Origin of the sequence: Vibrio sp. Vb1980 (assembly GCF_033338615.1) — a bacterium.
In the GTDB taxonomy this organism is placed as follows: Bacteria; Pseudomonadota; Gammaproteobacteria; order Enterobacterales; family Vibrionaceae; genus Vibrio; species Vibrio alginolyticus.
Window position 1 is genome coordinate 1 of sequence record NZ_JAWOSZ010000014.1, and the last position, 57,671, is coordinate 57,671.

The 57,671-nt window shown below is 45.4% G+C and carries 54 protein-coding genes (1 of these 54 running past the window's edge); 32 read left to right on the forward strand and 22 right to left on the reverse strand.

Annotated elements, in window-relative coordinates; translation table 11 throughout:
• Positions 1–198: hypothetical protein (locus tag R7F64_RS18270; RefSeq protein ID WP_318071962.1), on the forward strand; the 198-nt coding region annotated here is incomplete at its 5' end.
• Positions 199–211: 13 nt separating this feature from the next.
• On the opposite strand, the gene R7F64_RS18275 is transcribed toward R7F64_RS18270, so the two are convergent.
• The gene (locus R7F64_RS18275) at positions 212–1,390 is read right to left on the reverse strand and encodes a 2-octaprenyl-3-methyl-6-methoxy-1,4-benzoquinol hydroxylase (RefSeq protein ID WP_213872124.1); all 1,179 of its coding nucleotides are present in this window, start codon (positions 1,388–1,390) and stop codon (positions 212–214) included.
• Positions 1,391–1,647: 257 nt separating this feature from the next.
• On the opposite strand from R7F64_RS18275, the gene miaB reads away from it, so the two are divergent.
• The 5 genes from miaB (at position 1,648) to lnt (ending at position 7,266) form a co-directional block, all read left to right on the forward strand.
• Positions 1,648–3,072 carry a tRNA (N6-isopentenyl adenosine(37)-C2)-methylthiotransferase MiaB gene (gene miaB, locus R7F64_RS18280; protein ID WP_005373038.1) on the forward strand — a complete coding sequence of 475 codons (1,425 nt, stop codon included), beginning with the start codon at positions 1,648–1,650 and terminating at the stop codon, positions 3,070–3,072.
• Positions 3,073–3,145: 73 nt separating this feature from the next.
• Positions 3,146–4,243: a PhoH family protein gene (locus R7F64_RS18285; RefSeq protein ID WP_005373033.1), complete on the forward strand. Its 1,098-nt coding sequence runs from the start codon at positions 3,146–3,148 to the stop codon at positions 4,241–4,243.
• Between the two features lie 2 nt (positions 4,244–4,245).
• Positions 4,246–4,710, forward strand: a complete 465-nt coding sequence (ybeY, locus tag R7F64_RS18290; protein ID WP_005373030.1) for an rRNA maturation RNase YbeY — start codon at positions 4,246–4,248, stop codon at positions 4,708–4,710.
• A gap of 105 nt (positions 4,711–4,815) precedes the next feature.
• The gene (gene corC, locus R7F64_RS18295) at positions 4,816–5,715 is read left to right on the forward strand and encodes a CNNM family magnesium/cobalt transport protein CorC (protein WP_005384118.1); all 900 of its coding nucleotides are present in this window, start codon (positions 4,816–4,818) and stop codon (positions 5,713–5,715) included.
• 33 nt (positions 5,716–5,748) lie between these two features.
• Positions 5,749–7,266: an apolipoprotein N-acyltransferase gene (gene lnt / locus R7F64_RS18300; RefSeq protein WP_258635343.1), complete on the forward strand. Its 1,518-nt coding sequence runs from the start codon at positions 5,749–5,751 to the stop codon at positions 7,264–7,266.
• A gap of 84 nt (positions 7,267–7,350) precedes the next feature.
• Here the strand turns inward: lnt and R7F64_RS18305 are convergent, their stop codons facing one another.
• A complete protein-coding gene (locus R7F64_RS18305) occupies positions 7,351–7,821 on the reverse strand; it encodes a zinc ribbon-containing protein (RefSeq protein ID WP_005373024.1) in 471 nt (156 codons plus the stop codon).
• 153 nt (positions 7,822–7,974) lie between these two features.
• Between R7F64_RS18305 and leuS the strand changes: the two genes are divergently transcribed.
• The 12 genes from leuS to lipA all read left to right on the forward strand — a co-directional run bounded on the left by leuS (position 7,975) and on the right by lipA (position 20,508).
• Entirely contained in the window at positions 7,975–10,548 is a 2,574-nt protein-coding gene (gene leuS, locus R7F64_RS18310) for a leucine--tRNA ligase (protein WP_005384121.1), read from the forward strand.
• Between the two features lie 152 nt (positions 10,549–10,700).
• Positions 10,701–11,240: an LPS assembly lipoprotein LptE gene (gene lptE / locus R7F64_RS18315; RefSeq protein ID WP_005384122.1), complete on the forward strand. Its 540-nt coding sequence runs from the start codon at positions 10,701–10,703 to the stop codon at positions 11,238–11,240.
• A 5-nt stretch (positions 11,241–11,245) separates the two neighbouring features.
• On the forward strand, positions 11,246–12,265 hold the full coding sequence (gene holA, locus R7F64_RS18320) for a DNA polymerase III subunit delta (protein ID WP_158157285.1): 1,020 nt from the start codon (positions 11,246–11,248) through the stop codon (positions 12,263–12,265).
• An 88-nt stretch (positions 12,266–12,353) separates the two neighbouring features.
• A complete protein-coding gene (gene rsfS, locus R7F64_RS18325; protein ID WP_005373015.1) occupies positions 12,354–12,671 on the forward strand; it encodes a ribosome silencing factor in 318 nt (105 codons plus the stop codon).
• Between the two features lie 4 nt (positions 12,672–12,675).
• Entirely contained in the window at positions 12,676–13,146 is a 471-nt protein-coding gene (rlmH, locus tag R7F64_RS18330) for a 23S rRNA (pseudouridine(1915)-N(3))-methyltransferase RlmH (protein WP_017821762.1), read from the forward strand.
• 29 nt (positions 13,147–13,175) lie between these two features.
• Positions 13,176–15,092, forward strand: coding sequence for a penicillin-binding protein 2 (mrdA, locus tag R7F64_RS18335; RefSeq protein WP_042521231.1), 1,917 nt, complete (start codon positions 13,176–13,178; stop codon positions 15,090–15,092).
• Positions 15,092–16,213, forward strand: coding sequence for a rod shape-determining protein RodA (gene rodA, locus R7F64_RS18340; protein ID WP_318071963.1), 1,122 nt, complete (start codon positions 15,092–15,094; stop codon positions 16,211–16,213). Before mrdA ends, rodA begins: the two co-directional genes overlap by 1 nt.
• A 2-nt stretch (positions 16,214–16,215) precedes the next feature.
• Positions 16,216–17,019, forward strand: a complete 804-nt coding sequence (locus R7F64_RS18345; RefSeq protein ID WP_017635670.1) for a septal ring lytic transglycosylase RlpA family protein — start codon at positions 16,216–16,218, stop codon at positions 17,017–17,019.
• Positions 17,020–17,110: 91 nt separating this feature from the next.
• Positions 17,111–18,289, forward strand: a complete 1,179-nt coding sequence (locus tag R7F64_RS18350) for a serine hydrolase (protein ID WP_005384132.1) — start codon at positions 17,111–17,113, stop codon at positions 18,287–18,289.
• A 139-nt stretch (positions 18,290–18,428) separates the two neighbouring features.
• Positions 18,429–18,707 (forward strand): DUF493 family protein YbeD, encoded by a 279-nt coding sequence (gene ybeD, locus R7F64_RS18355; RefSeq protein WP_005384135.1) that lies wholly within the window; start codon positions 18,429–18,431, stop codon positions 18,705–18,707.
• A gap of 176 nt (positions 18,708–18,883) precedes the next feature.
• Positions 18,884–19,546: a lipoyl(octanoyl) transferase LipB gene (lipB, locus tag R7F64_RS18360; RefSeq protein ID WP_005384137.1), complete on the forward strand. Its 663-nt coding sequence runs from the start codon at positions 18,884–18,886 to the stop codon at positions 19,544–19,546.
• The gene (gene lipA, locus R7F64_RS18365) at positions 19,543–20,508 is read left to right on the forward strand and encodes a lipoyl synthase (RefSeq protein ID WP_005391329.1); all 966 of its coding nucleotides are present in this window, start codon (positions 19,543–19,545) and stop codon (positions 20,506–20,508) included. The genes lipB and lipA overlap by 4 nt, the downstream gene beginning before the upstream one ends.
• 446 nt (positions 20,509–20,954) lie before the next feature.
• Here lipA and glyA read toward each other — a convergent pair whose 3' ends face one another.
• Positions 20,955–22,205 (reverse strand): serine hydroxymethyltransferase, encoded by a 1,251-nt coding sequence (glyA, locus tag R7F64_RS18370; protein ID WP_005381985.1) that lies wholly within the window; start codon positions 22,203–22,205, stop codon positions 20,955–20,957.
• A 347-nt stretch (positions 22,206–22,552) separates the two neighbouring features.
• Between glyA and R7F64_RS18375 the strand changes: the two genes are divergently transcribed.
• The 3 genes from R7F64_RS18375 (at position 22,553) to R7F64_RS18385 (ending at position 25,797) form a co-directional block, all read left to right on the forward strand.
• Positions 22,553–23,155 (forward strand): YitT family protein, encoded by a 603-nt coding sequence (locus R7F64_RS18375; protein WP_017635671.1) that lies wholly within the window; start codon positions 22,553–22,555, stop codon positions 23,153–23,155.
• Positions 23,156–23,245: 90 nt separating this feature from the next.
• Positions 23,246–24,766: a winged helix-turn-helix domain-containing protein gene (locus tag R7F64_RS18380; protein ID WP_318071964.1), complete on the forward strand. Its 1,521-nt coding sequence runs from the start codon at positions 23,246–23,248 to the stop codon at positions 24,764–24,766.
• 131 nt (positions 24,767–24,897) lie between these two features.
• Positions 24,898–25,797, forward strand: a complete 900-nt coding sequence (locus tag R7F64_RS18385; protein WP_047102068.1) for a hypothetical protein — start codon at positions 24,898–24,900, stop codon at positions 25,795–25,797.
• A gap of 103 nt (positions 25,798–25,900) precedes the next feature.
• Here the strand turns inward: R7F64_RS18385 and treC are convergent, their stop codons facing one another.
• The 4 genes from treC to gmhB form a co-directional block, all read right to left on the reverse strand.
• Entirely contained in the window at positions 25,901–27,586 is a 1,686-nt protein-coding gene (treC, locus tag R7F64_RS18390; RefSeq protein WP_054576933.1) for an alpha,alpha-phosphotrehalase, read from the reverse strand.
• 87 nt (positions 27,587–27,673) lie between these two features.
• Positions 27,674–29,098 carry a PTS trehalose transporter subunit IIBC gene (gene treB, locus R7F64_RS18395; protein WP_005383602.1) on the reverse strand — a complete coding sequence of 475 codons (1,425 nt, stop codon included), beginning with the start codon at positions 29,096–29,098 and terminating at the stop codon, positions 27,674–27,676.
• A 176-nt stretch (positions 29,099–29,274) separates the two neighbouring features.
• Complete coding sequence (gene treR / locus R7F64_RS18400) at positions 29,275–30,222, reverse strand: trehalose operon repressor TreR (RefSeq protein WP_054576934.1); 948 nt, start codon at positions 30,220–30,222, stop codon at positions 29,275–29,277.
• Positions 30,223–30,296: 74 nt separating this feature from the next.
• Positions 30,297–30,848 carry a D-glycero-beta-D-manno-heptose 1,7-bisphosphate 7-phosphatase gene (gmhB, locus tag R7F64_RS18405; RefSeq protein ID WP_005381961.1) on the reverse strand — a complete coding sequence of 184 codons (552 nt, stop codon included), beginning with the start codon at positions 30,846–30,848 and terminating at the stop codon, positions 30,297–30,299.
• Between the two features lie 341 nt (positions 30,849–31,189).
• Between gmhB and metN the strand changes: the two genes are divergently transcribed.
• From metN to R7F64_RS18420, 3 genes are read left to right on the forward strand one after another with little or no spacing between them, the layout of a single operon-like run.
• Positions 31,190–32,224 carry a methionine ABC transporter ATP-binding protein MetN gene (metN, locus tag R7F64_RS18410; RefSeq protein ID WP_318071965.1) on the forward strand — a complete coding sequence of 345 codons (1,035 nt, stop codon included), beginning with the start codon at positions 31,190–31,192 and terminating at the stop codon, positions 32,222–32,224.
• Positions 32,214–32,891 carry a methionine ABC transporter permease gene (locus R7F64_RS18415; RefSeq protein ID WP_005383604.1) on the forward strand — a complete coding sequence of 226 codons (678 nt, stop codon included), beginning with the start codon at positions 32,214–32,216 and terminating at the stop codon, positions 32,889–32,891. The genes metN and R7F64_RS18415 overlap by 11 nt, the downstream gene beginning before the upstream one ends.
• A 32-nt stretch (positions 32,892–32,923) precedes the next feature.
• Positions 32,924–33,733 (forward strand): MetQ/NlpA family lipoprotein, encoded by an 810-nt coding sequence (locus R7F64_RS18420; protein ID WP_005381966.1) that lies wholly within the window; start codon positions 32,924–32,926, stop codon positions 33,731–33,733.
• 111 nt (positions 33,734–33,844) lie between these two features.
• Here the strand turns inward: R7F64_RS18420 and R7F64_RS18425 are convergent, their stop codons facing one another.
• Both R7F64_RS18425 and syd read right to left on the reverse strand, forming a co-directional pair.
• Positions 33,845–34,621, reverse strand: a complete 777-nt coding sequence (locus R7F64_RS18425; RefSeq protein WP_213898615.1) for a Zn-ribbon-containing protein — start codon at positions 34,619–34,621, stop codon at positions 33,845–33,847.
• Between the two features lie 2 nt (positions 34,622–34,623).
• Positions 34,624–35,169 carry a SecY-interacting protein gene (syd, locus tag R7F64_RS18430; protein ID WP_025768899.1) on the reverse strand — a complete coding sequence of 182 codons (546 nt, stop codon included), beginning with the start codon at positions 35,167–35,169 and terminating at the stop codon, positions 34,624–34,626.
• Positions 35,170–35,277: 108 nt separating this feature from the next.
• Here syd and queF point away from each other — a divergent pair, with 108 nt between their 5' ends.
• From queF to xni, 5 genes are all read left to right on the forward strand, one after another.
• Entirely contained in the window at positions 35,278–36,123 is an 846-nt protein-coding gene (queF, locus tag R7F64_RS18435; RefSeq protein ID WP_318071966.1) for an NADPH-dependent 7-cyano-7-deazaguanine reductase QueF, read from the forward strand.
• Positions 36,124–36,287: 164 nt separating this feature from the next.
• The gene (locus tag R7F64_RS18440) at positions 36,288–38,570 is read left to right on the forward strand and encodes a tetratricopeptide repeat protein (protein WP_318071967.1); all 2,283 of its coding nucleotides are present in this window, start codon (positions 36,288–36,290) and stop codon (positions 38,568–38,570) included.
• A gap of 98 nt (positions 38,571–38,668) precedes the next feature.
• The gene (locus R7F64_RS18445) at positions 38,669–40,234 is read left to right on the forward strand and encodes a sensor domain-containing diguanylate cyclase (protein ID WP_258647040.1); all 1,566 of its coding nucleotides are present in this window, start codon (positions 38,669–38,671) and stop codon (positions 40,232–40,234) included.
• Positions 40,235–40,525: 291 nt separating this feature from the next.
• Positions 40,526–41,902 (forward strand): nucleotide 5'-monophosphate nucleosidase PpnN, encoded by a 1,377-nt coding sequence (ppnN, locus tag R7F64_RS18450; protein ID WP_005383611.1) that lies wholly within the window; start codon positions 40,526–40,528, stop codon positions 41,900–41,902.
• Positions 41,903–41,960: 58 nt separating this feature from the next.
• On the forward strand, positions 41,961–42,743 hold the full coding sequence (gene xni, locus R7F64_RS18455) for a flap endonuclease Xni (RefSeq protein ID WP_047010150.1): 783 nt from the start codon (positions 41,961–41,963) through the stop codon (positions 42,741–42,743).
• Positions 42,744–42,851: 108 nt separating this feature from the next.
• On the opposite strand, the gene rlmM is transcribed toward xni, so the two are convergent.
• The 7 genes from rlmM to pomA all read right to left on the reverse strand — a co-directional run bounded on the left by rlmM (position 42,852) and on the right by pomA (position 49,746).
• On the reverse strand, positions 42,852–43,943 hold the full coding sequence (gene rlmM, locus R7F64_RS18460; RefSeq protein ID WP_017820611.1) for a 23S rRNA (cytidine(2498)-2'-O)-methyltransferase RlmM: 1,092 nt from the start codon (positions 43,941–43,943) through the stop codon (positions 42,852–42,854).
• On the reverse strand, positions 43,940–44,338 hold the full coding sequence (locus tag R7F64_RS18465; protein ID WP_042521214.1) for a DUF423 domain-containing protein: 399 nt from the start codon (positions 44,336–44,338) through the stop codon (positions 43,940–43,942). Before R7F64_RS18465 ends, rlmM begins: the two co-directional genes overlap by 4 nt.
• Positions 44,328–44,951: an alpha/beta fold hydrolase gene (locus R7F64_RS18470; RefSeq protein WP_005383614.1), complete on the reverse strand. Its 624-nt coding sequence runs from the start codon at positions 44,949–44,951 to the stop codon at positions 44,328–44,330. Before R7F64_RS18470 ends, R7F64_RS18465 begins: the two co-directional genes overlap by 11 nt.
• Positions 44,932–45,852 (reverse strand): transcriptional regulator GcvA, encoded by a 921-nt coding sequence (locus R7F64_RS18475; protein ID WP_005383616.1) that lies wholly within the window; start codon positions 45,850–45,852, stop codon positions 44,932–44,934. The genes R7F64_RS18470 and R7F64_RS18475 overlap by 20 nt, the downstream gene beginning before the upstream one ends.
• 510 nt (positions 45,853–46,362) lie before the next feature.
• Entirely contained in the window at positions 46,363–47,811 is a 1,449-nt protein-coding gene (gene thiI, locus R7F64_RS18480) for a tRNA uracil 4-sulfurtransferase ThiI (protein WP_005383617.1), read from the reverse strand.
• 211 nt (positions 47,812–48,022) lie between these two features.
• Complete coding sequence (locus R7F64_RS18485; protein WP_005383619.1) at positions 48,023–48,970, reverse strand: flagellar motor protein MotB; 948 nt, start codon at positions 48,968–48,970, stop codon at positions 48,023–48,025.
• A 14-nt stretch (positions 48,971–48,984) separates the two neighbouring features.
• Entirely contained in the window at positions 48,985–49,746 is a 762-nt protein-coding gene (pomA, locus tag R7F64_RS18490; protein WP_005381564.1) for a flagellar motor protein PomA, read from the reverse strand.
• A 263-nt stretch (positions 49,747–50,009) separates the two neighbouring features.
• Here pomA and xseB point away from each other — a divergent pair, with 263 nt between their 5' ends.
• Genes xseB through dxs form a run of 3 tightly spaced genes read left to right on the forward strand, consistent with a single transcriptional unit; the run spans position 50,010 to position 53,044 of the window.
• Complete coding sequence (gene xseB / locus R7F64_RS18495; protein ID WP_005381566.1) at positions 50,010–50,252, forward strand: exodeoxyribonuclease VII small subunit; 243 nt, start codon at positions 50,010–50,012, stop codon at positions 50,250–50,252.
• Between the two features lie 21 nt (positions 50,253–50,273).
• A complete protein-coding gene (ispA, locus tag R7F64_RS18500) occupies positions 50,274–51,158 on the forward strand; it encodes a (2E,6E)-farnesyl diphosphate synthase (protein ID WP_042521208.1) in 885 nt (294 codons plus the stop codon).
• A gap of 20 nt (positions 51,159–51,178) precedes the next feature.
• Positions 51,179–53,044 carry a 1-deoxy-D-xylulose-5-phosphate synthase gene (dxs, locus tag R7F64_RS18505; protein ID WP_005383623.1) on the forward strand — a complete coding sequence of 622 codons (1,866 nt, stop codon included), beginning with the start codon at positions 51,179–51,181 and terminating at the stop codon, positions 53,042–53,044.
• Positions 53,045–53,091: 47 nt separating this feature from the next.
• Here dxs and pgpA read toward each other — a convergent pair whose 3' ends face one another.
• The 6 genes from pgpA to R7F64_RS18535 all read right to left on the reverse strand — a co-directional run.
• Positions 53,092–53,598: a phosphatidylglycerophosphatase A gene (gene pgpA, locus R7F64_RS18510; RefSeq protein ID WP_031780838.1), complete on the reverse strand. Its 507-nt coding sequence runs from the start codon at positions 53,596–53,598 to the stop codon at positions 53,092–53,094.
• Positions 53,599–53,689: 91 nt separating this feature from the next.
• On the reverse strand, positions 53,690–54,655 hold the full coding sequence (gene thiL / locus R7F64_RS18515) for a thiamine-phosphate kinase (protein ID WP_203345946.1): 966 nt from the start codon (positions 54,653–54,655) through the stop codon (positions 53,690–53,692).
• A gap of 78 nt (positions 54,656–54,733) precedes the next feature.
• The gene (gene nusB / locus R7F64_RS18520; RefSeq protein ID WP_005381571.1) at positions 54,734–55,201 is read right to left on the reverse strand and encodes a transcription antitermination factor NusB; all 468 of its coding nucleotides are present in this window, start codon (positions 55,199–55,201) and stop codon (positions 54,734–54,736) included.
• On the reverse strand, positions 55,201–55,671 hold the full coding sequence (ribE, locus tag R7F64_RS18525; RefSeq protein WP_005381572.1) for a 6,7-dimethyl-8-ribityllumazine synthase: 471 nt from the start codon (positions 55,669–55,671) through the stop codon (positions 55,201–55,203). The genes nusB and ribE overlap by 1 nt, the downstream gene beginning before the upstream one ends.
• 169 nt (positions 55,672–55,840) lie before the next feature.
• A complete protein-coding gene (ribBA, locus tag R7F64_RS18530) occupies positions 55,841–56,950 on the reverse strand; it encodes a bifunctional 3,4-dihydroxy-2-butanone-4-phosphate synthase/GTP cyclohydrolase II (protein ID WP_005381573.1) in 1,110 nt (369 codons plus the stop codon).
• A gap of 173 nt (positions 56,951–57,123) precedes the next feature.
• On the reverse strand, positions 57,124–57,671 hold the 3' portion of the coding sequence (locus tag R7F64_RS18535; RefSeq protein WP_005383626.1) for a riboflavin synthase. The gene runs 106 nt beyond the window's last position; only the last 548 of its 654 coding nucleotides appear in the window; the start codon falls outside the window, past its right edge; the stop codon is at positions 57,124–57,126.

Here is a 57,671-nt window from a genome sequence, read left to right on the forward strand (position 1 = left end):
GCGGAATTGGTAGACGCACCAGATTTAGGTTCTGGCGCCGCAAGGTGTGAGAGTTCAAGTCTCTCCTTCCGCACCATTATCGGAAAACCCAGCATGACTTTGCTGGGTTTTTTCTTTTTTTGGTTCTGGACTCGGGAAATCATTAGATTTGCCGAATTAAAAAAGCGAGCTCATGGCTCGCTTTTTTTCTATCTGTGATTTGAGTAGCTTACTACATACCTAACGCGTATTTCAGTACTTGAGCCTTAATTGGCCCTGAGTTTTCAGCAAGCTTCAATGCAGCATTACGTACGAACTTCAATGGCCATAGATCGTTGCTAAAACCTTTATAGAAAAAGTCCATGCCCGTCTGCATGAGTAAGTTGTCAGGTCGACGTGCGCGTTCGTATTTCGCGAGTAAGGTATCTTCCAGCTTTTCTTGTTGTTCTGTTACCGAAAGGAGAACGTCTACATCTTTGAAGCCTAAGTTTACCCCTTGCCCTGCAAGCGGGTTGATCGTATGGGCAGAGTCACCCACTAACACGCAATTTTTGCTTGAGTAGCTTTGCGCATGACGACGAGTGAGTGGGAATGAGCCAAACTGTAAAACTTCAATATCGCCTAATTCAGCAGGGAAATGACGTAAAATTTCTTCTCTTAGTTGAGGTTTACCCATCGCACACAGTTGTTTAATACGTTTAGGCGAGTCATACCAAACCAAAGAACCTTGGCCTACTACTTGACCATCGTCGTTACTCAAAGAGCACAGAGGTAAAAATGAACGTGGGCCTGAAGGTGTAAATTGTTGCCAAGTAATATCTTGCTGAGGCAATTCTGTTTTCACATTAATCAACATGCAGTGTTGTCGGTAATCCCACGCAGTTACACCAATTCCAGCCAATTGACGAACTTTAGAGTTTGCACCATCAGCACCAATCACCCAGTTAGCTTCAAACTGCGCCCCACTTTCTAGTGTCACAAGATTTACATCTGCAAACTCAATGGCTTTTAATCGCTCAGGACACATCACGGTTAGATTTTCATACTGAGAGAAGACTTGCCAAAGACCTAATTGGATTAGGCGGTTTTCAACGATGTAACCTAGCTGATCCAATGACAATTCATCAGAGTGAAAACGAGTACGGCACTCTGGGTGCTCCCAAGTTTCTAAGCGCCGATAAGGACAAACTCGCATGCTCTTGATCTCTGACCATGCTCCGAGTGAATCAAGTAACTCCACCGACTGGTGCGAGATTGCAGATACACGAATATCCATCGCCTGAGCGGCATCAAAAACTTTAGGTTTTGTACCTTCGACCAAGACAACGCTTCTGCCCTGCTTGGCAAATCCAACAGCGACGGCTGCCCCGACCATACCGCCACCGATCACGGCGATGTCATACTTGTTCATTTTTCACTCTTCATCGTGCTGATTAATTGGCGTTTTTTATTGTACTTTCCATGGCTACTTTTACAAAATTGTTTAACAAAAAACCTTGTTCAGCATAGGGCGAAAAACTAGATTTCATCAGGCTTTGCAGAGAATTAGCTAGATCACTAGTCAGGTGCTTTTTAAAGCAGTACAATACGCCGCTTACCGCCGTGATGGCGGCTATAATTTGAGCAATAGCTCTCCGATTTAAGTACAACTGAACGAGCGAAAGTGAGATGAGTAAGAAACTGCTAATTAAAACCTGGGGCTGCCAGATGAACGAATACGATTCATCAAAAATGGCCGACCTGCTTAATGCTGCAAACGGCTACGAGCTGACGGAAGAGCCAGAGGAAGCAGACGTACTTCTACTTAACACCTGTTCGATCCGTGAAAAAGCGCAAGAGAAAGTTTTCCACCAGCTAGGCCGCTGGAAAACACTAAAAGATAAAAAACCTGGCGTAGTTATCGGTGTAGGTGGTTGTGTAGCAACGCAAGAAGGTGACCATATTCGTGAACGTGCACCATACGTTGACGTTATTTTTGGCCCACAAACTTTGCACCGCCTACCTGAGATGATCAAACAATCTCAGTCCGATGATGCACCAGTTATGGACATTTCGTTCCCAGAGATCGAAAAATTCGACCGCCTACCTGAACCTCGCGCTGAAGGTGCGACAGCATTCGTTTCTATTATGGAAGGCTGCTCTAAGTACTGTACTTACTGTGTCGTACCGTACACTCGTGGTGAAGAAGTAAGCCGTCCAATGGATGACGTACTGTTCGAAATCGCCCAACTTGCTGAACAAGGCGTACGTGAAGTAAACCTTCTGGGTCAAAACGTAAACGCGTACCGTGGTCCTATGCACGATGGTGAGATCTGTTCATTTGCAGAACTGCTTCGTTTGGTTGCGTCTATCGATGGTATCGACCGTATTCGTTTCACGACGAGCCACCCGTTAGAATTCACAGACGACATCATCGCAGTATACGAAGATACGCCAGAACTTGTGAGCTTCCTGCACTTACCTGTGCAAAGTGGTAGTGACCGTATCCTAACGATGATGAAACGCCCTCACACCGCTATCGAATACAAATCGATCATCCGTAAACTGCGTAAAGCTCGTCCTGATATCCAAATCAGTTCAGACTTTATTGTTGGTTTCCCTGGTGAGACAGACAAAGACTTCCAAGACACCATGAAGCTAATCAAAGATGTAGACTTTGACATGAGCTTCAGCTTTATTTTCTCTCCACGTCCAGGTACGCCAGCAGCGGATTACCCTTGTGATGTGTCAGAACAAGTGAAGAAAGAGCGCCTTTACGAACTACAGCAAACTATCAATGCTCAAGCGATGCGTTACTCTCGCTTAATGCTTGGCACAGAACAACGTGTTCTAGTTGAAGGTCCTTCGAAGAAAAACCTAATGGAACTACGCGCTCGTACAGAAAACAACCGTGTAGTAAACTTTGAAGGTAGTGCAGACCTAATTGGTCAGTTCGTTGATGTGAAGATCGTAGACGTATTTGCAAACTCACTGCGTGGTGAGCTAGTACGTACTGAAAAAGACATGGATCTTCGTAGTGTGATTTCCCCAACGCAGATGATGGCGAAAACACGTCGCGAAGATGAGCTGGGTGTAGCTACTTTTACGCCGTAAGCTCGTATAAATAGCCATAGAGAGCCTGGTCGTTATCAGGCTCTCACTAAGTGGCAAAAAATGAGAGGCAACATTGAGCAATAAAATCGTAACTCTAGAAATTAACCTAGAACCTTCAGACAACCGCCGACTAGCTAGCCTGTGCGGTCCATTCGATGACAACATCAAGCATTTAGAACGTCGTCTAGGCGTTGAAATTAACCACCGTAGTGACCACTTTACGATTGTCGGTAAACCTCATACCGCATCAGCTGCGCTGGATATCCTGAAAACTCTATATGTTGATACCGCACCTGTACGAGGTGAGATCCCAGATATTGAGCCTGAGCAAATCCATCTAGCGATCAAAGAGTCTGGTGTTCTTGAGCAGAATACTGAGTCTAACATCGAGCATGGTAAAGAAGTCTTCGTCAAAACCAAGAAAGGTGTGATCAAACCACGTACGCCAAACCAAGCGCAGTACTTGGTTAACATGGTCACGCATGATATTTCTTTTGGTATTGGCCCGGCTGGTACAGGTAAAACCTACCTTGCTGTAGCAGCAGCTGTTGACGCACTAGAGCGCCAAGAGATCCGCCGTATTCTACTTACTCGTCCAGCGGTTGAAGCTGGTGAGAAATTGGGCTTCCTGCCTGGTGATTTAAGCCAGAAAGTCGACCCATACCTACGTCCGCTATACGACGCCCTATTTGAAATGCTGGGCTTTGAGCGCGTAGAGAAGCTGATTGAACGTAACGTGATTGAGGTTGCTCCTCTTGCTTACATGCGTGGTCGTACTCTAAACGACGCCTTCATCATTCTTGATGAGAGTCAGAACACCACTGTTGAGCAGATGAAGATGTTCCTAACGCGTATTGGTTTTAACTCTCGCGCGGTTATCACTGGTGATGTCACGCAGATTGACTTACCTCGTGGTGCGAAATCGGGTCTTCGTCATGCTATTGAAGTACTAAGCGAAGTTGACGACATCAGCTTTAACTTCTTCTTAGCCGACGACGTTGTACGTCACCCTGTGGTTGCTCGTATCGTTAACGCGTACGAGAAGTGGGAAGCACAAGACCAGAAAGAGCGTAAAGAGTTCGAGAAACGCCGTCGTGAAGAACGCGATGCGAAGTTACTAGAAGCAGCAAAAGCCGAACTGAATGCACAAGTTGCTTCAACTAAGGAATAATCATGGCGATTGAACTTGATCTGCAACTGGCAGTCGAAAATGAAGAAGGTCTGCCTTCGCAGCAAGATTTCCAATTGTGGCTAGATAAGACAATCCCTCTCTTCCAGCCACAAGCCGAAGTCACCATTCGTATTGTTGATGAACAAGAAAGTCATACGCTCAACCATGAGTATCGCGGCAAAGATAAACCAACTAATGTGTTGTCGTTTCCATTTGAAGCACCTCCTGGTATGGAAATAGATTTACTTGGTGATTTGATTATTTGCCGCCAAGTTGTTGAAAAAGAGGCGGTTGAACAGAGCAAGCCTCTGCTAGCACATTGGGCGCATATGGTTGTACATGGCAGCTTGCATCTGCTAGGTTATGATCATATAGAGGATGACGAAGCCGAAGAGATGGAGTCCCTCGAAACCGAAATCATGCAAGGTATGGGTTATGAAGATCCTTACATTGCTGAAAAAGAGTAGCTATTGGCCACTCGACAGGGAAAGGCGAACCACCTAAATGACTCTCGTGTTCGCCTCTCTATGTGTGCTATCACACTTCTGATAGCGTTACTTAATTGAGAAACAATGAACGAAGATAATTCTCCCTCTTCTAACGAAGATAAGAAAGAAAAGGCAGAAGGTCCGAGTAGAAAGTCCTTCTTTGAACGTCTAGGTCAACTATTTCAGGGCGAACCAAAAGATCGCCAAGAGCTTGTGGATGTTATCCGCGACTCTGAAGTTAACGACCTGATTGACCATGACACTCGCGATATGCTTGAAGGTGTTATGGAAATCTCCGAAATGCGTGTGCGTGACATTATGATCCCGCGTTCGCAAATGGTTACAGTTGAGCGTACTCACGACCTTGATACCTTGGTTGCTTTGATTACCGATGCTCAACACTCTCGCTACCCTGTGATCAGCGAAGATAAAGACCATGTGGAAGGCATACTTCTAGCGAAGGACTTACTTAAATACTTAGGCTCAGGCAGTAATCCATTTGATATCGAAGAAGTCATTCGACCAGCGGTTGTAGTACCGGAAAGTAAACGCGTTGATCGACTGCTGAAAGAATTCCGTGAAGAACGTTATCATATGGCCATTGTTGTCGATGAATTCGGTGGTGTTTCTGGTCTTGTGACCATTGAAGATATCCTTGAGGAAATCGTCGGGGATATTGAAGATGAATTCGATGAAAGTGAAGAGACGGACATTCGTAAGCTGAGCAAGCATACGTTTGCTGTCAGAGCGCTGACAACCATCGAAGAGTTTAATGAGACATTCGGAACCAACTTCAGCGATGAGGAAGTTGATACCGTTGGTGGTATGGTCATGACTGCCTTTGGTCACTTACCTTCTCGTGGTGAACTGGTTGAAATTGAAGGCTACAACTTCAAAGTCACCGCTGCCGATAACCGTCGTGTCATTCAACTCCAAGTGACGATCCCAGACGAAGAAACCCTGGTTGAAGCCACTCAAGAGTAACGCGATACCCATTGGGAATCTCAGAAAATTACAATGATGAATGAACTCTTTCATCGCCTTAAGCGGCCCTTAGTGGCCGCTTTTGTTGGCGCCTCTACTACACTCGCTTTCGCTCCTTACCAGCTGTGGCCTATTGCCATTCTTAGCCCTGCAATTCTACTGATTCTTCTTGCTAACCAAACTCCGAAACGCGCACTATGGATTGGTTATGCTTGGGGGTTAGGTCAATTTGCAACTGGCGTTAGCTGGGTTTACGTCAGTATCTCCGGTTTTGGCGGTATGCCGCTCATTGCCAATTTATTTTTAATGGGCTTGCTTGTTGCCTACTTGGCTGTTTATTCAGGCTTATTTGCTTGGCTCAACAACAAGCTGTTTCCTCAATTTACGCTCACAAAAGCACTTCTCGCTGCACCTGCTTTATGGCTGATCAGTGATTGGTTGCGTGGTTGGGTGATGACTGGCTTCCCTTGGTTATGGCTAGGCTATAGCCAGATAGATGCTCCACTCGCAAGCTTTGCACCAATTGGCGGCGTAGAACTGCTTACTCTATTTATCCTTATCAGCGCAGGGGCGTTAGCCTATGCATGGATTCATAAGCAGTGGCTGATGGTGATTATCCCTGCGGTGCTACTCAGTACTGGCTTTGGGATTCGCAACTACGATTGGGTAACACCCCGACCAGAAGACACGACTAAGCTCGCACTAATTCAAGGTAACGTAGACCAAAACCTAAAGTGGCTACCAAGTCAACGCTGGCCAACCATCATGAAGTACGCTGACTTAACTCGTGAAAACTGGGATGCTGACATTATCGTTTGGCCAGAAGCAGCAATTCCCGCTTTTGAAATTGAAGTGCCTTCATTTTTGAGCAATATCGACAGCGCTGCAAAAATGAATAACAGCGCAATCATCACCGGTGTCGTCAACCAAGCTGAAGATCGACAGTTCTACAACAGTATTCTGTCCCTAGGCATCACACCATACGGTGACTACAGCTTCGATTTAAGCGAACGTTACCATAAGCATCACCTACTACCATTTGGTGAGTTTGTACCATTTGAAGATATTTTGCGCCCATTAGCGCCATTCTTTAACCTACCGATGTCGTCGTTTAGCCGTGGGGCTTTTGTGCAGCCAAACATCGTTGCGAATGGCATGCACATGGCACCAGCGCTTTGCTATGAGATCATCTTTAATGAGCAAGTGCGTCAAAATGTGACTGACGAAACAGACTTCATTCTAACGCTTTCAAATGATGCATGGTTTGGTCACTCTATCGGTCCTCTTCAGCATATGGAGATCGCCCGTATGCGTGCCTTAGAGTTAGGTAAACCGCTCATCCGCTCGACTAACAACGGATTAACAGCGGTAACCGATCACAAAGGTAAAATCGTTGAGCAAGTACCGCAGTTTGAAACTGCAGTACTGCGCGCAGAGCTCACCCCAACCGATGGGAAAACGCCATATCGAATCGTTGGTACTTGGCCATTGTATATTTGGATAGGGTTAAGTTTAGCTCTGGCTTTCGGTTTAAGAAGAAAACAGAGCTGATAACAGCTTGAAAGTAGAAAAGACAAAAAAGAGGCGACTAAGCCTCTTTTTTATTCATTGCATTATACAGTCGTTACTCGCCATTTATGGTTTTAATGACTGGCGAGTAAAGCCTTTGTGACCACATTTAATACACGGAATGATTACAGTTGGGTGGTTATACGTTGTCTTGTGACCACACTCATCACAGACCAAAGTGCCTAAGCCTATCACCTCTCCTGCTTCATATAGCCCTTGATGCTCTAAGTCATCGAACAACTCAACCCACTCAACTTTAGTTCGGTCTGTAATCTCTAACAACCCTTGCCATATCGAGTCCGCAATCGTTAAGTAAAACGGGCCGCTTTTACTGTCCTCGTAACTCTCTGAAAACTCTTTTAAGTCTGCTTTAAGGTACGCTTTGATTAAAGCCAACTCATCTTTGGTCAAGTCATTAGCAGCATCCACCACTTTGCCCGACGTCTCAATCGCTTTGTTAACTTCTTCCGGACTGTGCTTCAAGGTTTCAATCACATCCTCGAGCATTTCCTCATAACCTGTTTTACGTTTAGGCATAACTGACCTCCATCTTTCTCCTACCTGCGTCACTTAAGGGCGCATGGGTACAGATTGGCTATTGTTGTGATCCCTAGCTTTAGGTATTCTATGACGATCTATTTAAGTCTGTTCTAACCGAACTCACAAATTCCAAGATAACGGATACCATCGATGCAAGAACAATACAACCCACAAGATATTGAACAAAAAGTTCAAAAGCACTGGGATGACAACAAAACCTTTGTTGTAAGTGAAGACCCAAATAAAGAAAAATTCTACTGTCTGTCCATGTTCCCATACCCAAGTGGTCGACTGCACATGGGTCACGTGCGCAACTACACTATCGGTGATGTAGTATCTCGTTTCCAACGCCTACAAGGCAAAAACGTGATGCAACCAATCGGTTGGGACGCATTCGGTCTACCTGCAGAAAACGCAGCAGTAAAAAACAAAACTGCGCCAGCACCTTGGACTTACGAAAACATCGAATACATGAAGAACCAACTTAAGCTTCTAGGCTTTGGTTACGATTGGAACCGTGAATTCGCAACATGTACACCGGAGTACTACCGCTGGGAACAAGAGTTCTTCACTAAACTTTACGAGAAAGGTTTAGTTTACAAAAAGACTTCTTCTGTTAACTGGTGTCCTAACGACCAAACTGTTCTTGCAAACGAGCAGGTTGAAGACGGTTGTTGCTGGCGTTGTGATACGCCTGTAGAGCAAAAAGAAATCCCTCAATGGTTCATCAAAATCACTGAATACGCTCAAGAGCTACTAGACGACCTAGACAAGCTTGAAGGTTGGCCTGAAATGGTGAAAACCATGCAGCGCAACTGGATTGGCCGCTCTGAAGGTGTTGAACTGAAGTTTGAAGTTAAGGGTCAACAAGACCTAGAAGTTTACACAACACGTCCAGATACGCTAATGGGTGTGACTTACGTGGGTATCGCAGCCGGCCACCCTCTTGCAGCTCTTGCAGCAGAGAACAATCCAGAGCTTGCAGCGTTTATCGACGAATGTAAGAACAACAAGGTTGCAGAAGCTGAGCTAGCGACAATGGAGAAGAAAGGTATGGCAACTGGCCTTACTGCGATTCATCCATTGAACGGCCGCGAAGTACCAGTATACGTAGCAAACTTCGTTCTGATGGACTACGGTACAGGCGCGGTAATGGCTGTACCTGCGCACGACCAACGTGACTACGAGTTCGCAACGAAGTACGGTCTAGACATCGTGCCAGTTATCAAGCCTGCTGATGGCAGCGAGCTAGACATCTCTGAAGCAGCATACACTGAGAAAGGTGTACTGTTCGATTCAGGTGAATTCGATGGCCTAGAATTCCAAGCGGCATTCGACGCAATCGCAGCGAAGCTAGAAGCAGAGGGCAAAGGCACTAAGACTGTAAACTTCCGTCTACGCGACTGGGGTGTATCTCGTCAACGTTACTGGGGCGCACCAATCCCAATGGTAACGACTGAAGACGGTGAAGTTCACCCAGTACCTGCTGACCAACTACCAGTGATTCTTCCAGAAGACGTGGTAATGGACGGCGTAACCAGCCCAATCAAAGCAGACAAAGAGTGGGCGAAGACAACCTTTAACGGCGAACCTGCTCTACGTGAGACAGATACGTTCGATACGTTCATGGAATCTTCTTGGTACTACGCGCGTTACTGTTCACCACAAGCGGACGACATCCTAGACCCAGAAAAAGCAAACTACTGGCTACCAGTAGATCAGTACATCGGTGGTATCGAGCACGCTTGTATGCACCTACTGTACTCACGCTTCTTCCACAAACTACTGCGCGATGCGGGTTACGTAACTTCTGACGAACCGTTCAAGCAACTACTGTGTCAAGGCATGGTACTGGCTGATGCGTTCTACTTCGAGAACGAGAAAGGCGGCAAAGAGTGGGTAGCTCCAACAGACGTAGCCGTTGAACGTGATGGTAAAGGCCGCATTACTTCTGCTAAAGACACTGAAGGTCGTGATGTAACGCACTCGGGCATGATCAAGATGTCTAAGTCTAAGAACAACGGTATCGACCCTCAAGAAATGGTAGACAAGTACGGCGCTGACACAGTACGCCTATTCATGATGTTCGCGTCTCCAGCGGACATGACACTTGAATGGCAAGAGTCTGGCGTAGAAGGTGCGAACCGCTTCCTAAAACGTGTTTGGAAACTAGTTAAAGAGCACACAGCGAAAGGCGCAGCAGAAGCAGTAGATACCTCAGCGCTTTCTGGTGATCAAAAAGCACTTCGCCGCGACGTTCACAAGACTATCGCGAAAGTGACGGACGATATCGCTCGTCGTCAAACATTCAACACCGCGATCGCTGCGATCATGGAGCTGATGAACAAACTAGCGAAAGCGCCTCAAGAATCTGCGCAAGATCGTGCAATCCTTGACGAAGCACTGAAAGCTATTGTTGTCATGCTTTACCCTATCACTCCGCATATCTCATACGAGCTATGGGCAGCACTAGGTGAAACAGACATTGATAACGCGGCATGGCCGACGTTTGACGAAAAAGCGCTAGTTGAAGACGAAAAAACTATCGTTGTTCAAGTTAACGGTAAGCTACGTGCGAAGCTAACAGTCCCAGCTGATATCTCTAAAGACGATATCGAACAGCTTGGTCTAAACGACGAAAACGTGGTTAAGTTCACTGATGGCCTGACTATTCGTAAAGTCATTTACGTTCCAGGTAAACTGCTGAACATCGTTGCAAACTAATCACAGCTGTCAATTTGTCTCTGTGTAGCGAACTTATTTGTTAACCAAGAGTCATTAAACAGGGTAGTTAGCTACCCTGTTTATTTACCTCAAACCATTCACATGAGTGGTTTAAGGTAAATAACCCCTTCAATTTAGGATGAATACAATCAATGCGCTTTTTCTCTTTGATTAAACTACCAGTGGTATTGGTATTAGCGGGGCTTCTTTCTGCCTGTGGTTTTCACCTTCGCGGCGAGTATTCCGTACCGGAAGAGCTGCACACTATGTCTTTCTCCAGCTACGATGAATACAGTGAATTAACTCGCTATGTTCGCTCTCAACTCGAACTGAACAAAGTTGAACTTGTTCAACCATCATCGACGGTACCCAACCTTCATTTGACGGAAGCGACAATCGATGAGCGTACACTATCGCTTTATCAAAATAGCCGTGCAGCAGAAAAAGAGCTGACATACGTAGTAAAATACCGTGTGACAATTCCTGGCTATGGTTCTAAAAACTTTACGACAACAGTAAACCGCAACTACCTAGACAACCCATTGACCGCACTTGCAAAATCTGTTGAGCGTGACGTAATTGAAGACGAGATGCGCTTGCAAGCTGCAAAACAGATGATGCGCCAGTTGGGCCGTATTCGTGCCGAATATGAAGCAGGACAAATCTCTGAGCCAGCGAACAAAAACTCTTAGTCACTATGCGAATTTATGCCGATAAGCTAACGGATCATTTAACTAAACAAGTTAAACAGGTTTACTTAATCTTTGGTAATGAGCCGTTACTGATTCAAGAAAGCCGCCAAGCAATCCAAAAGGCAGCGTTTCAGCAAGGTTTTGAGGAAAAACACCGTTTTGCGGTGGATGCTAGCATCGTCTGGAACCAAGTTTACGACTGTTTCCAAGCGATGAGCCTGTTTTCAAACCGTCAATTGATTGAGCTTGAAATTCCTGAAAGTGGCGTAACAACCGCCGTCAGCAAAGAGCTGCAAACACTGTGTGATATGCTTCATGATGACATCATGCTCGTCATTGTTGGTAGCAAACTGACCAAAGCCCAAGAAAATGCGAAATGGTTCAAAGTATTAAGCTCAAAAGGCGATTGGGTAAGCTGCTTGTCGCCAGACCTTCAACGCCTACCTATGTTCATTCAGACACGTTGCCGCACGTTGGGACTAAAACCCGATCAGCAATCACTGCAAATGTTGGCTCAATGGCATGAAGGTAACCTATTTGCATTGACACAAAGCTTAGAGAAATTGGCCCTACTCTACCCGGATGGTGAGCTTACCATCATACGTTTAGAGGAAGCCCTAAGTCGCCATAACCACTTCACTACCTTTAACTGGATCGACGCCTTACTGGCAGGTAAAGCAAACCGTGCACAACGTATTCTTCGCCAACTTGAGGCGGAAGGGATTGAGACCGTGATCTTGATTCGAAGTGTACAAAAAGAGTTGAGCCAACTTTTAAATATGCATCAAGACTTAAGTCAAATGGGAATGAACCAGGTATTTGAGAAATATCGAGTTTGGCAAAATAAGCGTCCACTCTATAACGCAGCACTGACCCGCTTATCAGCGAGTCGTATTTGTGCATTGCTCTCCTTATTGGCTCAAGCCGAGATAAAAGCCAAAACTCAGTATGACGAGTCTGTATGGCCAACTATTCATCAGTTGAGCTTAGAAACCTGCTCTCCTGATATTAAGCTGGCAATTTAAAAATCAAAGCGTGATATAGTGCGCGACCTGTTTTGCAAGCAAGAATGTAAAACACTGTAGAGATAAGAGACAAACCGAGGAAAACCGAGTGCTTCGCGAAGAACTGAAAGACTTTTTAGCTGATAAAGCCGACGACATGAAAGCGGAAGACATTATCGTCCTAAATGTGGAAGATAAATCAAGCGTGACAGATTACATGATCATCTGTACTGGTACATCCAAACGCCACGTTTCATCCATCGCTGACCATGTTGCAACAGAAGTGAAAAAAGCCGGTCTTGAGCCACTAGGAATGGAAGGTGAAAACGAAGGTGAATGGGTAGTCCTAGATATGGGCGACGCCATGCTTCACGTGATGCAAGAAGAGCACCGCGAACTCTACCAGCTAGAAAAACTCTGGGGTTAATCTTTTGAAAATTCAACTAATTGCTGTTGGCACAAAAATGCCAAAATGGGTTGAGGAAGGCTTTCAAGAATATCGTCGCCGTTTCCCGCATGATATGCCGTTGGAGTTGATTGAAATCTCTGCTGGCAAGCGTGGTAAGAATGCCGATATCGCTCGCATCCTGCAAAAAGAAGGAGAAGCGATGCTCGCGGCGGTACCAAAAGGCAACCGTATCGTCACGTTAGATATCCCAGGTAAAAAATGGGACACTCCTCAACTCGCTGAGCAGTTAGAAGCTTGGAAATTAGATGGCCGTGATGTATCAATATTAATCGGCGGTCCTGAAGGACTCGCTCCTGCATGCAAAGCTGCAGCAGACCAAAGCTGGTCATTATCTGCCTTAACGCTACCCCACCCTCTAGTGCGTATCGTAATGGCAGAAAGCTTATACCGAGCGTGGAGCATCACCGCTAACCACCCTTATCATCGCGAATAATCGTTGTTTAACTTTAGAGCCAAGCGTTAATGATTCGTAAACGCCGCAGTCAAATCCGAGATTATCAAGCCGAAGCGCGTCTGTTTGCCAGCCGCGCTATTGTTGCTTTTATCGGCATTGTTGTCTTGATGGGAGCTCTGGTTGCCAACATGTACAACATTCAGGTGAACCAGTTTCAAGACTATCAAACCCGCTCGAACGATAACCGCATCAAAGTAGTGCCTATCGCGCCTAACCGAGGTCTAATTTATGACCGAAATGGCGTTTTACTGGCAGAGAACCGTCCCGTCTTTAACTTAGAACTGACCCCAGAAAAAATTAAAGACATTGATGCAACCATCCAAGAATTACAAACTATTCTGGAAATTACACCAGACCAGATTGAACGTTTCCACCACGAGCGTAAACGGACTCGTCGATTTAAATCGGTCCCACTGCTTACCCAACTGAACGAAAAACAAGTAGCGGTATTCTCCGTCAATCAGTACCGCTTTCCAGGTGTGGAAATAAGTGCGACCTTAAAGCGCTACTACCCTTTCAGCGAAGTCTTAACCCACGTGATTGGGTATGTTTCTCGAATCAATGATCGCGACATGCAGCGCCTGATCCGAGAAGAAAAAGACGCAAACTATCAAGCCACTCGCGACATTGGTAAGCTGGGTATTGAAAAATACTACGAAGACCTCTTACACGGTACAGCCGGATATCAAGAAGTCGAGGTAAACAGCCGCGGCCGAGTAATTCGTACCTTAAAGTACGTTCCACCTGTACCCGGAAAAGACATCGTTTTAAACCTTGATATCAACTTGCAGTTGTACGTACACCAATTGTTGGACGGCCGCCGAGGCAGTGCTGTAGTAATCGATCCTAGAGACAACGGCGTACTGGCTATGGTTTCAAGCCCTAGCTACGATCCTAACTCGTTCGTGCACGGAATCTCAGGTAAAGACTATCGCGCCCTTTTGAACGATAAAAACCGTCCTTTGGTCAACCGCACTACACTTGGCATTTACCCCCCTGCGTCTACCATCAAACCATTTATGGCGGTAGCCGCGCTGCAAGAAGGTGTCGTCACACCTAACACCACGCGAAATGATCCTGGTTATTGGCGCATACCAAACTCCAACACTCGCCCATTCCGTGACTGGTTGCGTTGGGGGCACGGACGCGTCGATATCATTAAGTCGATCGAAGAGTCTGTTGATACCTTCTACTATCAAATCGCTTATGACATGGGTATTGACCGTATTTCGAATTGGATGATGATGTTTGGCTTTGGTGATTACACTGGCATCGATATCTACGAAGAAAGTAAGGCGAATATGCCGACTCGTGACTGGAAAATGTCTCGCCATAAAACCCCATGGTATAAAGGTGATACGATCCCTGTGGGTATCGGCCAAGGATATTGGACAGCAACACCAATGCAAATCGCCAAAGCAACCTCCGTATTAGTAAACGAGGGAGAAGTGATCGCACCTCACTTGCTCAAAGCGACGATAGAAAATGGTAACGACTTCGAAGAGCAAAAAACGACAGAATACGTGACTTACCCACCAATCAAGAATGTGCCTAAAAAGTACTGGGATATGGCGAAAGAAGGCATGCGTCGGGTAAACCATGGCACGCGCGGAACAGCTCGCCGCTCATTCTACAAAATGAATTATGAAACAGCGGGTAAATCAGGTACTGCACAGGTCTTCGGTCTGGGTGAAAACGAAGAATACAACGCCGATGAGATCGCCGAGCACTTACGTGACCATGCGTTATTTACTGGCTTTGCACCATTTGATGATCCTAAAGTGGTCGTCACTGTAGTACTAGAAAATGCCGGTGGTGGTTCTAGTAACGGTGCCCCAGTAGTAAGGAAAATTTTTGACCGAGTCGTTCTTGGTCCAGAAGAAATTGAGCCTGAAAACAATGCGAAGAAAGAGGTAAAACAGTAATGAAGATGGATCCCTCTACAGGTAAAAATCGCGCCCTGTTTGAACGCTTCCATATCGACTTACCACTCCTACTTGGCATACTGGCCCTGATGGGGTTTGGCCTGGTGATCATGTACAGCGCCAGTGGCCAAAGTTTACTGATGATGGATCGCCAAGCCATGCGAATGGTGCTTTCACTCGTTGTGATGCTCGTCCTTGCACAGCTTTCTCCACGAACTTACGAAAGCTTGGCACCTTTGATGTTCGTTGCTGGCGTTATACTGCTTTTCGGCGTGCTGTTTTTCGGTGAAGCATCGAAAGGCGCGCAGCGTTGGCTTAACCTCGGTTTTGTGCGCTTTCAACCGTCAGAGCTATTGAAGCTCGCAGTGCCATTAATGGTGGCTCGCTATGTCGGTAGACAGCCCCTTCCACCAACGCTAAAAACACTCATTGTTGCACTGATTATGGTCTGCTTACCAACCATTCTCATTGCAAAGCAGCCTGACTTAGGTACCTCGATCCTGATCGCCGCTTCCGGTATTTTTGTTATCTTCCTCGCCGGCATTAGCTGGAAAATCATCGCTGGTGCTGCGATTGCATTAGGTGGTTTCATTCCAATTCTGTGGTTTTTCTTGATGCGAGAGTATCAAAAAGTGCGAGTTCGTACTCTATTTAACCCGGAGTCTGATCCGCTAGGAGCGGGCTACCACATTATTCAGAGTAAAATTGCGATTGGCTCCGGCGGTATTTCCGGCAAAGGTTGGTTGCAAGGTACGCAGTCACAACTAGAATTTCTTCCTGAACGACACACTGACTTTATCTTTGCAGTAATTGCTGAAGAATGGGGTATGATTGGCTTCCTTTGCCTTTTAGCCATCTATCTATTTATTATTGGACGAGGTTTATATCTCGCCAGCCAAGCGCAAACCGCGTTTGGACGAATGATGGCAGGCAGTATTGTACTCAGCTTCTTCGTGTATATTTTTGTAAATATTGGCATGGTAAGTGGCATCCTACCTGTAGTAGGTGTACCGTTGCCACTCATCAGTTATGGCGGCACATCAATGGTAACCTTGATGGCTGGTTTTGGTATTCTGATGTCGATTCATACGCACCGAAAAGCATTCTCTAAGGCGACCTAGACATGCAAAAACGCGCTTTATATTCCTTGGTTTTCTCTGCTCTTATTTTGGCAGGCTGTTCATCAACTAGCCAAAAAGAACAAGAAGGCCGTTACGAACTCGAATCCGATGTTGCACCGGATACACCGCTTTCAGTCGAACACATCGAGGATGCGCATCCTAAATATGAACCGTACAGCCTAGGTGGGAACAAAGATTACCACTTGCGTGGCAAAGACTACAAAATAGTTCGCAATGCGAAAGGCTTTAAAGAAAAAGGCCGAGCATCTTGGTATGGGAAAAAATTCCAAGGTCATTTGACTTCTAATGGCGAAATCTATGACATGTACTCAATGACGGCAGCGCATAAAACGCTACCGTTACCAAGTTACGTAAAAGTTACCAATACTGACAACGGCAAAACCACCATAGTACGAGTTAATGACCGAGGTCCTTTTCACGATGGCCGTATCATTGATTTAAGCTATGCCGCCGCGCACAAGTTAGATGTCATAAAAACAGGCACCGCGAACGTGGAAATTGAAGTGATCAGTATCAATCAGCCCACGGATAAAAAGTCATTAGAAGCGCACCCTAGGTACGTTATTCAAGTGGCATCATCAAAAAATGAAGAACGCGCGCGAACTTTAGGTACCGAGCTTGGTCAAAAATTGGATACAGAAACTTTCCTAGAGAGTGCGAAAGAGTCTTATCGCTTGTTGTTAGGGCCATTTACTGACTATTCCCTGACGCAAGCCACATTAGATAAAGTAAAGTTGCTCGGCTATTCGTCTGCATTTATTAAAAAACACAACACTGCCAAATGACCTCGTGTCATGAATTTCTCTTTGATCCCCCTCTTACATAACTAGGGATTCTGATAAGATGTCTGCAGTTAACCCAAAAATTTGAATTACCATGAATAAAAATAAGTTTGTGAAATCTATTCTCGTTTCTTCGGTTGCCCTTTCTGCAACTTTCGCTCAATCTGCTCTTGCATCACCTATCGTTGTTCCAGATGCCCCTCAAATCGCGGCGAAGGGCTACGTGCTGATGGATTACCATTCAGGTAAAGTACTGGCAGAGAAAGAGATGAACACAAAATTGTCTCCAGCTAGTCTGACTAAGATGATGACCAGCTATGTAATCGGCCAAGAGCTAGCGCGTGGTAATATCTCAGAAGATGATGATGTCACCATCAGTAAAAATGCGTGGGCGAAAAACTTCCCTGATTCATCAAAGATGTTCATTGAAGTAGGCACAACAGTTAAAGTACGTGACCTGAACCGAGGTATCATCGTCCAGTCAGGTAACGATGCCTGTGTTGCGATGGCAGAACATATTGCAGGTTCAGAAGATGCATTTGTTGACCTAATGAACGCTTGGGCCAACACATTGGGTATGACTAACTCGCACTTTGCCAACGTTCATGGCTTAGATAACGCAGAATTGTACTCAACACCATACGACATGGCACTGCTAGGTAAAGCACTTATCCGTGACGTACCAAATGAGTACCGAGTGTACTCAGAGAAGAAATTTACTTACAACGGCATCACCCAATACAACCGTAACGGTCTACTTTGGGATAAGAGCATGAACGTTGACGGCATCAAAACGGGTCACACAAGTAATGCGGGTTACAGCCTAGTAAGTTCAGCAACTGAAGGTCAAATGCGCTTGGTTGCGGTCGTTATGGGTACTAAAGATGCCAATGCTCGTAAGTCAGAAAGCAAAAAGCTGCTAAGCTACGGCTTCCGTTTCTTCGAAACAGTGGCACCGCACAAAGCAGGTGAAACGTTCGTAGAAGAAAAAGTGTGGATGGGTAACAAAGACACCGTAGCACTGGGTCTTGACCAAGATACTTACGTAACACTACCGCGTGGTGAAGCGAAAAACTTAAAAGCAAGCTTCGTCCTTGAAAAAGAGCTAGAAGCCCCAATTAATAAAGGTGATGTAGTTGGTAAGCTATACTATCAGATCGATGGTGAAGATATTGCCGAGTACCCACTAATGGCACTAGAAACCGTAGAGCAAGGTAGTCTATTTAGCCGCATGTGGGATTACATCGTATTGTTATTCAAGAGCTTCTTCTAAAAAGAACGTTAGAGTAGCAAACTTATTCGCAAAGCCGCCTGAATGGGCGGCTTTTTAAGTTTGAGCTCCTCGTCTTGAGTTCCCCCTAATTTGACTGTACTATTTCGCACCGCAACGAATATCTACTGGAGTTATCGATATGCTAACCATCAACTCTGATGCAAAATTAAAAGACCTGCTTGAGTTCCCTTGTTCATTTACTTACAAGGTAATGGGTCATGCAAAGCCTGAACTTCCAGAGCTTGTTCTTGAAGTTATTCAGCGCCATGCTCCAGGTGACTACAGCCCGACCGTTAAACCAAGTGCTAAGGGCAACTACCACTCTGTGTCAATCAACATTACTGCAACCTCTATCGAGCAGGTTGAGACACTGTACAAAGAGTTAGGTGAAATTGACATCGTACGCATGGTTCTATAATTTTTTGATAGATTAAATTTTTTTTGAAAGCAGCTTTGGCTGCTTTCTTTTTATTTATCAAAGAGATAACGAGGCTTTACATCGCTTTCAGTTAAAAATCTGTTACGCAGCGGTAGAGCATCAGGGTTATCCGGTTTATAATCCAAAAACTTTATATATTAGCAACAGGAATTCCCATGCAACACCAACTTGTTGTAAAACGACTTGGCCGCCAAGACTATGAGCCTGTATGGAAGGCGATGCATGAGTTCACCGACCAACGCACAGAAGAAACCCGTGATGAAGTCTGGTTGGTAGAACATAACCCAGTATTTACGCAAGGACAGGCAGGTAAAGCTGAGCACTTGATTAACACTGGCGATATTCCTGTTGTACAAAGTGATCGCGGAGGTCAGGTTACGTATCATGGCCCTGGTCAGTTGGTCGCCTACTTCTTGATCAACCTACGCCGCAAAAAATTAGGTGTACGAGATCTCGTTACCACAATCGAGAACCTCGTGATCAACACGCTAAAAGCATACAATATTGACTCAGCCGCGCGACCTGACGCACCGGGTGTCTACGTTGCCGGTAAGAAAATATGCTCTCTCGGTTTACGCATTCGTAAAGGATGCTCGTTTCATGGTTTAGCCTTGAACGTAAATATGGATTTAACACCGTTTCTGCGTATTAACCCTTGTGGTTATGAAGGTATGGAAATGGTTCAGGTCAGCCAATTTGGCGGCCCAGACAATGTAGAAGCCGTAGAAAAACAATTAATAGAAGAACTCGTTACTTTGCTCGATTATGAGCAAGTAGAATTCAGCACAGAAGCACCTTCTCAAGGTAATAAAGCATGAGCAAACCAATCCAGATGGAAAAAGGCGTTAAATATCGTGACGCCGATAAAATGGCATTGATTCCCGTAAAGAACATGCCTACAGAGCAGAAAGAAGTGCTACGTAAGCCTGATTGGATGAAGATCAAGCTACCAGCCGACAGCCAACGAATTCAAGACATCAAAGCGGCGATGCGTAAGAATAAACTTCACTCCGTATGTGAAGAAGCATCTTGCCCGAACCTAGCGGAATGTTTTAACCACGGTACAGCAACCTTCATGATCTTAGGTGCTATTTGTACTCGTCGTTGTCCTTTCTGTGACGTTGCTCATGGCCGCCCATTACCACCGGAAGCAGAAGAGCCTCAAAAACTGGCGAAAACCATTGCCGATATGAAGCTGAAATACGTAGTAATCACTTCTGTTGACCGTGACGATCTGCGTGACGGCGGTGCACAACACTTTGCCGATTGTAACCGCGAGATCCGTGCGTTAAACCCGCATATTAAGATTGAAACACTGGTTCCTGACTTCCGTGGTCGCATGGATGTAGCGCTTGATCTAATGAAAGACAATCCGCCAGATGTCTTCAACCACAACTTAGAAACCGCGCCACGTCTTTACCGTAAAGCTCGCCCAGGTGCGAACTACAAATGGTCACTTGAGCTCCTTAAGAAGTTCAAAGAGCAGCATCCAGATGTACCGACCAAGTCTGGTTTGATGATGGGTCTTGGTGAAACCAAAGAAGAAATCATCGAAGTACTGAAAGATCTACGCGCACACGGCGTAACGATGCTGACTCTAGGCCAGTATTTAGCGCCAAGCCGTCACCACTTGCCAGTAGAACGTTACGTTCCACCATCAGAGTTTGACGAGCTAAAAGAAGTTGCACTAGAACTTGGCTTCACGCATGCAGCGTGTGGTCCATTTGTTCGCTCTTCTTACCATGCCGATATGCAGGCTCAAGGTATCGAGATTAAGTAAGCTCTCGTTTGTTTTCAAAAGAAAGGTTGGCTCAGTGCCAACCTTTTTTGTATCTGTCAAATGATGATAAAAAGCCATTCTACCTCCGTCATTCTGAACAGCGAGGAACGAGCGTGATTCAGAATCTGTTTTCAGAATACTGATGATTTTTAGGGAAACGCTGAGTAAAAGAGTGTGCCTCAACAAGATTCCTGCTCTCGCCTAGGCTCGTCGGAATGACGCGGTTTGGATATATTGAAAGGGACAGTGTTGGTAGCCATCTCCTTATCACACACTCTTCGCTATATCTCATTCCAAACGCCAGACAAACAAAAAGGCCCTCAATTGAGGACCTTTAGTATATCAATGTTCAAAATAGATGAGTCGAGTTCTAGGAGAACACACGGAGTTTGCGCGAGCAAATGAGTATGTTCGACACCGAAATCGACTCACTCGATGAAAAGCAGTTATGCGTAAACTGGTAGACGCTTACAAATTTCTAGCACTTTCTGTTTAGTCGCTTCGATAACTTCTTCGTTGCCGATGTTATCTAGAACGTCACACATCCAGTTTGCTAGCTCTTTTGCATCTTCTTCAGTGAAGCCACGGCGAGTGATCGCTGGCGTACCTACACGAATACCAGACGTTACGAATGGGCTGCGTGGGTCATTTGGTACTGAGTTCTTGTTTACAGTGATGTTTGCTGCACCTAGTGCCGCGTCTGCGTCTTTACCAGTGATATCTTTGTCGATTAGGTCAACAAGGAACAAGTGGTTTTCTGTACCGTTAGATACGATTTTGTAGCCACGCTCTTGGAACTGACCAACCATTGCTTTTGCGTTTTTCACTACGCGAGCTTGATAAGCTTTGAACTCTGGCTCCATCGCTTCTTTGAACGCTACTGCTTTACCAGCGATAACGTGCATTAGAGGACCACCTTGACCACCAGGGAACACTGCTGAGTTCAGTTTCTTGTACATATCTTCGCCAGCATTTGACAAGATAAGACCACCGCGAGGACCTGCTAGTGTTTTGTGCGTCGTTGTTGTTACCACGTGAGCATGCGGTACTGGTGTTGGGTATTCACCGGCAGCGATAAGACCAGCTACGTGCGCCATATCAACAAATAAGTAAGCACCTGCTTTGTCAGCGATTTCACGCATGCGTTTCCAATCAACGATTTGCGAGTAAGCAGAGAAACCACCGATGATCATCTTAGGTTTGTGTTCAAGTGCTAGCTGTTCCATCTCGTCGTAGTTGATTTGACCAGCTTCATCGATACCGTAAGGGATAACGTTGTAGTGCTTACCAGAGAAGTTTACTGGTGAACCGTGAGTTAGGTGACCACCGTGCGCTAGGCTCATGCCTAAAACTGTATCGCCTGGGTTAAGAAGCGCCATGTAAACTGCGCTGTTTGCTTGAGAACCTGAGTGAGGCTGTACGTTAGCGTACTCACAACCAAATAGTTGGCATGCACGCTCAATTGCTAGTGCTTCAGCTTTATCTACGTACTCACAACCGCCGTAGTAACGCTTACCTGGGTAGCCTTCAGCGTATTTGTTCGTTAGCTGAGAACCTTGCGCTTCCATTACACGTGGGCTTGTGTAGTTTTCAGAAGCGATAAGTTCAATGTGTTCTTCCTGGCGAAGGGTTTCTTCCTGGATAGCTGCGAACAGTTCCGCATCGTAATCTGCGATGTTCATATCACGCTTAAGCATCTGTATCTCCTGACTCAGATTAGTACTGAAAGTTGCAAAAAAACTGTTGAATGACCCAACGCAAACGTTTTCGTCACCCTAATGGCGCGCATTCTACATAATTTGATTTAGGTCATAAAGAGAAATTTACAATTTTTCTCATGCAGTTTTTTCATGATGACAAGCAATGTTTACCATGCCAGCATTGCAATCGCATAACGACAATCTATTGCCTGTCAAATTTGTGCTTTACACCCTGTAAAACAGCAATTACATAGGTTTACCGTAAATTTTACCCTCTAGCTACCGAAAAGATCATCTTTTTACTACTATGCACGCCTTATTTATCACTAATGACTGCAACATTGATGGAAAAACACTCATTAAAAGAAGACTGGATAGCGATTCTCACGGGTACCTTTTTAGTAGCTCAAGGCGTTTTCTTTCTCCAATCCGCGAACCTTCTAACGGGAGGCACGACTGGATTGGCTCTGCTTATTAGCCAATTTACACCTTTTACCTTTGGTGTGCTGTACTTTTTAGCAAACAGTCCTTTTTACTTACTAGCATGGAAACGCTTCGGCCGTCATTTCGCCATTAATAGTGCCATTTCTGGCGCGTTGGTTTCTATCTTTGCCGATCATCTTTATTTGCTAATCTCGCTCGAATCGGTAAATGAAGTTTATTGCGCCGTCGCAGGCGGACTTTTAATGGGGCTCGGTATGCTGATCCTATTCCGACATCGCTCCAGCTTGGGTGGCTTTAACGTGCTGTGTTTGTTTATCCAAGACAAATTTGGCATTTCAGTTGGCAAAAGCCAAATGGCAATCGATGCATGTATCCTGTTTGCTTCATTCTTCTTTGTCACACCAGAAGTGATTGGCCTTTCAATTTTGGGGGCGTTTGCACTCAATCTCGTGTTAGCGATGAACCACAAACCGCACCGCTATTCCGTGACCTACGGTTCATAAATTTTTGATAATGATTGAAGCGCGATTTATAAGATTTCGCGCTCCAATCGCTATATAATACTTCGCGATTTCCAAATAGATCGGTACGGTATGCGCGACTTTCTGCAACAAGCTAAACAGACTCACAGTTGTATTGCGATTGGAGAGCTGATCTATAACCCGAAGACACAGACCCTTCATCAAGATGTTATCGCGATTGATCTTGAACCTCGCACCATTGAATTATTAGAACTGCTGTTAACAAGCGTTGGCCACCCACTCTCTGCTGACACCATTATTGAAACCATTTGGCAGAGCAAGTTCATCTCTAAGAATGTGCTCACGAACCGCATTAGCACCTTACGTGCCCTGCTACAGCAGTACTTACCCGAATACGATGCCGCTAAGCTTTTAGTCACTTACCCCCGCAAAGGCTACTTTCTTAACCCTGCCAATATTCGTTTGGTGCCACCAGCGAAAAGCCATCGACGCGTTATCCCAACTCAGGTTGCGAGGAATAAGAACTTCAAGCTGATTTTTGCTTATAGCTTGTGTGCCATACTTGCAGTTTGTAGCGTGACGCTCGCAAGCTTGTTATGGCAACGCCAAGAAATCTCAACACAACAAACACGTCATCAACTACTGATTCCCAAAGTCGAGCTACTACTCAACCGTGTCGATTCAATCGGCTCTCAGGCGCGAAAATACCGCATACTGGTCAAAGCCATCTTGCTGCAACAACAGGTCGAATATCCATACACCGACATCGCCAACCAAGATGCTCCCAGTTACTTTCTTGATCCTATCGGTCATACGCCATATTTCCCTGGCGCACGAAACATGCAGACCAGCGACTACGAGCTCAATATCGAGTTAAAAGACGGCGCAGAGCAAGGCATCTTGAAAGCGCAGATGAACCTTATTTATCCTGCGACGGGCAAGCTGGCGTTTCGCAATGAGTACACACTGCGTTTATCTGACCTACAATCGGATATTTTCCAAATGCACTCGGATGTCGCGCAATACTTCAATCTGCCTGCACCTTCGGCAAGTACGTGGCAGCTTTCGGATCTTCACAAAAAAATGTTATTCGAGAATGCCTTTTCTAGCCAACCTCTCCGACAATCTGATGAGTTTGCGGCTATAACAACGGCAAGACATCTCGCCTTATACGAGCACGAACATCAAAAGCTGGAAGCGTATTTAACTCAAGTACAATCGTCGTTTGATGTTTTGCCAGATGAGCTGAGCCTCTGGTTAGGTCTATTGCATTTCAAATTAGGTAACTTAGACAGGGCAAAAGCCCTGTTAACGACACCAGATGGCGACTCACGTATCCAAAACGCAATGATTTATACCTTTGTGTCTCACATTGCTTACAAGCAGAACAAACTTGAACAGTTCCGTCTCAACTACATGGAATCACTGGTGGCGCTGCTGCGCGTTTTACCTTCCGAAACCTTGTTTGAGCGTCTTTCTCAATCTGAATCAAAAGAGACTTGCCTCCAACCGTGGAAAACGTTGCATGTTAGTGTGACCGATCAAGAAATCATAAGCCGATGGAAAGCGCTCATTAACGAGTATTGCACTAATGTGGCCAACGAAATAACCACCAATAAAACAAAGACCTAAATATAAAATTAAGCTTTCGTTAACCCCTGTTAGCTTTTGTTTTTTGCCCTTTTTCTCTCGCTGAACTTAGCATGCTCGCATTCAAGCAACGGCCCAACATGAAGCGGCCTTATCAATCAGGAATGTAAACCATGCTAAACAAAATGACGCTTATCGCAGCAGCAACTCTGGCTCTTTACGGCTGTGGCGGAGGTTCGTCTTCTGGCAGTGCGAATCCAAACAAAGTGCCTCAAGAAAGTTTCGACGTCTCGATTCACAACTCCATTTTCGCTCCTATACCAAACACACAATTGAGCTATTCGTTTAGCTTGGATGGCCAACCAGAGGGCGACATGAAACTGAGCTTCCAAGCGATGGATAGCGAGCAAATATTGGCAGCATTGGCACAAATCCCAAACAGCGAGGCAATGGTCCAGTTGGTTAATGACTTGGTGAACTACGGCGCCGAACAGTTCTACTATTCAGACGAGCAGTACAACGACGACGAAGAGAGCAATACGCTTTACTTTGCAGGATCAGATGGTGCACTCCATGAAATCACTGACGCTTATTTCATTGGTCATCAGTTTATTGCCATGCTTATGCACAGCAGTCCGATTTTCCGCCTAAACGGTGACGACGTAAAAGAGAAAAGCCCGAATATTGACATCGGTGAAGAAACTATGTCTCTGCAAACCACTCTTACAGGCTACGCAGTTCACAACCTTCTAGACCGTTTTGAAGATCATGAGTGGGTACAAAACCTTCCTATGACAGCATCTTGCCAAGTGGTTTGGCAACAGCAAATCCGAGAGACTGGTGTGCGTAAAGCGTTCTCGATCTCAGGCAAGAAAATTGAAGCGGCATACCTGATGGAAGAGAACATCTACAACCTAAACTGTGATGATATGGAATCAATGGAGTTCGCCACTTCGGCAGAACGTTGGTTTAATCCGAGCTTAGGTCTGATTGAACAAATTGAACTGCTGAAAGTACAACAAGTACAAATCAATGAAGAGAAAGTGCAGCTAACAGCGATTGAAACAAAATAAGCCTGTACTCCACAAGTATCTCGCATCTCAATAAAAAAGGCTTTGGGGAGCACACCAAAGCCTTCATCTCGAACATCAATCTTAGGGGTGATGACACCCGAGTTTATTCTTCTATCAATAAAATACGAGTTTCGTAAGGTCGTAACACTTGATGGTTTGACGCGACTGCGCTCGCTGAGTTTTGATAGTTAGATAGCAAGTTTTTCGCTTTACTCATATCAAAACGTTCTGGCAGAACGCATTCCACCTCTTCTGCGTAGTAGTTATTGATACACAGCAGCGTTTGCTTATCGTTCTGACGAGCGTAAGCGAAAATACGTTTGTGCTCTGGCAGCAGGTCCTCGTAACGGCCATCGGTGATAACTGGAACCTGTTTACGCAGTTCAATCAGACGCTTGTAAAAGTAGAACACCGAGTTCAAATCGGCAACCGCAGCTTCAGCATTGATTTCAGAGTAATTCTGCGCCACTTCAAGCCACGGCGTGCCCTCAGTAAAGCCCGCGTGTTTTGCACTGTTCCATTGCATTGGTGTACGTGAGTTATCACGCGACTTCTGTGCCAAGATCGCCATCATATCGTCATGAGATACACCATCACGGTTGACCATGATGTCGTACATGTTAGTACTTTCAACATCACGATATTGGCTGATTTCGGTATAACCCGGGTTGGTCATGCCGATCTCTTCCCCCTGGTAAACATAAGGTGTGCCTTGCATCATGTGCACTGATGCCGCAAGCATCTTGGCAGATTCAACACGGTATTGCTCGTCGTTACCTAATCGGCTCACAACGCGTGGCTGGTCGTGGTTACACCAGAACAGCGCCCCCCACCCTTTGCCATTTAAGCCCGTTTGCCAATGATTGAAGATCTGTTTTAACTGAATGAAATCAAACGGCGCTTTGGTCCATTTTTCACCATTTGGATAATCGACTTTCAGATGATGGAAGTTGAACACCATGGATAGCTCTTTGCCGTCTAGCGAAGAATATTGCTGGCAGTGATCTAGTGTGGTGGAAGACATTTCACCCACTGTTACGCTGCCGTATTTTTGAAACACAGATTCGCTAATCTCTTGAAGGTATTCGTGCACACGTGGACCATCCGTGTAGAAACGACGACCATCACCAATATCGTCACTTGGAAAATCTTGCTGCTTGGAAATCAGGTTGATAACGTCGAGACGGAAACCATCGACACCTTTGTCTGCCCAGAAGCTGATGACTTCTTTCACTTCTTCACGCACTACTGGGTTTTCCCAGTTTAAGTCCGCTTGCTCTTTAGCAAAAAGGTGCAAATAGTACTGGCCTGTTTTTTCATCCAGCGCCCAAGCGTTACCACCAAACTTAGATTGCCAGTTGTTTGGTTCTACACCATCTACCGGATCTTTCCAAATGTAGTAATCACGGTATGGGCTGTTTTTATCACCCAGTGCGGATTGGAACCACTTGTGTTCTGTCGACGTGTGGTTCACTACAATGTCCATGATAATACGAATGCCCAACTGATGCGCTTCTGCTAGCAAAGTATCGAAATCTTCCATAGTGCCGAACTCAGGGTTGATCGAGTAGTAATCGGATATGTCATAACCGTTGTCGATCATTGGTGATTGGTAAACCGGCGTCAGCCAAATCGCATCCACACCAAGATGCTTAAGATAATCCAGCTTAGAAATGATCCCTTTGATGTCGCCCGTGCCTTTACTGCCACTGTCACAAAAGCTTTTTGGGTAAATTTGATAGATGGTTGCGGTTTTCCACCAGCTCTCATCATGCTTGGTCATAGCCATTTCTAACACTCACTTACCAGTAATCGGAAACTTAAAATTTGAAAAGAAAAATAGGAGGAGGCAGCCAAGTCACTGCCTCAAATAGAATTACGCGTTTGCAGGCTCAAGCTCACCTTTGGCTTGTGCACGCTTATAAAGAATTAACGTTAATGCAGCAGGTACCAGCATTGCGACTAACATAGCCAAAGCAAAAATGCCCCAGAACTGCGGTTGGATAGATAAGATGCCCGGCAAACCGCCCACACCGATACCGTTCGCCATTACGCCCGCACTACCACAAATAGCAGCAGCACACGCACTACCGATCATCGCGCTCAGCATTGGGAACTTGTATTTCAAGTTGATGCCGTACATCGCCGGCTCGGTCACACCAAGGTAAGCAGAGATAGCCGCAGGTACTGAGATATCACGCTCGCCATGTTTTTTACTGATGATAATGATGCCGACGACCGCAGACGCTTGAGCAATATTTGAAAGCGCAATCAGAGGCCAAATTGGCGTGCCGCCTAGCTCTTGCATTAATTGAAGGTCAACCGCGTTGGTGGTGTGGTGAATACCAGTAATGACCAATGGCGCGTATAGGAAGCCGAAGATGGTTGAGCCAATCATTGCGAAGTCACCCGTCATGGCTGCTTTTGCTGCGAAAGCAACGCCGTCACCCAACATACGACCGAATGGACCAATGATAGAGTGCGCAAGAATCACAGACACAATGATTGAGACAAACGGCACGACCACTAGGTAAAGGTAAGACGGAATGATGCGTTTTAAGTTGGTTTCAATAAACGCCAGAGCCATACCAGCAAGCATTGCTGGAATCACTTGCGCCTGATAGCCCACTTTTTCGATGGCGAATAAGCCAAAATCCCACACTTCGGGTACTTGCTTACCAATCAGGTAGGCGTTCATCAACTGCGGCGAAACCAATGTTACACCAAGCGTGATACCCAGAATCGGAGTACCGCCGAGCTTTTTCACTGTCGACCAACACACGCCAACTGGTAGGAAGAAGAAGATCGCCTCACCAATCAGCCATAAGAAAGAGTGTACCGTTGCCCAAAACTGGCTGATTTCCGTTAGCGTTTGACCATCAAACATCTTGATGTCGCCAATCACGTTACGGAAACCAAGGATCAGACCACCGGTGATGATCGCTGGTAGCAGTGGTACAAAGATTTCTGCAAGGTGGGAAATACCACGCTCAACGATATTCATGTTTTGACGAGCAGCGTTCTTCGCTTCGTCTTTGCTGGCTTCACTTTTACCCGTCAGTCCGATCAGTACCTTGTAAACTTCATCCACTTCAGTACCGATAACCACTTGGAACTGGCCTGCGTTGGTAAAACAGCCCTTCACCATCGGTAATGTTTCTAACTGTTTCGTATCTGCTTTGTCCGTATCATTTAGAACAAAACGCAAGCGAGTTAAACAGTGACTTACACTGGCAATATTGTCCGGCCCCCCGACCAGCTCAATAAGACGCTCCACGTCTTTACGCGCAATCTTACTCATAACTTTGTCCACCCTGTATTGGATACATTCGATTCATCATTTTGTTTTTATAAATGGGAACATTCCCATTTCTTAATTTTAATATTGCCATTCGAAGACAAAAAACAAAATGGGAACAGTCCCATTAATTGAGAATGATCACAGTATAATTTTAGAGCAGATCGTTTTAGTGTGGATTAACAAACGATAGGCTGTTGAGTAAAGTGAACCACTTCCTCATCGCCATTTAATTGATTGATCAGCATGTTAGCGGACTTCTCACCTGCAAGGGTATAACCTGGGTCGACACTAAATACTTTAGGGAAAAGGAAAGAGAGCAATTCATTACCTCCAACACCTGTCACAACCACGTCTTCACGTCCTAACTCTTGAAGACGCTTAATCACGCCCAACGCGATGGTGTCACTGGCGCACACGATGGCCTGAGTGTCAGATTGAAGGACTTTGTCTACCAACTGATAAGCACTTTCATGGCTCAGCTTACCCGTCTGGAAACAAGGTGTAATTTGTTTGCGTTGACACCAAGCTTTATAAGCATTTAGACGAGCTAAGCCAGTGGTTTTGTCTTCAGGGTCAACACCAATATAAGCAATGCGAGATAAAGATTGCTGCTCAAGATGAGACAAAGCCATGTCTATCACACCTTGGTTGTCGTAGTTGATCGAAGAAACCATTTGCGTGTCCATCGCGATCACGACGATACGATTCCCCCACTCCGCCAATGCTCGCTCATCACATCCAGTAAAGCCAAACACGATCACCCCATCGACGTTGCGACGTTTAAGCACATCCAAATGTTCATTGGTTTTATCGCGATCGAATTGGCTCTCCATGATCACCGCATCATAACCAGCGGAATACAAAGCATTGAGCATTGTGCCAACGGCGCGATTTTCTGATGGTGAATCTAAACGGGAGATGATAACCCCAATAACTTTTTGGCGGCCGCCACGCATTGATTGCGCAGATTTGGACGGCACATAACCAGATTCACGAATGATTTGCTCAACCTTCTCTCGCGTTTGGGGTTTCACTTTTGGATCGTTAGTAAGCACACGGCTTACTGTCGATTTGCCCACGCCTGCCAATTTTGCGATATCAAGAATGGTGAGTTTTTTGCTCATAAGTGTTCAGACTAAAAGAAGGAATCAAACAAAAGGGAAGCAGTGGCTTCCCTTATCTCAGTCAGTAATGAAGATTACTTGTTTAAGTACGCAGGCACATCTGCAATGCTATCTAATACTACCGTTGCAATGGCTTCGCCCTGTTCCGTTACTGGCTTACCAGTGCGAACCAAAATCTTAGTGCCAACGCCTGCCGCTTCTGCTGCCATCATGTCTTCAGCTTTATCGCCGATCATCACAGATTTCTCCATGTCGATCTTCAAGAAGTCACGCGCAGAAATGAACATGCCTGGTTTTGGCTTACGGCACTCACAATCTTGCTTGTACTCGCCAATGCCATGTTCTGGATGATGTGGACAGTAATAGATACCATCGAACTCAACACCATTATCAGCAAAGTTCCAATCCATCCATTGAGTCAGAGACAAGAAACGGTCTTCACTGAATTTACCGCGTGCGATGCCCGATTGATTCGTCACTAACACTAGAAGGTAGCCTTTATCTTTTAGCGCTTTCGTCGCTTCAAATACACCATCAATGTACTCAAAATCATGTTCGTCATGAACGTAGCCGTGGTCAACGTTTATCACGCCATCACGATCGATAAAAACAGCAGGTTTTGCCAAAACGTATTTCTCTATTAACTCGGTTTAATCAGATTATTACATACCTTATAAACTTCAACACTATCTAATTAATTCTAGGCCTCGACAAAACGGTTGATTTGTTGGGCAAGAATCGGTAAATCTGAGGGTGCCCCGCCGTCTACCTCCTGCTTGTTATCTATACATCTTCGTTTTAAAACAGAACATCCATACATTTAGACGTCTAGACGTAAAAATATCTATTGACTTCATTCTGCTTAACCCATAGCATCAACTGAAAATTGAGATAAAGCTCAACATTAAGTTCTGTCAAAGGCCGTTTTTGACAGCGAAGTTCCCCGTATCTTTGGGCAGGTTGAAACATGATAGAAATAAAAAACGTCAATAAAGTGTTCTACCAAGGCAGTAAGGAAATCCTTGCCCTGAAAGACATTGACCTACACATCGACAAAGGCACCATCTTTGGTGTTATCGGTTCATCAGGTGCTGGTAAAAGTACGCTGATTCGCTGCGTAAACATGTTAGAAGCGCCGACCTCTGGTTCCATCATCGTTGATGGTGTGGATCTAACCAAACTCAGCAAAAAACAACTAGTCGAAACACGCCGTAACATTGGCATGATCTTCCAGCACTTTAACCTGCTTTCGTCTCGTACTGTGTTTGATAATGTAGCACTGCCACTAGAACTGGCAGGTAAAGACAAATCGCAAATCACAACAAAAGTAACTGAGTTGCTAAAGCTTGTAGGCTTAGCCGACAAACACGAGAGCTACCCATCTAACTTAAGTGGCGGCCAAAAACAGCGTGTGGCAATTGCTCGTGCATTGGCATCCGATCCTAGCGTGCTGCTTTGTGATGAGGCCACTAGTGCGCTAGACCCGGCAACAACTCAATCTATCCTTGAGTTATTGAAAGAGATCAACCGCAAACTCAACATCACGATTTTACTTATCACTCACGAAATGGAAGTCGTAAAAAGTATCTGTCACGAAGTAGCAATCATCGGTGGTGGTGAGCTGGTGGAAAAAGGCACCGTTGGCGATATTTTTGCGCACCCTAAGACAGAGCTAGCGCACCAATTCATTCGCTCAACGCTGGATCTTTCCATTCCTGAAGATTACCAAGCTCGTCTGCAAGCAGAGCGTGTTGATGGCAGCTACCCGTTGGTTCGCTTAGAGTTTACTGGCGCAACCGTCGATGCACCGTTAATGTCGCAAATTTCTCGTAAATACAATATTGATGTGAGTATTTTGAGTTCCGACCTTGATTACGCTGGTGGCGTGAAATTCGGCATGATGGTCGCAGAGCTATTTGGTAACGAAGAAGATGACAACGCAGCTCTTGAATACCTGCGTAAGCACAACGTAAAAGTAGAGGTACTTGGTTATGTCCTTTAATACGATTTCTGAATGGCTGAGCTTAAACAGCAAACTACTTTTAGGTGCAACGTGGGAAACGCTTTACATGGTTGCGGTTGCCGGATTAGTCGGCTTTGCTGTGGGTATTCCATTAGGCGTAATCCTCCATATTACTAAGAAAGGCGGCCTACTTGAAAACACCAAACTAAATAGCGGCTTAGGCGCTATCGTTAACATTGGTCGCTCAGTGCCATTCCTCGTACTGATGGTTGCGATTATTCCAGTGACAAAAATGCTAGTTGGAACCTTTATCGGCACAACCGCAGCAATCGTCCCACTGACTATTGGCGCCATTCCTTTTGTCGCTCGTCTCATTGAAGGTGCTTTATTAGAAGTACCGACAGGCTTGGTGGAAGCAGCGCAGTCAATGGGGGCGACACCAACACAGATCATCACAAAAGTTCTACTACCTGAAGCAATGCCGACTATTGTTAACTCAGTAACGATTACGTTGGTCACTCTCGTTAGCTACTCAGCTATGGCGGGTACGGTAGGCGGCGGCGGCCTAGGCGACGTAGCCATTCGTTACGGTTTCCACCGCTACGATGTAACTATCATGGCCGTGACTGTCGTGATGTTGATTGTTCTAGTACAGATTATTCAGTCTATCGGCGACGCAGTGGTGCGCCGTGTAGACCACAGATAAGCATCAAAAATACAAATTATAAGGAGATAAAGATGAAATTTAGCCTTAAAGGTCTTTTGACTGTAGCAACGGCCGCCTCTGCTCTTGCTCTAGCGGGTTGCGGCGACAAAGAAGTAGACGTAAACAAAGTAAAAGTTGGCGTTATTGCTGGTGCTGAAGCACAAGTAGCCGAAGTTGCCGCTAAAGTAGCAAAAGAGAAATACAACCTAGATGTTGAGCTAGTAACATTTACCGATTACGTAACACCAAACGCCGCTCTGGATGATGGTTCAGTAGACGCGAATGCGTTCCAGCACAAACCATACCTAGACCAACAAGTGAAAGACCGCGGCTACAAACTGGCTATCGCGGGTAACTCATTCGTTTACCCTATTGCTGGTTACTCAAAGCAAGTAAAATCAATTGATGAAATTCAAGATGGCGCACGCATCGCAGTACCAAACGACCCAACTAACCTAGGTCGCTCACTACTGCTTCTTGAGCAGCAAGGTTTAATTACGCTACGTGATGGCGTTGGTCTACTCGCTACAGTACGTGACATCGTAGGCAACCCTAAAAATATCGAAATCATTGAACTAGAAGCCCCACAGCTTCCACGTTCACTGGATGACGTAACGCTATCTATCATCAACACCACTTACGCAAGCTCTATCGACCTATCGCCAGAGCGTGACGGCGTGTTCGTTGAAGATAAAGACTCACCATACGTAAACCTAATTGTCGCTCGCGAAGAAAATGTTAATGCGCAAAACGTACAAAACTTCGTAAAAGCTTACCAAACGGAAGAAGTTTACGAAGCGGCAAAAGAACTGTTCAAAGGCGGTGTTGTGAAAGGTTGGTAATCCCACTTTTCAAAACATGACTGAAAACAACGTTCTAAACACAAAAGGGCTGATGTGAAAACATCAGCCCTTTCTATTTGTCTATCTACCCATTTAAGTAGCTTCAATTCGCTACTTAAGATGGTCCCAAGAGATATTCGACACGATTCGGCAGTCATCACACTTAAAATGAAATATGTCATGTAGTGGCTCATCGAGTAGCCACTCGCCATCGCATTTTGGACACTTGCGCGCTTTCTCGCTCTCCAGCGACTGACCACCGACACGATACTGGTAATAGTACGTAGGGATCTTCGTGATGTATTCGATACGGCCACGTAAGTCCCAACCTCGGCGAAACAGCACACTATCCACATCGCAAATTTCGTGCAGCGCCGCATGTTCCGCTCGGCAACCCCCTGCCATTTGGATTTCATCACACGCTTGCCACTCAGTCTGCCACTTAATGACGGCTTTATGGTCTCCATTAAGTGTTGGCTCATTACGATACAAAGGAATTGGCAACAGGGTTTCACCACTTCGCAAAGGCGAACACGTATGAACATAAGTCGTGTACAACACTTGCCAGCTAGGTGTCTCTTCTTCGGCTGCTTGTTCTGAATTCAAATCACGCCCCAGCATACGCATTTTCGGAGCAAGCAAAGACGCATCCGACAAACGGTTCATGCACACTGTGACGAAATCTGAGTGATAACGTGGATGCAAGCTGTCTTGTTCTGGGCAAACAACACGAACGAAAAATTCACCTTCTCCCATCACTATCGGAAATTCACGACCCAATACTTGGCCGTTGTAACGCAGAGCATCCATCAAGCCATTAATGGCTTTGTCTACCGCGCTGACGGTGGTGTTATCAAAACACTCAAACTGCAACTCAACAACATACATACTTAGACGGCAGCCTCTAACTTATTCAAGAACTCAACCAATGAATCTGCCAATACATCACGTTTAGAGGTGCCCAAACGCTCTAGAATCACATTGCCAGTGAGGTTACAAATAGAAATCACATCCATTTCCTCATCTGTCGCTGCGATAAATACTGTTGGTTTAAGTTTCAAGCGGCGCTGCGTCACCAAATGACCAAGAATATTTTCTTGTAGACGCACGAAATCGTCATCGCTCCAGACTTGCAGCAGCGTCAACGAATTACCTTGCCAAGTTGCCTCCATATCAGCGCAGTATTGAGAACCATAAAAGGCTTTAACATCATCTTGCAGTGACAACTCAATCGCATTTTCCACATTGGTGAAATCGGCCATTTCATCACGTGCGACCGCTTTCCAAAGCACCTTTCCATCACGCTTCTCTTCGACACAAGGAGAAACAAGCTCTGCAAGCTCTTCACTGCTTGGCAACTCATTGTGCTTAGCTTGCCAAGCTTGTTGGTAGCGCAGGCTGAACTCTTGTAGCGCCTGAGTAACGTTTGGGGTCATGAAGGTCTCCTCATTCCTTATTTATCAGATAGCCGTACTTGCCGGATGGCAATTGACCAGCGGATTCAGTAAAATTCTCGCCATTCTAATCGAAAACGACCACAAAGTATGAGCAAATATTCTGACGCTAAAGAGCTTGCTGGCCTAACACTAGGTAAAACGACCGAGTATGCGAACCAGTATGACCCAAGCTTGCTGCAACCAGTCCCTCGCAGCCTGAACCGAGATGACCTCCAGTTAGGCGATACTCTGCCTTTCATGGGGCACGACATTTGGACGCTGTACGAACTGTCTTGGTTAAATAGTAAAGGTTTACCACAAGTGGCCGTTGGCGAAGTATACATTCCAGCCACCAGTGCAAACTTGATTGAATCGAAGTCTTTCAAACTGTACTTAAACAGCTATAACCAAACCCGCTTTGCAAGCTGGGAAGAAGTGACTGAGCGTTTAACACAAGACCTGTCTGAATGCGCAGGTGAAAAGGTGCTGGTTGAGGTGAATCCAGTGACCCACTATACCAATCAACCTATCGTAACAATGGACGGTGAATGTATTGATGACCAAGACATTAACATCACCAGTTACGATTTCGATGCCGATTTGCTTGAAGGTGCAGCAGGTGAAGTACAAGTTGAAGAGGTGCTACATAGCCACCTATTGAAATCAAACTGTTTGATCACTAACCAACCCGACTGGGGCAGTGTAAAAATTCGCTACCAAGGCGCAAAAATAGATCGTGAGAAGCTGTTACGTTACTTAGTGTCTTTCCGCGAGCACAATGAGTTCCACGAGCAGTGTGTAGAGCGTATTTTTACGGATCTAATGAAATACTGCCAACCAAGCAAACTGACCGTATTTGCCCGCTATACGCGTCGTGGTGGCTTGGATATCAACCCTTACCGCTCAACGGAACAAGATAAGCCAGCTCACAATCACCGTATGGCTCGTCAGTAAGCGCATAGGCAACAGAAATAAGTTCGGCAATCTAAAGGGTTGCCGGACGTTTTTATTGTCCAAGCATGTTACTATATCAAATGGCTTCAACCCGCATTTAAACGGCTAATTGAGGCTTTTCGCCGTTATCGCCATATCTAAAAACAGTTCGAGGGAACGAAAGGATGTTTTGGGACAGTTCGCGTCTATTCAAATTGATTGGCTTTCTTTGCTTGCTGTTTGTACAGCCACTTCATGCAACCATTTTATCGTCCGCGTTACTCAACGAAGCACAACAATTGGCGGAAATAGAGCCATCACAAGCAAAACAAGCGGCAACCAACTATTTGTCACAGCGTGAACTAACAGAACGCAAAGAAAGTGACAGCCCTTCAGCCATGTCTCGCGACGAAACAGATCGTAGCGTTCGCACACCAAGCAGCACCATCGAAGCGCACAAGATTATCGCTCAGGCAGATTACGCCATGGGTAATGTTCGTTCGGCTATCGAGCACCTAAATAAAGCGGAACGCTTAGCGCAAGAATATCAATTGCCGTACATGGACTTAGATCTCCAGCTGATACGCAACCAAATGATTTGGATGTACGACGAAAACTACTCAAAAGCGGAAGACACGCTTAACCAAATTGAACAACAGCTCGATGAAGCCGATGCCGTATTACAACGCACCGACAGCGTTCGCTACCGACTAATGATGCAAAGAGCACTCCTCGCTTCACATAGTGGCGATGTCATTAAAGCGGAAAACTTGTACTCTGAAGCAAAGACCATGCTTGACGATAGCCGCTCTGAGTTAGCCTTGATCGACTACTACACTGCCGTCGGCGAGTTTTACCTCAATAGCAAGAAATACAATTTGGCTTTGTCAGAACTGCTATACGGTTATTGGCAATCTATTGAAAGTAACAGTGGTGCAAGATTAGCAAAAGTGAATCGCCTTTTGGCTAGGCTCTTCCAGGAGCGACGAGTGTACGACAAAGCGATCGAATACTTATCTCAAGCCGCAGATTTTTATGACTCTTACCCTAGCTCTCCGATCCTAGCGGACGTCCTAGAGCAAATGGGCGACATCTACTTTTATCAGGGTAAGTTTAACCTTGCGTTAGTGCATTACTTCAACGTACTTGACCATGAAAGTACCAGTAAGAACATCAATAGAATCATTAAAATTCGCTTAAGCTTGGCGGCTACCTACCTACAACTCTATAACTACGCGCTAGCAGAGCAGTACTTAGACCGCTCTAAAGAGCTTTTAGAATACACCAATATTCCTAAGCTTGAAGCAAAGGCTGCCCTGCTTCAGTCAGGTCTGGCTTATCATCAAAATGACAGTAAAGACGTCATTACTAATGCAAAGCTGGCTTTAGCGCTTGCTGAAAAGTCACCTGAAAATAACAACTTCATTAAGCAGCAGTCATACCGTTTACTTGGGTTGGGTTACGAGCAGGCAGGCGAATACAAACTTTCTCTGCAAGCTTATAAAAAATACACCAACCTCGTTCGTCTAGAACAAAAGCAGCTTAACCAAATCAGTGAGGATGCGTTCCGTCAGCAAAAAGAATTTGCCGAACAAACCATCCATTACATCGGTCAATCAGAACGCTTAGAGCAAGTGGAAAGAGAGCATCGTAAATTCCAGAAAATCTCATTTGCATTGTTTATTACTGTCTTGGTCATGTTTTTGTTCATTATGCGCCGTGGTGTCATTATGCAGCGCCAAGCAAGTGAAATCGAAAAACTGCGTAACGACCTCTTCACCCACTCTCGCTCTCGTTTACGTAACTTGCGTATGCTGAATGTTAAGCTTTCTCGCTCATTGAAAAAGTCGAGCGAAACTTTCGAGCAATGGCAAATGGGTGAATTGATCCACGAACCACTTAATGATCGCCTACGCTTTGTTATGATCGATTTGCCATTCTTACGAAGCATGTACGTCCATAACGGCTATAAGGCAGGTCTAGAACTAGAACGGGCATTTGGCGACTTCCTTGCGGAAAAAATAGAAAAACCGTCGCGTCTTTACCATTTCTCAGATGCGAACTTACTCTACATAGAACCGAACGCTGACCGTGATGCTTCTGCCGAAGTCATGTTCGAAAAATTCCAGACTTGGGTGGATGAGTTCGCACAGCAGCACAACGTCAATCGTATTATTCGTATGGGCATCAGTGATTATCCGTTCTTACCCCGAGCCTACACTGCAATTAACGATGAGGAATTACTCGATCTGTTGTTGCTTGCGACTCACATCGCACGAGAAGTCAGCTTGAAGGATAAGCAAAGCCACTGGGTGTTCTTAAAAGCCATCGATAATGCGCCTGCTGCTAGCTTTGCAACAGGTAACATAAGAACTGCCTGTCAACATGCCATTAGCCAAGGCCTGATCAAGATCCATTCGTCCTACAAGAATGAGGACGACATCAAGAAAATATTAAAAAATGGATAATTAAACGCCTGTTGAACGTAATAACTAATGACGCTATAAAGTTTTTTGTTATTATCAGATAATTGTCAGTAGTACATGGACTTAACCGTAGTCACTTCATGGGAATCTTGGAATCCGATATTCAGTCGCAGCTGCATCAGCTGAGTTGTCAACTTGACCAACTCAGACTGACTCATCGTGATACTTCACTCAAATTCAAACGTGAACAACAAGTTCTTAAACGCGTTGTGGCATCATTGTCTTCAGCTTGCCAGGGTTCGAATACTCAGGTATCCAACTACCTATTTGAAATCCAACAAGAGCTGCAACATCAAAAAGATATCAGCACTCTTATCCCGCGTTTAGCGGTATTAGAGAGGATGCTCAAACAGCAGTCGAAGACGATGGATAAACAGAACGGTTACCTTGACGAACAAATCAAGCACAGTGGTGAAACACTGCAACGTGTCACGGGCTTACCTGCGCAGTTAAAACGTGAACTACGGAACCTGATGAGTTTCTCTGAAGTTCACGCCAGCAATAAAGCTGATCAAGCCACTAAGCTACTGAGTATTTACGAACGCGCTCTGAAAATCATTACGTCTAATTCACGTCTACATCTTAGTGAATTTGAAAACAATCCTGACAGATCTCAACTTGAATGCTTGGCCAGCGACCTTCAACATACTATTACAGAGCTGGATTTCGAGGGAGAATCAGGCGATAGATTGCTGGATATTCGCGCTAAGTTGCTCCTTGGCGTGAGTGCCGAGTCTCTCATTGAGCTTACGCTCTCAACGCTGAAATTGGTTGTCGAAGCAACAAAGTTCGAGCGCGAGGCGTCTAGCCAATTCCTTGATCAGCTGAACACTTCTCTCGCAAGTAACCTAAAAACCGTTCATCAGAACGTCGACCAGCATCATACCTACTTTGAACACCGCCAAGAGCTCAACACAGAAATGAACAGCTTGGTTGAATTAAGCCAAAAGTCACTTAATCAAGCTCAAGATATCGCGGTTGTGAAAAAAGAAATCACGCCTCTTCTCGAAAAAATGGCGTCGCTGACAGAGCGACTGAAAATGACGGAAGAGCGAGAGCAAGCGCTGCAAGAGCGGTTAAGTTACAGTAAGAACCAACTCGAAGCGGTATTTGAAACTACGCAAGATTATCGTCGACGCTTAGATGACCAAGCTCAGCGTATGTTGCTCGACCCGCTGACTAAAGTTTATAACCGCACTGCATTTAACGATCGACTAGAGCTAGAGTATCGCCGTTGGATTCGCTCTCAGCAAAACCTTCGTGTTGTGCTATTTGATGTAGACAACTTCAAAGCGGTGAATGATAGCTATGGTTATACGGCTGGCGATAAAGCGCTGAAGATCATCGCTCGTACTATTAACAAGCGCGTATCAGAAACGGAAACAGTAGCTCGCTTTGGTGGCGAGGAGTTTATTCTACTCGTCCCGGAACAATCTGAAGAATACACACTGGATCTGATTAAGCATATCCAGCGTGATATTAGCCAATTACCCTTTAAGTTCCGTGAGCAAAATATCATGATTACCTTAGCTGCTGTATCGACGTCTTTCAAAGAGTCCGATACGCCAGAGTATGTGCTCGATCGTCTTGGCAAGATGCTTGCGGACGCTAAAACACGTGGAACAAATCAGCTTAACTGGAGCTAAGATTCGTACAAAAAGCGAGCAAACAAACCAAATTTGGTGCAATCTACGCTTTATAACCACCCATTTTCAACGAGTTATCACATTTCTTCCCTTTTAGTCTGCTAAGCTGTAAAAACCCAAGTCACTTCAAGATGATGTATTTATAAAAGGCAAATGTATCATCTTGAGGTTGCTTGGGAGTTGATAACCATAAAACCAAATCGGCCAACTACCTTTCATCAAACCATACGTATAACACCCAAAAGGTAAGTTGGTACTTTCCCTCAAATTAATGCAACACAAGGAGGCGTTATGATTACCCATATAAGCCCCGCTGGTAGCATGGACTTGCTATCTCAACTAGAAGTAGAGCGCTTAAAGAACACAGCCTCGAGTGAACTTTATCAGCTGTACCGTAATTGCACATTAGCGGTGTTGAACTCCGGTAGCCATACCGATAACTCGAAAGAACTGCTCGATAAATACCAATCGTTTGATGTCAACGTCGTGCGTCGTGAGCGTGGTATTAAGCTTGAGCTGACTAATCCGCCAGAGCACGCTTTTGTTGACGGCGAAATAATTAAAGGTATCCAAGAGCATCTGTTCTCCGTATTGCGTGATATCGTTTACGTAAACATGCATTTGGCAGACGCCCAACGGCTCAACCTTACTAACCCAATTCACATTACGAACCTCGTATTCGGCATTCTTCGTAATGCAAGAGCATTAACTCCAGGTATCGCACCGAATCTTGTCGTATGTTGGGGTGGTCACTCTATCAATGGAGTGGAGTATCAGTACACACGTGAAGTGGGTAACGAACTGGGCCTGCGTGAACTTAACATCTGTACAGGTTGCGGCCCTGGCGCAATGGAAGGGCCGATGAAAGGTGCAGCGATTGGGCACGCAAAGCAACGTTATACTCAGCAACGTTATCTTGGTTTAACCGAACCCTCGATTATTGCGGCCGAGCCACCAAACCCAATAGTAAATGAACTGGTCATCATGCCCGACATCGAAAAGCGCTTGGAAGCTTTCGTCCGTATGGCTCATGGTATCGTTATTTTCCCAGGAGGCCCAGGCACAGCGGAAGAGCTACTGTACATTCTTGGCATCATGATGCACCCGGATAACGCCGATCAGCCAATGCCTATCGTATTAACAGGACCAAAAGAAAGTGAAGAGTACTTCCGCTCTATTGATGAGTTCATTCGCGACACACTTGGTGAGGAAGGGCAAAAGCACTACGAGATCATCATTGATGACCCGGCAGAAGTCGCTCGTATTATGAAACGCTCCATGGACTCGGTACGCCTTCACCGAAAAGAGAAAGGCGATGCGTACAGCTTTAACTGGTCATTGAAAATTGAGCCAAACTTCCAACTGCCATTCGAGCCTACTCATGAGTCGATGGAACAATTGGATTTAAGCCTAGATCAAGAACCGCAAGTTTTAGCGGCCAACTTGCGTCAAGCCTTCTCTGGCATAGTGGCAGGTAACGTAAAGGCTGAAGGCATTCGAGAAATAGAACGTAGAGGGCCTTTCACCATTCATGGCGACGCAGTCCTCATGAAAAAACTCGATAAGTTGCTAAAAGACTTTGTCGAACAGCACCGAATGAAATTACCTGGCGGTTCAGACTACGAACCGTGTTATCGAATCGCTCACCCGGAAATTGGTGGTCGATAGTCAGGCTAGCATTCGTTACACTAGGGGCATTACGCCCCTTTTTTATTGCTAAGTCATTATGTCTATTCATCTTGTTATCATTGATGCCCTAAACCTGATCCGCCGAGTGCACTCAGCACAACCAGATCCAACCGACATAGCAAGAACCATAACCACAACGCAAAGAACCCTCACTCGCATTCTGTCAGAGGCCAACCCGACACACATCATCGCGGTTTTTGATCACCACGAACAAGACAGAGGTTGGCGCGCTGAAATTCTCCCTGACTATAAGCAAAACCGAAAACCAATGCCTCAGCCATTACTGCAAGGGTTAGATGCGATTCAACAAGCGTGGTGGGAGCAAGGTATTGATTCATTGCTGTCTGAAGGCGATGAAGCAGATGATTTGGTTGCTACACTCGCAACGAAAGTGGCTAGCCATGGTGAAAAAGTCACCATCGTTTCCACAGACAAAGGTTACTGCCAGCTACTTTCCCCTACCCTACAAATCCGTGATTATTTCCAACATCGTTGGTTAGATGAACCATTTATCGAAAAAGAGTTCGGCGTAAAACCAAGTCAACTAGCGGATTACTGGGGATTAACAGGGATAAGCTCTAGCCAGGTTCCGGGCGTACCTGGAATTGGCCCGAAAGCAGCGAAAGAGATTCTCACTCAGTTTGAGAGTATTGAAGCTGCCTACGCTAGTGAAGATCTCGTACCGAAATACCGTAAAAAATTGGATGAGCACATTGAGTCTGCTCGTTTATGTAAACGCGTCGCCGCTTTAAAGTGCGATATAGAACTAGGCTTTAACTTGCAAGATATTCGCTTTTTAGGGCCAAACAAAGCGGAGTAGTGCCCGATGGTAGTTTCACACCATGAAACCCTCAGATATTAAAAAAGCGCCATTTGAAGGCGCTTTTTCTATTCTAATCACTATCCCCAAAAGACTCAGGGAATAAAGTTAGTAAGGTGAAATATTCGACAGACATTGGATATGAATCGTGATCTCTTCACGATCATGATACAAATGTTTAGCTTGTAGCTTGAACTTTACCTTATTATCAATGAGGAACTGCTTCAGATTTTCAAGGTCTTGCAGCACTTCGTCATAACGCCCTTTCATTGGCAGCTTAAGGTTAAAGATAGCCTCTTTTGCCCAACCTTTTAACAGCCACTGTCCCATCAGGTGAGCAACACGAGCTGGCTTTTCCACCATGTCACAAACAATCCATGTTACGTTCTTGCGGTCTGGTTCGAACTTAAAGCCATCCACCATATGGTGTTTGATCTGGCCAGTTTCCATCAAACTGTCTGCCATCATGCCGTTATCAACGCAGTGAACGAACATTGAGCGCTTCACTAATTGGTACGTCCAACCGCCTGGACATGCACCTAAATCCACACCCCACATACCTGGTGCTAAACGCTCATCCCACTCTTCACGTGGAATAAAGACATGAAATGCTTCTTCCAGTTTAAGTGTTGAACGACTTGGAGCGTCTGCTGGGAATTTAAGGCGAGGGATACCCATGAAGAACTGTGAGTTGTTGTCAGTGTAAGAGTAACCAACGTAACAGTGGCCAGGCTCAACAAAGCAAATGTGCAGTACTGGTTTTTTCGCGTTATCTTTGTTCAGCATTAAGCCTTTGCCGCGCAACGCTTGACGCATTGGGACGGTAAACTTACGGCAGAATTTCAGTAGCTCTTTCGCTTCATTTGTATCTGGCGTTTCAATTCTCAAATCACCACAACGAGGGAATGCTTCAATGTCTGCTAGTTCATTCAAAATTGGACTAATGCGGTCATCACTTGGCAACGATTGAAACTCAGCTGCTACCGCAAACATTTGTCGAGCAAAAATTAAAGACTTAAAGTCTAAACCTCTCGCAAGTTTGTCGGCATCTCCATCTTGGTAACACTCGAAGACAACATAACCTGAGTTTCTCTTCACACGAGGGAAGCCATACACTTCCAACTGTGTCGCTTTGTCCTGAATTTCACCAGCACACTCTTTCTCAAAGCCAGAACGGCAATAGAGCATTAGTTGTTTCACTTGGAGACCTCTTTGATATTGAACGCAGCAAAAAAGAACAGACACCAACCAATCATGAACAGTAATCCTCCCACAGGAGTAATTGGCCCAAACCACTTAATGCCCGTCAGCGCCAGCGCGTAAAGACTGCCGCTAAAACAAAAGATGCCGATAATAAAGCAAATCGCCGCAATGAAAAAATATTTTTGTGCTTTTTGTCCCAAATTGAGCAGAAGCAGAATGGCACAAAACACAATCGCCAACGTGTGAATAAATTGATACAGAACTCCGGTCTCAAATACACCGAGCAAATAAGGGGCCAGTGTCGCTTTTAGCCCATGAGCAGCAAATGCTCCAAGAGCGACCGAAATCAGCCCAGACAGAGCAGAGAATGAGAGTAACCACTTACTTTTCACTGTACACCTCTTTTATAAACGCCGCTAACTGCTCTATCGCGAGTGCAATGTTACCCACTTCAGTATGACCTGAGATCTTGCGCGGTTTGAAGCTGTGGTCACCATCAGGTAAAAAGCTCACCGTTACTTGTGACGAAAGGACGAAATCATCGAATTCCTCACGCTTACCAAAGGTGTCTCGTTCCCCTTGCAGAATCAGCGTAGGTTTCTCAATGGTTGCTAAGTGTTCGCCTTTGTATTTCTCTGGCTTTCCCGGCGGGTGAAATGGAAACCCTAAACAGGCAATGCCCGCCACCAGCTCATTTTCAGCCAACAAGCTCGACATACGACCGCCCATTGACTTACCACCAATAACCACGGGAGAAGAAGTAAAGTGAGCGATCACTTCGCTGTATGCTTCGAGCAACTTTGGCGCGCGATCGGGCGGACGCTTTTTGCCATCTTCCGAACGTTTCACCATGTAAGGGAAATTAAAACGCACTACACGAATACCTTGCTCCACTAATCCTTTGGCGACCGCTGTCATGAAATCATGCTCCATCCCCGCACCTGCGCCGTGAGCAAAAATAAACAGCGGTCCGTTTTCAGGTCCCTCAGCTATCCAGTGATTCATCCAATACTTCCTCTTGTTCTTTTCTCGCGGTTGCTAACATCCAATCTCTAAACGTTGCGATTCGGCCCATATCTGCCTGCTGTTCATGACACACCACATAGAATGCATTCTTAGATATCAACACCTCGTCGAATGGTGCAATGAGTCGCCCGGCTTCCATTTCAGGTTTGGCGAGTACGTTGTTACCGAGCGCGACCCCCTGACCGTGTGCAGCAGCCTGTAGCACCATCGTTGAGTGACTAAAAATAGGACCGTGGTTTACGTTGATGCCTTCAATGTTGTAATGACGAGCAAACTGCTTCCAGTCTTTACGCGAAGTATCGTGTAACAAAGTATGTAATTTGAGGTCACTTAAAGATTCTAATGGTTTGTTACCCAAAAGTAATGAAGGTGAACAAAGTGGGATCAAAAACTCTTGGTACAATTTATCTGCTCGCAAACCTGGCCAGTTCCCACGGCCATAGTAGATCGCCACATCAACATCATCAGTCAGTGAGCCTTCATCCATATCTACGGCTTTAATACGAACATCGATATCGGGCTCTTGAGCATTAAAATCGGCCAAACGAGGTACAAGCCATTGGATAGCAAAACTCGGCGGTAGGCTAATCGTCAATGCCCCTTTTTCGCTACGTTCCAACACCTTATCTGTCGCTTCCGCAATCGAGGTGAAAATATCTTTGATATCGAGAAAGTAACTTTGGCCTTCTTCTGTTAACAACAAAGAACGATTACGTCGACGGAAGAGCTTCAATGATAAGAACTCTTCAAGCGCTTTAATCTGGTGACTGACCGCGGCTTGAGTAACAAATAACTCTTCTGCTGCTCGTGTAAAACTGAGATGACGAGCAGCCGCTTCGAAGACTCGAAGCGAATTTAATGGAGGCAATCTGCGAGACATATGGGACCTCTAATAGGATTAGTTTTTTTAATCTGAAACATTATAAAATGTCCGTTGTCGAACAGCCAGATAAATTCTATATTTCACCCCGCAACACGGGCCTGAACGGCTTGATTTCTTTGGAAATCAATTGGCTTCGTTGTTGCGATGTTGTGTTTGCAAACTCGTATTTCGAGTTAGGTAGATTTCTACCATAATGTTTTGTCCACACTCCCTGTGACAAAACATATACTTCCTGTATTTATTTTTGACCTGTCTGTCAAATTTGTTACACCGCCTAAATTAGGCGGTGTTTTTTTATCTATCAAAAATCTCATCCGCATATCTGGCAGCAATATCACTTTATTACTCTTCTTTCGGATTAATTATCGTTATATCAACACAAAGTGTATGGCTTTGCGATAAGCCTCAACATTATGCTAAGTAATGGTTGTCTGTAACGCGATCAAAAACAAAAAAGGCGCAAATTGATGTCTCAATTTGCGCCTTTTAACGTATTTTAACAGTCAGCTATGGACGGTAAACTTTTACGTTGCTGAAGCCTTGCTCTTGCAAGTAAAGCGCTTGCAGACGGCTCATCACACCGCGGTCACAGTAAAGTAGGTATGTCTTAGACTGGTCTAAGTCACCAAACTGTGTACCCAGCTTGTAGAAAGGGATATGTTTCACATCCACACCTTCGATTTCAAGTGGGTTATCGTCTTCCTCTTCAGGACTACGAATATCTAGCACAACCGCGTGCTCTTCTACCGCTTGAACTTGCTCTACTTCTGGTGCGGCTTGCTCAGACTCTTTCGCAATATCACGAATGTCCATCATGCGAGCTTCTTGAACCACTTGCTCAAGGATACTAAAGTCGAATTTCTCTTCTTCAGCTTCTAGCTTGCCTTTCACCGCTTTCACGGTTGGCTTCTTAGAGATAACACCACAGTATTCTGGCATTGTCTTCGCGAAATCTTCTGTGCCGATTTCACGTGCTAGATTGATGATGTCTTCTTTATCCCAGTTGATAAGTGGACGCAGAATCAGCGTGTCAGTTACGTTATCGATGTGGCGTAGATTGGTTAGCGTTTGGCTCGATACTTGACCTAGCGCTTCACCTGTTACCAATGCTTCGATCTTCATCTTCTGAGCGATCATGCCTGCTGCACGCATAAACATACGCTTCAAGATCACGCCCATTTGGCCGTCATCGACTTTCTCTAGGATTTCCGCAACCACAGGCTCGAAATCAACTGAGATAAAACGTACTTTTGCTGAAGAACCGTATTTGTTCCATAGGTAGTGAGAAACCTGCTTAACGCCGATTTCGTGTGCTGGACCACCCAAGTTAAAGAAGCAGTAATGTACTTTTGAACCACGCTTGATATGAAGATAGCTTGAAACACCAGAATCGAAACCACCCGAGATCAGGCTTAACACGTCTTCTTGCGTACCCAGAGGGAAACCACCTAGGCCTTTATGACGAGACAATACTTGGTTTAGCTTGTCGTTCGAGACTTCTACCTTGATCGTCACGTCTGGGTTTCGTAGCTTAACACTAGCGCTTTCAATCGCTTGATTTAAACCACCGCCTACATAACGCTCTAGTTCAATAGAGGTAAAGTCATGCTTGCCACGACGCTTCGCACGTACAACAAAGGTTTTATTTTCGAGTGCAGCACGGTTGAGTTCTAGCACTTGCTCGAAGATATCGTGCAAGTCTTTAAATTCAGTTTGCTTCACTTCCAGTACGTGGTGAATGCCTGGTGTATGAGTCAAAACCTCAAGAACTTCAGCGTGGAATTCGTTACTCTCAGAGGTCACTTCAATGTGATCACGACGGTTAAATACCGCGACAGACTCCGTGCGGCTCTTAATGATGTTACGAATGTTGCACTCTAAAATCTTTGTGAAGCGCTTACGCACAGATTCACTTTTTACAAAAATTTCTGGATGGGGCTTTACAATAAATTTCATAGTCTAATTCGCAGGTTAGTTTCGCAATCAACAAAGAGTGACACTCAACTTCAATACTTCATACGCAGTAAAACCGCGTTTCAGTCACAAAAAGTAGTCTGAGCTCACTTTTAAGGCGCAAGATTATACACCCAAGCGGATTGGAAAAACAAAAAAAGCGAGCAATCTGCTCGCTTTCTTGTCTCTTTACTGACTTAAAACTAAAGCCTAGTTATTGAATTACCGGCACTTCTTCACTGTAGAGAGGCTCGCCTTGCATAATGCTGATTTCAACCCGTCGGTTAAGTGCGCGATTGTCATCAGAATCATTCGGTAACAAGGGCTCCGTATCCGCCATGCCTCGTACTCTTAAACGTTGATGAGAGAAGCCTCTCACTTTCTCCATCTCTTGCGCGACTGATACTGCGCGCTGAGAAGAGAGATCCCAGTTAGAGCGATAAAGTTCCGAATCTAGCGGTCGATTGTCTGTATGGCCAGATACTCGAACAATGCCTGGCACATCTTTTACTAGCTCTGCAATCTGACGAACTAAAGGGCGAAACTTAGGCTGCAAGAAGGCCGAACCTTCTGGGAATGCACCTTTTTCACGCATACGTATAACAATCTGCTGACCGAGGTTTTCAACTTCAATGGCGCCTTGTTCAATCTCTCGCTCTAAGGCTTTCTTGATGCTTTCCATCAAGGTTTCCATCTCTTGCGACATCTCTTTAGATTGCTGTTGCTGCATGTCCGCTTCGGCAGATTCATTGTTTTGAGTTGACGTTTCTGGCGATTGCCCACCCGTTAACTTGCCTTCATCACGTTTTGTGCCACCAGCTCGATCAGACTCCCCTTCATGAAATTCGAGCGTCTGCTGAGTGATGTCCATGGTTTGCTGCATGATGACATCAATCGGAGTTGGTTCCGGCCGACCCGGTCGAAACTCTTGGGCAATAATGCTAGTACCTTTGGGAATGTCTTTCACTTCAAGCTGATTTTGCACACCGAAGGCAAATTTCATTGATCCTGCAATTTGTTTGAACTTCAGTACATCCATCTCAGAAAACGAGAGTAGAAGAACAAAGAAACACATCAGTAGCGACATTAAGTCCGCGAATGTCCCCATCCATAACGGGAGACCGGGTGGCGGACAATCGCATTTGTTATCTTCATCATCCATCACTACTCTCCAAGTTACTCGTCAATCTCAAGGGCACGTTTACCTTCATTGAGGTAGTTCTTCAAGTAACTATCGATCACTCGCGGGTTTTGGCCATCTTGAATCGCTAATACGCCATCCATGATCAAACGGCGATTTAGCGTTTCTTGGTCACGGCGAAGAGAAAGCTTATCCGCAATAGGGAAAAACACCATATTGGACAGGATCGCGCCATACAATGTGGTCAAGAGTGCAACGGCCATTGCTGGTCCAATCGCTTTAGGGTCATCCATGTTTGAAAGCATCGCAACAAGACCAACCAAGGTGCCAATCATTCCCATCGCAGGAGCAACGTCGCCAAAGGCGCGAAATACGCCAGTACCTTGCGTATGTCGTTCATCCGTAAGCGCGATGTCTTTTTTGAGTGCCGCTCTCACAACGTCGGCATCATGGCCATCAACCAGTAGATCAATGCCTTTCTGCATGAATGTGTTGTTTATTTCCATCTCTTCAAGAGCAAGAAAACCACCTTTACGCGCCGCATCGGCCATTTCCACAATTTTTGCGATCAGGTCTTCGGGTTCATCCGCTTTAAACATGAAGGCTTTGCCAGCAATCTTTGTCGCACCAAAAAACTGTCCCATTGTGAACTTCATCAACACGACGAATATTGAGCCGCCAACGACAATAAGGATCGACGTGACATCGACAAACATGCCGATGCTGCCACCAAGCACCATCGCCATAATGACGAATGCAAAACCACCAATCAAACCTAATAGGGTTGCTAAATCCACAAAGCACTCCTCACGCTATACTCAAATACTGCCATTGGGCGGATTATTACCTGTATCGACAACTCGCGCAGAATTTTTAGAAAAATCTTAGCTAATGGATCACAAATTACACTTAACAACCTCAACCAAAATATGGGGTTTCATCGCTTAGACTCGTTGAACGCTAATTTTGTGACAATTATATAAGGTTAAATTTGACCAAGTTACTAGGCTAAGGTAACTTTCGTGCATCTTACCCGAGGCTTGATTAAGGCAGAAAAAAGATGGCGGTCAAGAAACCAGAAAACATGACCTTTGAAGCAACCATTGAAGAGCTTGATAGCTTGGTTGATCAATTAGAAAATGGCGATCTTGCTCTAGATGATGCCCTGCGTAAGTTTGAACGAGGCATTGCCTTAGCTCGTGCAGGCCAAACTAAATTAAGCGACGCCGAACAGCGCGTGAGCATTCTTCTTAGTGAAGATGATGAAGCACCACTGAGTGACTTCAAACCAGATTCAGAATAACAATCAGTAGTGAGCAATGTGATGCAACAGACATTGACGTCTTTTCAACAAAGAAACAATCAGCAATTGAATTTGTGGCTCGATCAGCTTCCATATCAAGAGCAGCCATTGATTCAAGCAATGAAATACGGCCTTTTGCTAGGTGGGAAACGCGTTCGCCCTTTTCTTGTTTACATCACAGGTCAAATGCTCGGCTGTAAACCTGAAGACTTAGACACCCCCGCCGCTGCTATCGAATGTATACATGCCTACTCACTCATTCATGATGATCTGCCAGCCATGGACGATGATGAACTGCGTCGAGGTCAACCAACTTGTCATATTAAGTTTGATGAAGCAACCGCAATACTGACAGGTGATGCACTACAAACTCTTGCCTTCACTATTATTTCTGATGGTCAATTAAGCTCGGCGGCAGAAGCTCAACGCATCAATATGATCAAAGCCTTAGCGCATTCCTCTGGTGCCAGCGGCATGTGTGTAGGGCAAGCCTTAGATTTAGGCGCGGAAAATCGCCTAGTTTCTCTTGAAGAAATGGAAGAGATACACCGTAAAAAAACCGGAGCTCTGATTGATTGTGCGGTAAAATTAGGTGCATTAGCTGCTGGTGAGAAAGGTATCGAGGTTCTACCTCACTTGGAGCGCTACTCAAAAGCAATTGGTTTGGCGTTTCAGGTTCAAGACGATATTCTTGATATCATCAGTGACACAGAAACACTGGGTAAGCCTCAAGGTTCCGACCAAGGTCTGAATAAGAGCACTTATCCTTCCCTGCTGGGTTTAGAGGGAGCCATAGAGAAAGCTCACACTCTGTTACAGGAAGCACTTCAAGCATTGGAAGCTATCCCATACAATACTCAGTTACTCGAAGAGTTCGCCCGATATGTCATCGAGCGCAAAAATTAACACTATAAGCGCGCATTTATATGACTCTTGATATTTCAAAGTACCCAACACTGGCGTTAGCAAATACACCGGAAGAATTACGTCTTCTTCCGAAAGAAACATTACCAAATCTGTGTGATGAACTGCGAACGTATCTGCTAAATTCAGTGAGCCAATCTAGCGGACACTTAGCGTCTGGCTTAGGCACCGTAGAGCTAACTGTCGCTCTGCATTATGTTTACAACACCCCTATCGACAAATTGATCTGGGATGTTGGTCATCAGGCTTACCCGCACAAAATCCTCACCGGACGTCGCGATAAAATGCCAACAATTCGCCAAAAGGATGGTCTACACCCTTTCCCTTGGCGTGAAGAAAGTGAATATGACACCTTATCTGTCGGCCACTCTTCGACATCTATCAGTGCAGGCCTTGGCATGGCCATCAGCGCACAAAAAGAAGGCAAAGGCCGTAAAATCGTCAGTGTGATTGGTGATGGCGCAATTACAGCAGGCATGGCATTCGAAGCCATGAACCACGCTGGCGACGTTCATCCTGATATGTTGGTGATTTTGAACGACAACGAAATGTCGATTTCAGAAAACGTCGGCGCCCTGAATAACCACCTTGCAAAAGTACTTTCTGGTAGCTTGTACACTTCTATCCGTGAAGGCGGTAAGAAAGTGCTGTCTGGTGTTCCACCTATTAAAGAGTTGGTTCGCCGTACGGAAGAGCACCTAAAAGGCATGGTAGTGCCTGGTACTCTGTTCGAAGAGTTCGGCTTTAATTACATTGGCCCGATTGATGGGCACGACGTCAATGAACTCGTCAAAACGCTGAAAAATATGCGTGAGCTCAAAGGTCCTCAATTCCTACACATCATGACCAAGAAAGGCAAAGGTTATGAGCCTGCCGAGAAAGATCCTATCGGCTACCATGGTGTTCCTAAATTCGATCCAACGCATAATTGTCTGCCGAAGAGCAGTGGCGGTAAGCCAACTTACTCAAAGATCTTCGGTGACTTTTTATGTGACATGGCGGCCCAAGATCCTAAGCTAATGGCAATTACGCCAGCAATGCGCGAAGGATCAGGTATGGTGCGTTTCTCAAAAGAGTACCCAGACCAATACTTTGATGTGGCGATTGCTGAGCAGCACGCAGTGACACTGGCAACAGGCATGGCAATTGCGGGCGATCATCCAATCGTTGCTATCTATTCGACTTTCTTGCAACGTGGTTATGACCAATTGATCCACGACATCGCGATCATGGACTTACCAGTGATGTTTGCGATCGACCGCGCAGGTCTAGTTGGCGCAGATGGTCAAACTCACCAAGGTGCGTTCGATTTGAGCTTTATGCGCTGTATTCCGAACATGGTGATCATGGCGCCAAGTGACGAAAACGAGTGCCGACAAATGCTTTACACTGGCCATAAGCATTCTGGCCCGAGTGCGGTTCGATACCCTCGTGGTAGCGGCATGGGCGTAGAAATCGAAACTGAGTTTACGGCGTTAGAAATCGGTAAAGGGCGCATGGTTCGCCAAGGTGAAAAAGTTGCTATTCTGAACTTTGGTACTTTCTTGGGCAACGCGCTAGAAGCGGCAGAATACCTTAACGCCACTGTTGCTGATATGCGCTTTGTGAAGCCGCTCGATGAGGCATTGATTCGTCAACTAGCCGCAGATCATGACGTGCTCGTGACGTTAGAAGAAAATGTTATCGCGGGTGGTGCTGGTGCTGGTGTCGTTGAGTTCATGATGAAAGATAAAATCATTAAACCTGTGTTGAACCTAGGTTTACCAGATGAGTTTATTCATCAGGGAACACAAGATGAACTGCATGAAGAGCTTGGTCTCGATGCAAAAGGAATTGAAAAATCCATCTTGGATTATTTAGCAAAATAGAATGTAAAAAGGGATGCTCATAGCATCCCTTTTTTTACGGTCAACGTTTAATTCATCCAGCCCGCATATTTTGCGACTAGAAACAGGGCAACACCGGCCATAACTCCCGCCACGATATCATCAACCATAATACCCAGCCCACCGTGAACTCGCTTATCTAGCCACCCAATTGGCCAAGGTTTTACCATATCGAAAAAACGAAACAAGATGAAGCCAGTGATCAACCACTTCCATTCAGTGAGTGGAATATTCAGTGCAGGTACAATGCTCATCGTAATCCAAAAACCCGCAAATTCATCCCATACGATTGAACCATGATCATGTACTTTCATGTCTGCAGAGGTCACTTGGCATATTTGAATGCCGATCACACACGAAATCAGAACAACAATGACATACGCCGTAAATGGTAATTGTGCCAACAACAAAAAGAAAGGCACGGCCGCCAGTGTGCCCATTGTTCCAGGGATAAACGGGGATAATCCACTGCCAAAACCCGTCGCCAATAGATGCCACGGGTTCTTTAATGAAATCAGAGAAAGAGGGTTGGTCATATCCTTAAACCTATACTGCTAGTTTGGTTTCAATCGTCATGCCTGCGAGTTACTCAATAGTAACAGGCTCTTGGCTAGAGCTTAGCTTAGATCATTTAAAGTGGTCGAAGCCACTTAAGTCCCAATCAAGTGGTTGATTGTTATCATGCAGCTCGAAGGTTCCATTTGGTCGGATTTGACCAATACATGTGACCTTACAGCCAGTATGAGATAAAGCGCTTTGTAACGAGCCTCGATTTTGCTCCGGCACGGTAAAACACAACTCGTATTCTTCGCCACTTGCTAAAGCATACTGCTGCGCGCTGATCTTATCATCTAAAAACTGGACTAATTCTGAAGAGATCGGTAGCTGAGAGACATCAATACTAACCCCAACCTGAGATCGCTGTAAAATGTGCTTAATATCAGAGATTAAACCATCTGAAATATCTATCGCCGACGAGGCTAAGCCAACAAGAGCTTGTCCAGCAAGCACACGCGGAGAACTAAGATAATGAGCTCGCTCTAGTGCTTCCGCGCCGGCTCTGCTGCGCAGAGAGTCATCTAGAATCACATCCAAGCCAGCTTTTGCATCGCCAAGGTTTCCCGTTACATATACCCAATCCCCAGGCTTGGCTCCGGAACGTGTGAGAGCTTTACCTTCAGGAACAAAACCTTGCACCGTTAGAGTCAGACACAATGGCCCTTTGGTGGTATCACCGCCTATTAACTGAATACCATAGTAATCAGCCAGTTCGAAAAATGCATCACAGAAAGGAGCAAGCCATTTTTCATCTGGCTCAGGCATCGTTAATGCAAAGCTCACCCATGCAGGCGTTGCGCCCATCGCCGCCAAATCACTGATGTTAGAAGCCAATGCTTTGTGTGCGACCCATGCTGGGTTCGCGTCGGCTAAGAAATGCGTTCCAGCTACCAATGTATCCGTGCTAATCGCAATCTGAACATTAGCTGGCGCTTTGACCAAAGCGCAATCATCACCAGCGGCTAAATGGACATCTTTACGTTGGCTCTGACGACCGACGAAGTATTTGTCTATCAGATTAAATTCACCAGACATAATTCACTTACTTTTTGATGTAAAAGCTTTTGATACAAAAAAGGTCAGCATGTGCTGACCTTTTCATTGAAGAAATCGTTATTTCTTACGAATGTGAGGTGCTGCTTTATCAAGTACACCATTCACAAACTTGTGGCTATCTTCTGCTGCAAAAACTTTTGCAAGTTCAATCGCTTCATTGATAACAACTTTGTAAGGAACATCTTCGCGACGAGTCATCTCGTACATAGCAAGGCGAAGAAGAGCAAGTTCCATCATATCTAAATCCTGCATAGGACGAGAGATGTATGGACGAATTTTGCTATCTAGCTCAGCGTGGCTAAGTACAACACCGCTTAATAGTTCACGGAAGTAAGCTACGTCTGTCTCTGGAGCAGCAAGCGCTGGCTCAGATGCATGAAGTTCTTCTTCATCGTATTTGTCGCCAGACAAAAACTGTTCTTCAATCTTGGCAACATTCTCTTTAGTAATTTGCCATGAGTAGATCGCCTGTAGAGCGAATTGACGTGCGTTACGACGTGCGGCTGGTTTCACACTGGCCCCCATTAGGAATCAATTTCAGATAGTACATTAATCATTTCAAGTGCGCTTAGTGCAGCCTCTGCACCTTTATTACCAGCCTTGGTTCCTGCGCGTTCAATCGCTTGATCGATCGTATCAACAGTCAAAACACCAAATGCTACTGGAATGCTGAATTCCATAGACACTTGTGCTAGACCTTTGTTCATTTCACTACAAACATAGTCAAAGTGAGGCGTTCCACCGCGAATAACAGACCCTAGAGAAACAATAGCGTCGAATTTGCCAGTTTTAGCAACACGCTGAGCTACTAGAGGTAGTTCTACGGCACCTGGACAACGCACAACCGTGATGTTGTCTTCGCTTACTTGTCCGTGACGCTTTAGTGTATCGATCGCACCAGAAAGTAGGCTTTCGTTAATAAAACTGTTGAAACGAGAAATAACGATAGCAATTTTTGCATTTGGCGCTGGGAAGCCACCCTCGATCACTTTCATAAGCTTTCCTTTAACTCTATTTATAAGTGAAATATGTTCATCAAGTGAGAATCGCCGGATTCTAGCACAAATTTGTGAGCAATATCTAATGGAAATTGGAGGCAAATCACCGGTTCCTAGCCATTGACGAGTTAAGCACGTCAAAGACTAGGAACTTATTGTTCGGTTGTTACTCGCAGACGTACTCAACAACGTTCAGACCAAAACCACCTAACGCGTGGTACTTTTTGTTGGTCGATGACAGAAGGCGCATATCATGTACACCGAGATCCGCAAGAATCTGTGAACCAACGCCAACACGGCGAGACGTGCCTTGTTTTTTAGCAAGCGTTGGGGCTTCACCTTTGTCTTGCGCTTCGAACATCTTCACGCGATGAATAAGTAGATCGGTCGATTCTTCATGGCCAAGAACAACCAGCACACCGCCTTCTTCACCAATGCGTTTCATTGCCTTATCTAGTGTCCAGCTGCGCTCTGCATTACGATCGCTACGTAGTAAGTCGGTAAAAACGTCTTGAAGATGAACGCGAACCAGTGGCGCTTTTTCTTTCAAATCGCCCTTGCACATTGCGTAGTGCACTTGGTTATCAATGGTGTCTTTGTAAGTGACTAACGTGAACTCGCCAAACTCTGTCGGTAGCTTGCACTCTGCCACACGTTCAATCGTTGTCTCAGTGTTATTGCGGTACTCAATTAGGTCGGCAATAGTGCCCAATTTAATACCGTGCTTCTCTGCAAAGATCTCTAGATCTGGGCGACGAGCCATGGTGCCGTCGTCATTTAAGATCTCAACAATCACCGATGCTGGCTCTAAACCAGCAAGACGAGCCAAATCACAGCCAGCTTCAGTGTGACCTGCGCGAGTCAGTACACCGCCGTCTTGAGCTGCGAGAGGGAAGATGTGACCAGGCTGCACCAAATCCGCAGCTTTAGCGTTTGGCGCGACTGCTGCTTGAACGGTACGTGCGCGATCTGCGGCTGAAATACCAGTCGTTACCCCTTCTGCTGCCTCAATCGAAACAGTAAAGTTGGTGGTGTATTGCGCATTATTGTCTTGCACCATTGGTGGCAGACCTAGACTTTCGCAACGATCTTTGGTCATGGTTAAACAAATCAGGCCACGGCCATAGGTTGCCATAAAGTTGATGGCTTCCGGCGTAATATGCTCGGCAGCCATGATCAAGTCACCTTCATTCTCGCGGTCTTCATCATCCATTAGGATGACCATTTTGCCTGCGCGAATATCATCAATAATTTCTTGTGGCGTACTGATTGGCATAGTCTGTTATCCCGTTATTCTAAATTTGTTATTGCGACAGCAATGAAAAATTACGTTGCAGTGAATGCTAGTTAGGTCAATAGTTTGAGCTTTGCATTAAGCAAGTCAATGAATCTCGCGGTGTTCTGTGAGTCTGCTCTTTATCGCATGCCTCACGCAGCCACTCCCAAGACTTATGCAAAACCGTTTTGCTGTAAAAAGTCCATCGTGATACGAGACTCGGCCTTATCTTCTTGTTGTCCTTGCAGTAAACGCTCCATATAACGCGCAAGTACATCAACTTCTAAGTTGACTTTGCGCCCCACTTGAAACTGGTCAATCGTAGTTTCTTCACTCGTATGAGGAACGATCGTCAGCTTAAAAGCATTTTTACGTAAGTCGTTGACGGTTAGGCTAATACCATCAACAGTAATCGAGCCTTTCTCTGCAACGTACTTGCTAATTTCCGCAGGCATTGCAACCCAAAACTCTATCGCACGGCCAACTGAATTGCGTTCGACAATTTCACCAACCCCATCGACATGGCCAGAAACGATATGTCCACCCAATCGCGTTGTTGGCAACATGGCTTTTTCTAGATTCACCTTATCGCCTACTTGGTAATCAGCAAACCCAGTTTTCTTCAAGGTTTCTAATGACAGATCAGCACTGTAATAGTGGCTTCCGAAGTCAACTACCGTTAAGCAAACACCATTGGTCGCAATGCTATCGCCTAACTTAA

Bases quoted from the DNA above. Each gene is read 5' to 3' on its own strand.
- R7F64_RS18350 (WP_005384132.1), top strand. From the start codon at position 17,111: ATGAATAAAAATAAGTTTGTGAAATCTATTCTCGTTTCTTCGGTTGCC.
- metN (WP_318071965.1), top strand. From the start codon at position 31,190: ATGATAGAAATAAAAAACGTCAATAAAGTGTTCTACCAAGGCAGTAAG.
- ribBA (WP_005381573.1), bottom strand. From the start codon at position 56,950: ATGCCAATCAGTACGCCACAAGAAATTATTGATGATATTCGCGCAGGC.
- R7F64_RS18305 (WP_005373024.1), bottom strand. From the start codon at position 7,821: ATGCCTAAACGTAAAACAGGTTATGAGGAAATGCTCGAGGATGTGATT.
- ispA (WP_042521208.1), top strand. From the start codon at position 50,274: ATGCAACAGACATTGACGTCTTTTCAACAAAGAAACAATCAGCAATTG.
- dxs (WP_005383623.1), top strand. From the start codon at position 51,179: ATGACTCTTGATATTTCAAAGTACCCAACACTGGCGTTAGCAAATACA.
- ribE (WP_005381572.1), bottom strand. From the start codon at position 55,671: ATGAAAGTGATCGAGGGTGGCTTCCCAGCGCCAAATGCAAAAATTGCT.
- ybeY (WP_005373030.1), top strand. From the start codon at position 4,246: ATGGCGATTGAACTTGATCTGCAACTGGCAGTCGAAAATGAAGAAGGT.
- R7F64_RS18375 (WP_017635671.1), top strand. From the start codon at position 22,553: ATGGAAAAACACTCATTAAAAGAAGACTGGATAGCGATTCTCACGGGT.
- R7F64_RS18475 (WP_005383616.1), bottom strand. From the start codon at position 45,852: ATGTCTCGCAGATTGCCTCCATTAAATTCGCTTCGAGTCTTCGAAGCG.
- treB (WP_005383602.1), bottom strand. From the start codon at position 29,098: ATGAGTAAGATTGCGCGTAAAGACGTGGAGCGTCTTATTGAGCTGGTC.
- treR (WP_054576934.1), bottom strand. From the start codon at position 30,222: ATGAGCAAAAAACTCACCATTCTTGATATCGCAAAATTGGCAGGCGTG.
- mrdA (WP_042521231.1), top strand. From the start codon at position 13,176: ATGATTCGTAAACGCCGCAGTCAAATCCGAGATTATCAAGCCGAAGCG.
- queF (WP_318071966.1), top strand. From the start codon at position 35,278: ATGAGCAAATATTCTGACGCTAAAGAGCTTGCTGGCCTAACACTAGGT.
- R7F64_RS18380 (WP_318071964.1), top strand. From the start codon at position 23,246: ATGCGCGACTTTCTGCAACAAGCTAAACAGACTCACAGTTGTATTGCG.
- treC (WP_054576933.1), bottom strand. From the start codon at position 27,586: ATGGCTATGACCAAGCATGATGAGAGCTGGTGGAAAACCGCAACCATC.
- R7F64_RS18275 (WP_213872124.1), bottom strand. From the start codon at position 1,390: ATGAACAAGTATGACATCGCCGTGATCGGTGGCGGTATGGTCGGGGCA.
- R7F64_RS18425 (WP_213898615.1), bottom strand. From the start codon at position 34,621: ATGTATGTTGTTGAGTTGCAGTTTGAGTGTTTTGATAACACCACCGTC.
- lipA (WP_005391329.1), top strand. From the start codon at position 19,543: ATGAGCAAACCAATCCAGATGGAAAAAGGCGTTAAATATCGTGACGCC.
- lptE (WP_005384122.1), top strand. From the start codon at position 10,701: ATGCGCTTTTTCTCTTTGATTAAACTACCAGTGGTATTGGTATTAGCG.
- syd (WP_025768899.1), bottom strand. From the start codon at position 35,169: ATGACCCCAAACGTTACTCAGGCGCTACAAGAGTTCAGCCTGCGCTAC.
- R7F64_RS18420 (WP_005381966.1), top strand. From the start codon at position 32,924: ATGAAATTTAGCCTTAAAGGTCTTTTGACTGTAGCAACGGCCGCCTCT.
- pgpA (WP_031780838.1), bottom strand. From the start codon at position 53,598: ATGACCAACCCTCTTTCTCTGATTTCATTAAAGAACCCGTGGCATCTA.
- thiL (WP_203345946.1), bottom strand. From the start codon at position 54,655: ATGTCTGGTGAATTTAATCTGATAGACAAATACTTCGTCGGTCGTCAG.
- R7F64_RS18345 (WP_017635670.1), top strand. From the start codon at position 16,216: ATGCAAAAACGCGCTTTATATTCCTTGGTTTTCTCTGCTCTTATTTTG.
- miaB (WP_005373038.1), top strand. From the start codon at position 1,648: ATGAGTAAGAAACTGCTAATTAAAACCTGGGGCTGCCAGATGAACGAA.
- R7F64_RS18470 (WP_005383614.1), bottom strand. From the start codon at position 44,951: ATGAATCACTGGATAGCTGAGGGACCTGAAAACGGACCGCTGTTTATT.
- ppnN (WP_005383611.1), top strand. From the start codon at position 40,526: ATGATTACCCATATAAGCCCCGCTGGTAGCATGGACTTGCTATCTCAA.
- nusB (WP_005381571.1), bottom strand. From the start codon at position 55,201: ATGGGGGCCAGTGTGAAACCAGCCGCACGTCGTAACGCACGTCAATTC.
- lnt (WP_258635343.1), top strand. From the start codon at position 5,749: ATGATGAATGAACTCTTTCATCGCCTTAAGCGGCCCTTAGTGGCCGCT.
- R7F64_RS18385 (WP_047102068.1), top strand. From the start codon at position 24,898: ATGCTAAACAAAATGACGCTTATCGCAGCAGCAACTCTGGCTCTTTAC.
- R7F64_RS18440 (WP_318071967.1), top strand. From the start codon at position 36,288: ATGTTTTGGGACAGTTCGCGTCTATTCAAATTGATTGGCTTTCTTTGC.
- thiI (WP_005383617.1), bottom strand. From the start codon at position 47,811: ATGAAATTTATTGTAAAGCCCCATCCAGAAATTTTTGTAAAAAGTGAA.
- R7F64_RS18445 (WP_258647040.1), top strand. From the start codon at position 38,669: ATGGGAATCTTGGAATCCGATATTCAGTCGCAGCTGCATCAGCTGAGT.
- R7F64_RS18485 (WP_005383619.1), bottom strand. From the start codon at position 48,970: ATGGATGATGAAGATAACAAATGCGATTGTCCGCCACCCGGTCTCCCG.
- holA (WP_158157285.1), top strand. From the start codon at position 11,246: ATGCGAATTTATGCCGATAAGCTAACGGATCATTTAACTAAACAAGTT.
- rodA (WP_318071963.1), top strand. From the start codon at position 15,092: ATGAAGATGGATCCCTCTACAGGTAAAAATCGCGCCCTGTTTGAACGC.
- leuS (WP_005384121.1), top strand. From the start codon at position 7,975: ATGCAAGAACAATACAACCCACAAGATATTGAACAAAAAGTTCAAAAG.
- xni (WP_047010150.1), top strand. From the start codon at position 41,961: ATGTCTATTCATCTTGTTATCATTGATGCCCTAAACCTGATCCGCCGA.
- corC (WP_005384118.1), top strand. From the start codon at position 4,816: ATGAACGAAGATAATTCTCCCTCTTCTAACGAAGATAAGAAAGAAAAG.
- xseB (WP_005381566.1), top strand. From the start codon at position 50,010: ATGGCGGTCAAGAAACCAGAAAACATGACCTTTGAAGCAACCATTGAA.
- R7F64_RS18415 (WP_005383604.1), top strand. From the start codon at position 32,214: ATGTCCTTTAATACGATTTCTGAATGGCTGAGCTTAAACAGCAAACTA.
- ybeD (WP_005384135.1), top strand. From the start codon at position 18,429: ATGCTAACCATCAACTCTGATGCAAAATTAAAAGACCTGCTTGAGTTC.
- lipB (WP_005384137.1), top strand. From the start codon at position 18,884: ATGCAACACCAACTTGTTGTAAAACGACTTGGCCGCCAAGACTATGAG.
- glyA (WP_005381985.1), bottom strand. From the start codon at position 22,205: ATGCTTAAGCGTGATATGAACATCGCAGATTACGATGCGGAACTGTTC.